At 73.1% G+C, this 57,671-nt stretch carries 51 protein-coding genes and 3 pseudogenes (1 of these 54 running past the window's edge); 40 read left to right on the top strand and 14 right to left on the bottom strand.

Translation table 11 applies throughout. From position 1 onward, the window contains the following. Positions 1 to 121 (top strand): annotated as a pseudogene (gene arc / locus AB0637_RS11920) (proteasome ATPase); its annotated part reaches 1,523 nt to the left of the window's first position; the annotation flags it as partial. On the opposite strand, the gene AB0637_RS11915 reads toward arc, so the two are convergent. Then, positions 118 to 1,185 (bottom strand): acyltransferase family protein, encoded by a 1,068-nt coding sequence (locus AB0637_RS11915; RefSeq protein WP_366172383.1) that lies wholly within the window; start codon positions 1,183 to 1,185, stop codon positions 118 to 120. The pseudogene arc and the gene AB0637_RS11915 overlap by 4 nt on opposite strands. Positions 1,186 to 1,223: 38 nt before the next feature. Continuing rightward, the gene (locus tag AB0637_RS11910; RefSeq protein WP_366172382.1) at positions 1,224 to 1,760 is read right to left on the bottom strand and encodes an NUDIX domain-containing protein; all 537 of its coding nucleotides are present in this window, start codon (positions 1,758 to 1,760) and stop codon (positions 1,224 to 1,226) included. A gap of 126 nt (positions 1,761 to 1,886) precedes the next feature. Here AB0637_RS11910 and AB0637_RS11905 point away from each other — a divergent pair, with 126 nt between their 5' ends. The 11 genes from AB0637_RS11905 to AB0637_RS11855 all read left to right on the top strand — a co-directional run bounded on the left by AB0637_RS11905 (position 1,887) and on the right by AB0637_RS11855 (position 13,511). Continuing rightward, complete coding sequence (locus AB0637_RS11905) at positions 1,887 to 3,320, top strand: efflux RND transporter periplasmic adaptor subunit (protein ID WP_366172381.1); 1,434 nt, start codon at positions 1,887 to 1,889, stop codon at positions 3,318 to 3,320. A gap of 71 nt (positions 3,321 to 3,391) precedes the next feature. Next, positions 3,392 to 4,084 carry an ABC transporter ATP-binding protein gene (locus AB0637_RS11900; protein WP_366172478.1) on the top strand — a complete coding sequence of 231 codons (693 nt, stop codon included), beginning with the start codon at positions 3,392 to 3,394 and terminating at the stop codon, positions 4,082 to 4,084. Next, entirely contained in the window at positions 4,081 to 5,277 is a 1,197-nt protein-coding gene (locus AB0637_RS11895; protein ID WP_366172380.1) for an ABC transporter permease, read from the top strand. Before AB0637_RS11900 ends, AB0637_RS11895 begins: the two co-directional genes overlap by 4 nt. Positions 5,278 to 5,311: 34 nt before the next feature. Next, on the top strand, positions 5,312 to 6,886 hold the full coding sequence (dop, locus tag AB0637_RS11890; protein ID WP_366172379.1) for a depupylase/deamidase Dop: 1,575 nt from the start codon (positions 5,312 to 5,314) through the stop codon (positions 6,884 to 6,886). Positions 6,887 to 7,005: 119 nt separating this feature from the next. Further along, entirely contained in the window at positions 7,006 to 7,215 is a 210-nt protein-coding gene (locus AB0637_RS11885) for a ubiquitin-like protein Pup (protein WP_366172378.1), read from the top strand. A 57-nt stretch (positions 7,216 to 7,272) separates the two neighbouring features. After that, positions 7,273 to 8,145 (top strand): proteasome subunit beta, encoded by an 873-nt coding sequence (gene prcB, locus AB0637_RS11880; RefSeq protein ID WP_366172377.1) that lies wholly within the window; start codon positions 7,273 to 7,275, stop codon positions 8,143 to 8,145. A gap of 3 nt (positions 8,146 to 8,148) precedes the next feature. Further along, complete coding sequence (prcA, locus tag AB0637_RS11875; protein ID WP_366172376.1) at positions 8,149 to 8,862, top strand: proteasome subunit alpha; 714 nt, start codon at positions 8,149 to 8,151, stop codon at positions 8,860 to 8,862. Between the two features lie 60 nt (positions 8,863 to 8,922). Then, complete coding sequence (pafA, locus tag AB0637_RS11870; protein ID WP_366172375.1) at positions 8,923 to 10,284, top strand: Pup--protein ligase; 1,362 nt, start codon at positions 8,923 to 8,925, stop codon at positions 10,282 to 10,284. 73 nt (positions 10,285 to 10,357) lie between these two features. Further along, on the top strand, positions 10,358 to 11,344 hold the full coding sequence (locus AB0637_RS11865) for an FKBP-type peptidyl-prolyl cis-trans isomerase (RefSeq protein WP_366172374.1): 987 nt from the start codon (positions 10,358 to 10,360) through the stop codon (positions 11,342 to 11,344). Positions 11,345 to 12,297: 953 nt separating this feature from the next. Next, positions 12,298 to 12,744, top strand: a complete 447-nt coding sequence (locus AB0637_RS11860; RefSeq protein ID WP_366172373.1) for a hypothetical protein — start codon at positions 12,298 to 12,300, stop codon at positions 12,742 to 12,744. Positions 12,745 to 13,133: 389 nt separating this feature from the next. Continuing rightward, positions 13,134 to 13,511 (top strand): FKBP-type peptidyl-prolyl cis-trans isomerase, encoded by a 378-nt coding sequence (locus tag AB0637_RS11855; RefSeq protein ID WP_366172372.1) that lies wholly within the window; start codon positions 13,134 to 13,136, stop codon positions 13,509 to 13,511. 48 nt (positions 13,512 to 13,559) lie between these two features. Here AB0637_RS11855 and AB0637_RS11850 read toward each other — a convergent pair whose 3' ends face one another. Next, positions 13,560 to 14,654, bottom strand: coding sequence for a DUF3866 family protein (locus tag AB0637_RS11850; protein ID WP_366172371.1), 1,095 nt, complete (start codon positions 14,652 to 14,654; stop codon positions 13,560 to 13,562). A 56-nt stretch (positions 14,655 to 14,710) separates the two neighbouring features. On the opposite strand from AB0637_RS11850, the gene AB0637_RS11845 reads away from it, so the two are divergent. The 8 genes from AB0637_RS11845 (at position 14,711) to AB0637_RS11810 (ending at position 23,897) form a co-directional block, all read left to right on the top strand. Beyond that, a complete protein-coding gene (locus tag AB0637_RS11845; RefSeq protein WP_366172370.1) occupies positions 14,711 to 15,721 on the top strand; it encodes a WYL domain-containing protein in 1,011 nt (336 codons plus the stop codon). Continuing rightward, on the top strand, positions 15,718 to 16,704 hold the full coding sequence (locus tag AB0637_RS11840) for a WYL domain-containing protein (RefSeq protein ID WP_366172369.1): 987 nt from the start codon (positions 15,718 to 15,720) through the stop codon (positions 16,702 to 16,704). Before AB0637_RS11845 ends, AB0637_RS11840 begins: the two co-directional genes overlap by 4 nt. Before the next feature lie 165 nt (positions 16,705 to 16,869). Further along, complete coding sequence (locus AB0637_RS11835) at positions 16,870 to 17,208, top strand: hypothetical protein (RefSeq protein ID WP_366172368.1); 339 nt, start codon at positions 16,870 to 16,872, stop codon at positions 17,206 to 17,208. 230 nt (positions 17,209 to 17,438) lie between these two features. Further along, entirely contained in the window at positions 17,439 to 17,741 is a 303-nt protein-coding gene (gene tatA, locus AB0637_RS11830) for a Sec-independent protein translocase subunit TatA (protein WP_366172366.1), read from the top strand. A 28-nt stretch (positions 17,742 to 17,769) separates the two neighbouring features. After that, on the top strand, positions 17,770 to 18,627 hold the full coding sequence (tatC, locus tag AB0637_RS11825) for a twin-arginine translocase subunit TatC (RefSeq protein ID WP_366172365.1): 858 nt from the start codon (positions 17,770 to 17,772) through the stop codon (positions 18,625 to 18,627). Between the two features lie 5 nt (positions 18,628 to 18,632). After that, the gene (locus AB0637_RS11820; RefSeq protein ID WP_366172364.1) at positions 18,633 to 19,550 is read left to right on the top strand and encodes a diacylglycerol kinase family protein; all 918 of its coding nucleotides are present in this window, start codon (positions 18,633 to 18,635) and stop codon (positions 19,548 to 19,550) included. A 696-nt stretch (positions 19,551 to 20,246) separates the two neighbouring features. Beyond that, positions 20,247 to 20,732 carry a hypothetical protein gene (locus AB0637_RS11815; protein WP_366172363.1) on the top strand — a complete coding sequence of 162 codons (486 nt, stop codon included), beginning with the start codon at positions 20,247 to 20,249 and terminating at the stop codon, positions 20,730 to 20,732. Positions 20,733 to 21,089: 357 nt separating this feature from the next. Continuing rightward, positions 21,090 to 23,897, top strand: coding sequence for a DEAD/DEAH box helicase (locus AB0637_RS11810; RefSeq protein ID WP_366172362.1), 2,808 nt, complete (start codon positions 21,090 to 21,092; stop codon positions 23,895 to 23,897). 25 nt (positions 23,898 to 23,922) lie between these two features. On the opposite strand, the gene AB0637_RS11805 is transcribed toward AB0637_RS11810, so the two are convergent. Beyond that, complete coding sequence (locus AB0637_RS11805; protein ID WP_366172361.1) at positions 23,923 to 24,861, bottom strand: 5'-3' exonuclease; 939 nt, start codon at positions 24,859 to 24,861, stop codon at positions 23,923 to 23,925. 176 nt (positions 24,862 to 25,037) lie between these two features. Here AB0637_RS11805 and AB0637_RS11800 point away from each other — a divergent pair, with 176 nt between their 5' ends. The 4 genes from AB0637_RS11800 (at position 25,038) to AB0637_RS11785 (ending at position 30,239) form a co-directional block, all read left to right on the top strand. Further along, entirely contained in the window at positions 25,038 to 25,937 is a 900-nt protein-coding gene (locus AB0637_RS11800) for a DUF6612 family protein (RefSeq protein ID WP_366172360.1), read from the top strand. Positions 25,938 to 26,068: 131 nt separating this feature from the next. Continuing rightward, positions 26,069 to 27,619, top strand: a complete 1,551-nt coding sequence (locus AB0637_RS11795; RefSeq protein ID WP_366172476.1) for an amidohydrolase family protein — start codon at positions 26,069 to 26,071, stop codon at positions 27,617 to 27,619. A gap of 413 nt (positions 27,620 to 28,032) precedes the next feature. Then, the gene (lnt, locus tag AB0637_RS11790) at positions 28,033 to 29,688 is read left to right on the top strand and encodes an apolipoprotein N-acyltransferase (protein ID WP_366172358.1); all 1,656 of its coding nucleotides are present in this window, start codon (positions 28,033 to 28,035) and stop codon (positions 29,686 to 29,688) included. Continuing rightward, positions 29,685 to 30,239, top strand: coding sequence for an FxsA family protein (locus tag AB0637_RS11785; RefSeq protein ID WP_366172357.1), 555 nt, complete (start codon positions 29,685 to 29,687; stop codon positions 30,237 to 30,239). The genes lnt and AB0637_RS11785 overlap by 4 nt, the downstream gene beginning before the upstream one ends. A gap of 73 nt (positions 30,240 to 30,312) precedes the next feature. Here the strand turns inward: AB0637_RS11785 and AB0637_RS11780 are convergent, their stop codons facing one another. The 4 genes from AB0637_RS11780 to AB0637_RS11765 form a co-directional block, all read right to left on the bottom strand. Next, a complete protein-coding gene (locus tag AB0637_RS11780) occupies positions 30,313 to 30,660 on the bottom strand; it encodes an RNA polymerase-binding protein RbpA (protein WP_366172356.1) in 348 nt (115 codons plus the stop codon). A gap of 167 nt (positions 30,661 to 30,827) precedes the next feature. Further along, positions 30,828 to 32,195 carry an MFS transporter gene (locus AB0637_RS11775; protein ID WP_366172355.1) on the bottom strand — a complete coding sequence of 456 codons (1,368 nt, stop codon included), beginning with the start codon at positions 32,193 to 32,195 and terminating at the stop codon, positions 30,828 to 30,830. A 7-nt stretch (positions 32,196 to 32,202) separates the two neighbouring features. Further along, positions 32,203 to 33,000, bottom strand: a complete 798-nt coding sequence (locus AB0637_RS11770) for a glycerophosphodiester phosphodiesterase family protein (RefSeq protein ID WP_366172354.1) — start codon at positions 32,998 to 33,000, stop codon at positions 32,203 to 32,205. Next, positions 33,000 to 34,301, bottom strand: a complete 1,302-nt coding sequence (locus AB0637_RS11765; RefSeq protein WP_366172352.1) for a M15 family metallopeptidase — start codon at positions 34,299 to 34,301, stop codon at positions 33,000 to 33,002. Before AB0637_RS11765 ends, AB0637_RS11770 begins: the two co-directional genes overlap by 1 nt. Positions 34,302 to 34,563: 262 nt before the next feature. On the opposite strand from AB0637_RS11765, the gene AB0637_RS11760 reads away from it, so the two are divergent. The 6 genes and pseudogenes from AB0637_RS11760 to AB0637_RS11735 all read left to right on the top strand — a co-directional run. Continuing rightward, positions 34,564 to 35,742, top strand: a complete 1,179-nt coding sequence (locus AB0637_RS11760) for a helix-turn-helix domain-containing protein (protein ID WP_366172351.1) — start codon at positions 34,564 to 34,566, stop codon at positions 35,740 to 35,742. A 150-nt stretch (positions 35,743 to 35,892) separates the two neighbouring features. Further along, entirely contained in the window at positions 35,893 to 36,924 is a 1,032-nt protein-coding gene (locus AB0637_RS11755; RefSeq protein ID WP_366172349.1) for a TerC family protein, read from the top strand. Between the two features lie 91 nt (positions 36,925 to 37,015). Then, complete coding sequence (locus AB0637_RS11750) at positions 37,016 to 37,351, top strand: hypothetical protein (RefSeq protein ID WP_366172348.1); 336 nt, start codon at positions 37,016 to 37,018, stop codon at positions 37,349 to 37,351. After that, positions 37,351 to 38,166: a nitroreductase family protein gene (locus AB0637_RS11745; protein WP_366172347.1), complete on the top strand. Its 816-nt coding sequence runs from the start codon at positions 37,351 to 37,353 to the stop codon at positions 38,164 to 38,166. Before AB0637_RS11750 ends, AB0637_RS11745 begins: the two co-directional genes overlap by 1 nt. A 9-nt stretch (positions 38,167 to 38,175) precedes the next feature. Beyond that, entirely contained in the window at positions 38,176 to 39,126 is a 951-nt protein-coding gene (locus AB0637_RS11740; protein ID WP_366172345.1) for a nucleoside hydrolase, read from the top strand. 66 nt (positions 39,127 to 39,192) lie between these two features. After that, a pseudogene (locus tag AB0637_RS11735) lies at positions 39,193 to 39,828 on the top strand (CDP-alcohol phosphatidyltransferase family protein); the annotation flags it as partial. Positions 39,829 to 39,876: 48 nt separating this feature from the next. Here the strand turns inward: AB0637_RS11735 and AB0637_RS11730 are convergent. Continuing rightward, positions 39,877 to 40,419, bottom strand: a complete 543-nt coding sequence (locus AB0637_RS11730; protein ID WP_366172343.1) for an SRPBCC domain-containing protein — start codon at positions 40,417 to 40,419, stop codon at positions 39,877 to 39,879. After that, entirely contained in the window at positions 40,416 to 40,811 is a 396-nt protein-coding gene (locus tag AB0637_RS11725; RefSeq protein ID WP_366172342.1) for a metalloregulator ArsR/SmtB family transcription factor, read from the bottom strand. Before AB0637_RS11725 ends, AB0637_RS11730 begins: the two co-directional genes overlap by 4 nt. Positions 40,812 to 40,951: 140 nt before the next feature. Here AB0637_RS11725 and AB0637_RS11720 point away from each other — a divergent pair, with 140 nt between their 5' ends. Next, a complete protein-coding gene (locus AB0637_RS11720) occupies positions 40,952 to 42,355 on the top strand; it encodes an aldehyde dehydrogenase family protein (protein WP_366172341.1) in 1,404 nt (467 codons plus the stop codon). A 36-nt stretch (positions 42,356 to 42,391) separates the two neighbouring features. On the opposite strand, the gene AB0637_RS11715 is transcribed toward AB0637_RS11720, so the two are convergent. Next, positions 42,392 to 43,642 (bottom strand): EAL domain-containing protein, encoded by a 1,251-nt coding sequence (locus AB0637_RS11715; protein ID WP_366172340.1) that lies wholly within the window; start codon positions 43,640 to 43,642, stop codon positions 42,392 to 42,394. 371 nt (positions 43,643 to 44,013) lie between these two features. Here AB0637_RS11715 and AB0637_RS11710 point away from each other — a divergent pair, with 371 nt between their 5' ends. Further along, positions 44,014 to 44,730: a hypothetical protein gene (locus AB0637_RS11710; RefSeq protein ID WP_366172339.1), complete on the top strand. Its 717-nt coding sequence runs from the start codon at positions 44,014 to 44,016 to the stop codon at positions 44,728 to 44,730. Then, positions 44,688 to 46,694 (top strand): AbfB domain-containing protein, encoded by a 2,007-nt coding sequence (locus tag AB0637_RS11705; RefSeq protein WP_366172338.1) that lies wholly within the window; start codon positions 44,688 to 44,690, stop codon positions 46,692 to 46,694. The genes AB0637_RS11710 and AB0637_RS11705 overlap by 43 nt, the downstream gene beginning before the upstream one ends. Before the next feature lie 91 nt (positions 46,695 to 46,785). Here the strand turns inward: AB0637_RS11705 and AB0637_RS11700 are convergent, their stop codons facing one another. Continuing rightward, positions 46,786 to 47,385 carry a TetR/AcrR family transcriptional regulator gene (locus AB0637_RS11700; RefSeq protein WP_366172337.1) on the bottom strand — a complete coding sequence of 200 codons (600 nt, stop codon included), beginning with the start codon at positions 47,383 to 47,385 and terminating at the stop codon, positions 46,786 to 46,788. 136 nt (positions 47,386 to 47,521) lie between these two features. Here AB0637_RS11700 and AB0637_RS11695 point away from each other — a divergent pair, with 136 nt between their 5' ends. The 5 genes from AB0637_RS11695 (at position 47,522) to AB0637_RS11675 (ending at position 53,253) form a co-directional block, all read left to right on the top strand. Beyond that, positions 47,522 to 48,790, top strand: coding sequence for an MFS transporter (locus tag AB0637_RS11695; protein WP_366172336.1), 1,269 nt, complete (start codon positions 47,522 to 47,524; stop codon positions 48,788 to 48,790). A 143-nt stretch (positions 48,791 to 48,933) separates the two neighbouring features. Then, entirely contained in the window at positions 48,934 to 50,202 is a 1,269-nt protein-coding gene (locus AB0637_RS11690) for a family 1 glycosylhydrolase (RefSeq protein ID WP_366172335.1), read from the top strand. Continuing rightward, positions 50,180 to 50,749, top strand: a complete 570-nt coding sequence (locus AB0637_RS11685) for a quercetin 2,3-dioxygenase (RefSeq protein ID WP_366172334.1) — start codon at positions 50,180 to 50,182, stop codon at positions 50,747 to 50,749. Before AB0637_RS11690 ends, AB0637_RS11685 begins: the two co-directional genes overlap by 23 nt. Next, entirely contained in the window at positions 50,746 to 51,642 is an 897-nt protein-coding gene (locus AB0637_RS11680) for an alpha/beta hydrolase (RefSeq protein WP_366172333.1), read from the top strand. The genes AB0637_RS11685 and AB0637_RS11680 overlap by 4 nt, the downstream gene beginning before the upstream one ends. 84 nt (positions 51,643 to 51,726) lie before the next feature. Continuing rightward, complete coding sequence (locus AB0637_RS11675; protein WP_366172332.1) at positions 51,727 to 53,253, top strand: glucose-6-phosphate dehydrogenase; 1,527 nt, start codon at positions 51,727 to 51,729, stop codon at positions 53,251 to 53,253. A 10-nt stretch (positions 53,254 to 53,263) separates the two neighbouring features. On the opposite strand, the gene AB0637_RS11670 is transcribed toward AB0637_RS11675, so the two are convergent. Further along, positions 53,264 to 54,310, bottom strand: a complete 1,047-nt coding sequence (locus tag AB0637_RS11670; protein WP_366172331.1) for an ATP-binding protein — start codon at positions 54,308 to 54,310, stop codon at positions 53,264 to 53,266. 170 nt (positions 54,311 to 54,480) lie between these two features. On the opposite strand from AB0637_RS11670, the gene AB0637_RS11665 reads away from it, so the two are divergent. Continuing rightward, positions 54,481 to 56,229, top strand: a complete 1,749-nt coding sequence (locus tag AB0637_RS11665) for a CocE/NonD family hydrolase (RefSeq protein WP_366172330.1) — start codon at positions 54,481 to 54,483, stop codon at positions 56,227 to 56,229. Here the strand turns inward: AB0637_RS11665 and AB0637_RS11660 are convergent. Next, the gene (locus AB0637_RS11660; protein ID WP_366172329.1) at positions 56,199 to 57,098 is read right to left on the bottom strand and encodes a sugar phosphate isomerase/epimerase; all 900 of its coding nucleotides are present in this window, start codon (positions 57,096 to 57,098) and stop codon (positions 56,199 to 56,201) included. The genes AB0637_RS11665 and AB0637_RS11660 overlap by 31 nt on opposite strands. Before the next feature lie 222 nt (positions 57,099 to 57,320). Between AB0637_RS11660 and AB0637_RS11655 the strand changes: the two are divergent. After that, positions 57,321 to 57,671 (top strand): annotated as a pseudogene (locus AB0637_RS11655) (sugar phosphate isomerase/epimerase); the annotation flags it as partial.

The raw sequence follows: 57,671 nt of genomic DNA, 5'->3' as shown, positions 1-57,671 counted from the left end.
GCGCATCTCGGGCAAGAAGGGGGAGCGGATCGTCTTCATCCGCACCCTCATGCAGGGCAAGAAGGGCACCGAGGCGGGGCGGTCGATCGACACCGTCGCCAACACGGGGCAGTACCTCTAGACCCCCTGCACGACCGGTTCCGCCGTGGGCCGCACCTCGCGCTGGCGGGGTGCGGCCCACGGTGCGTGCAGGAGCCACGGCACGCGGGCCAGCGGGGTGCGCAGCGGCAGGCAGACGGCGAGCGCCGCGGCCACGAGCAGGGCGGGGGCGACGAGCGACAGCGGTCCGGCGAGCGCGGTGCCGGCGGCGGGGGCGAGGGCCAGGACGAGCACGGCGAGGACGATCTCGTGCGTGACGTAGACGGGCAGGGTGCGCCGGCCGACGTCGGCCAGGGCGCGGCCGCCGAGGGTGGGGGCGAGGCGGACGGCCACGGCGCAGCCGGTCGCGACGGCGGTGGTGCCGACGAGGAGGCGGACGCCGGGGACCTGCGTGAGGCCCAGACCGGTGACGGTGAGCGCGAGAGCGCCGGTGGCGGTGGCTGCGGTGGCGACGGCGAACGGTCCGGGGACGCGGTCGGTGAGGCCGAGGGCGAGGTCGCGCAGGCGGAGCCCGGCGGCGAAGAAGACGAACAGCGTGAGGACGTCGCTCCAGACGAAGCTGTACCGGACGAGCTGGCCCGGGCCGAACGCGGCGGCCACGACGGCGGCGGCGGGCAGCAGGACGCGGGTCGGCACGCTCCGGGTGAGGCGGCCGGCGACGAGGTACAGGGCGAGGGCGAGCAGGTACCAGGCGCCGTTGCCGGGGAGCAGGAGGGTGTCCAGCAGCCAGCCGGAGACGCCGGTGGGGAGGTCGTCGCGGGCGTAGGGGAGCAGGGTGAAGGCGGCGAAGGCGGCGCTGGCCCACAGGAGGTAGACCCACAGGTCGCTGGTGACGCGGCGGCGCAGGAGGTCGGCCCAGGGGCGCTGGACGGCGCGCACGGCGAGCATCCCCGAGAGGAAGAAGAACAGCGGCATCCGCAGGAGGCGGAGGGTCTCGTTGAGCGCGGTCCACCCGGGGTGGCCCAGGCCTTCGGCGGTGGTGAAGAGGACGGCGTGGTGGGTGATGACGAGGACGATGGCGGCGCCGCGGGCCGTGTCGACCCACGGCAGGCGCGAGGTCGTGTCTCGACGGGGGCTGGGGGTCACGGGTCTCCGTCACGGTGGCTCGCGCCCCCACAGCGGGGTCACGGTGCGGTCACAGGGCGGGCCGGATCTTGCCACCAGCGCGGCCAGTGGACCAGGAGTTCCCGGGTGTCGGGCACGAAGCGCCACGTGGTGTCGTCCAGGCGTCGACGCAGCGTGTCCGGTTCCTCCCACCAGGCGGTGTCGACCTCGCTGGGCTGCAGCGTGAGCGGGGTGCCGTCCCACCGGGCCTCGAAGACGAAGGCCAGGTAGTGCACGGTCGCGTCGCGGTACCAGCGGGTCAGGACGGGGGTGAGGTCGAGGTCCAGCCCGAGCTCTTCGCGCAGTTCGCGGTGGGCGGCGTACCGCGGTGTCTCGCCCGCGTCGACGACCCCGCCGGCGAAGCAGTCGTGGGCGCCGGGGTTGACGTCCTTGGTGTCGGTGCGGCGGTGCACGAGGACCCGGCCGTCGGGGTGGCGCAGCAGGACGCCGGTGGCGGCGTGGGGGAGGTTGCGGGCCCGGACCTCGGCGCGGGACGCGGTGCCGGTGACGCGGCCGACGGGGTCCGACGGGTCGTACAGCGCGACGGTCTCACTCACCGTCGCGAGGGTACGACAGTGCGTCGGAGGTCGCGGGGGGTGTGCAACGGAGGGTGGACGTGAGGTGTCTCGCACCTGGGCCCTGAGGGGGACTCCCGGGGCCGGACCAGCGCTTAGTGTGACCGCGTGCGAGCCCTCACCCGTCCCGGATCCGTTCCCGGTCCTCGGCGTCCCGCTGCCCGGGTCCTGTCCGTCGCCGCCGTCGGGACCGCCGCCGCGCTGGTCGTGGCCGGGTGCAGCTCGGGGGACGACACGGCCAAGATCGGCACCGGCAGGGTCGCGCGCGGTGACGTGCAGCAGGTCGTCGACGCCGCCGGGCAGGTCCAGCCGCGCGCGTCCTCGGTCCTGACCGCGCCCGCGGCGGGGACGGTCGCGACGCTGGCCGTCACCGACGGCCAGGAGGTCCAGGCCGGTCAGGTGCTCATGACGATCGACTCCCCCTCGGCCGTCCAGGCGCTGCAGCAGGCCGAGTCCGCCGACGCGGACGCGGCGAAGGGCGGATCGGGGTCGGGGTCCTCCTCCGCGATGACCCCGTCGCAGCTGGCCGCGCAGCAGCGCGCCGCCGAGCGCGACGCGCAGACCCGCTTCGCCGCCGCCGAGGCGCAGGCGCGCACGATCTCCGACCCGACCGCGCAGGCCGCGGCGCTGGCGGCCGTGCAGTCCTCCCGGACGCAGTACCAGCTGCTCGCGTCCCAGACCCAGGCCCTCGTGGACCAGGTCAACGCCGGTCTGGGCAACCTCGACACCGCGGTCGCCTCCCTCGGCTCGGCCCAGCGCATCCAGACACGGGCCGCCGTCGCGGCCGCCCAGGCCACGGTCGACGCGTTGACGGTGAAGGCGCCCATCTCCGGTCGCGTCTCGCTGGGGGCCTCCGGCGGGGGTGGCGGTTCCTCGCTGCCGGCCGGTGCCGAGCAGCTGCTCGCCGGCAGCGGCCTGTCCCTGCCCTCGGGCGCCGGCGGTGGTGGGGGCGACACCTCCGGTGCGGCCGGTGCGCCCGTCCTGACCCAGGGGGCGGCGGTCTCGCAGGGCTCGACCCTGGTGACGCTCATCGACGCCTCCACGCTCAGCCTGACCGCCGACGTGGACGAGACGGACGTGCTGACGGTGACGCCCGGCGTCAAGGCGAACGTCGCCGTGGACGCCGTCGACGGTGCGCAGTACCGCGGGACGGTCACGAGCGTCGACCCGACGGCCCAGACCGGCAGCGGCGGATCGGTCACGTACACGGTGCGCCTGAGCTACGACGGCGGGACGGGCCCCGACGGCGCTCCCGCCGCGACCCCCCTGCCCGGGATGAGCGCCACCGTCTCGCTCGTGGTGAAGAGCGTGACCGGGGTGGTCGAGGTGCCCGCCTCGGCGATCCTGCGCGCCGGGTCCCAGCACGGGTCGAAGGACTCCGACAGCGTGTGGGTCGTCACCGGCGGCAAGGCCGAGCGGCGCGACGTGACGATCGGCGTGCGCGGGGACGCCGACGTGGAGATCACGAAGGGGCTGCGGGAGGGCGAGACGGTCGTCACCGACGGCACCGCCGACGTGACCCCGGGGCAGCAGGTCTCGTGACCCACGAGACCACCCGCCCCGTCCAGCCCACCCCGCACGACGCCGCCGGCCACCGGGCACCCGCTGCGGCCATCGAGGCCGTGGACGTCACCCGGTCCTACCGCTTCGGCGACACGACGGTCGACGCCCTGCGCGGGGTCAGCTTCACCGTCGCCGAGGGCGAGTACGCCGCCATCATCGGCCCCAGCGGGTCGGGCAAGTCCACGCTCATGCACCTCCTCGGCTGCCTGGACCGTCCGACGTCGGGCCTCCTGCGCGTCGGCGGCCGCGCGGTCGCCGAGCTGTCCGACCCCGAGCTGGCCGACCTGCGCAACCGGGAGATCGGCTTCGTGTTCCAGGCCTTCCAGCTGCTGCCGCGCTCCAGCGCGCTCGACAACGTGGGTCTGCCCCTGCTGTACCGCGGGGTGAAGGCCCCCGAGCGCAAGGAGCGGGCGGCCGTGGCGTTGGAGTCCGTCAACCTCGGGCACCGCCTCACCCACCGCCCCACCCAGATGTCAGGCGGCGAGCAGCAGCGCGTCGCCATCGCCCGCGCCCTCGTGGGCGAACCGCGGATCCTGCTGGCCGACGAGCCGACCGGGAACCTGGACTCCCGCAACGGGGCCGAGGTCATGCGGATCCTGGAGGAGCTGAACTCCGAACGGGGTGTCGCGGTGGTCCTCGTCACCCACGACGACGAGGTCGCCGGCCGCGCCCGCCGTCAGGTGCGGGTGCGCGACGGCCTCGTCGAGCACGACTCGGCGCTCGGTGCGGTGGGGGAGGCGTGAAGGGCTGGGAGGCGTTCCGCGTCGCGCTCGACGCCTTGCGCGGCAACCGGGTGCGCAGCCTGCTGACGATGCTCGGCATCATCATCGGGATCGCCGCCGTCATCGTGGTCGTCTCCATCGGCTCCGGGGCGCGGCAGCAGATCGAGTCGCAGGTCGAGGGGCTGGGCTCCAACCTCATCCTCGTCGTGCCCGGGAAGTTCGACACGAACAACCTGGGCAACAACGCCGCCGCGACGTCCACGATGCAGATCAAGGACGGGCAGGTGCTCGCCGACGTCGTCGGCGACCCGCGCGCCGTGACCGCGCGCGTGACGACGGGGGCGCAGGTGCGGGCCGGCACCCGCGAGCAGTTCACCACCGTCCAGGGCGCCGACCAGAACCTCCCGGAGGTCCTGACCCGGCCCGTCGCGGACGGGCAGTACTTCACGTCCGTCGACGTCGACTCCCGCCGTCGCGTCGCGGTCCTCGGCGCGCAGGCCGCGAAGAACCTGTTCCCCGGCCTCGACCCCGTCGGCCGGCAGGTGACCGTCAACGGGACGCGCTTCGAGGTCATCGGCGTGCTCGCCGAGCAGGGGGAGAGCTTCGGCGTCTCCCTGGACAACGAGATCCACATCCCCATCACCACGGCCCAGCGGTTGTTCTCCCTCGACCGCGTCGACGCGTTCGCCGTCAAGGCGCCCTCGTCCTCGCAGGTCCCGCGGCTGTCGGAGGAGCTGTGGCGGGCGATGAAGGCGCAGTACCCCGACCAGACGTTCTCAGCGGTGACGCAGACCCAGATCCTCGGTGTCATCGGCCAGATCCTCAGCCTGCTGACGGCGGTCCTCGCCTCGATCGCGGGCATCTCGCTGCTCGTGGGCGGCGTCGGGGTCTCGAACATCATGCTCGTCTCGGTCCGCGAACGGACCCGGGAGATCGGGCTGCGCAAGGCCCTCGGCGCCCGCCAGCGCGACGTCCTCGTGCAGTTCCTCGTCGAGGCCGTGCTGCTGACGAGCGTGGGCGGAGTCATCGGCATCCTCATCGGCGTCGCCGTCTCGGTCGGCGTCAACGAGCTGTCCCCGCTGCCGGCCGTCATCGAGTGGTGGAGTCCCGTCGTGGCGTTCGTCGTCTCGGCGGCCGTCGGCATCTTCTTCGGGGTGTTCCCCGCCCGGCGGGCCGGCCGGCTGGACCCCGTGGTGGCGCTGCGCACCGAGTGAGGCCGGGCCCGGGGTGCCCACGTAGGGTCGGTGCATGACGGTGCGCCGCGTGGTCGGGATCGAGACGGAGTACGGGATCTCAGTCCCCGGCGATCCCGGGGCCAACCCGATGCTGCTGTCGGCGCAGGTGGTCAACGCCTACGCCACCGCCACGGGCGGCGGCCGGTCGCGCCCGCGGTGGGACTACGAGGACGAGGCCCCGTTGCGCGACGCGCGCGGGTTCGAGGTGGACCGGGCCCGGGCGCACCCCTCCCAGCTCACCGACACCCCCCGGCGGGCCGCGCCGAACGCCTCCGACGTCGTGAGCGCGGAGACCGAGGACCCGACGATGGCCAACGTCATCCTCACCAACGGCGCCCGCTTCTACGTCGACCACGCCCACCCGGAGTTCTCCTCCCCGGAGGTCCTCACTCCCCGGGACGCGGTGCGCTGGGACCGTGCGGGGGAGCTGATCCTGCTGGAGGCGCTGCGCCGCGTCGCGAGCACCCCCGGCCTGACGCCGGTGACGATCTACAAGAACAACACCGACGGCAAGGGCGCCTCCTACGGCACCCACGAGAACTACCTCATGAACCGCGCCACGCCGTTCGGCGACGTCGTGCGCCACCTCACCCCGTTCTTCGTGTCCCGGCAGGTCTTCACCGGCGCCGGCCGCGTCGGGCTGGGCCAGGACTCGCGCGAGGCGGGTTTCCAGATCAGCCAGCGCGCCGACTTCTTCGAGGTCGAGGTGGGTCTGGAGACGACGATGAAGCGGCCCATCATCAACACCCGCGACGAACCGCACGCCACCGTCGAGAAGTACCGGCGGCTGCACGTCATCGTCGGCGACGCGACGATGTGCGAGGTCGCCACGCTGCTGAAGGTCGGCACCACCTCCCTCGTGCTGGCCATGCTCGAGGACGGCTGGCTCGAGCACAGCCCCGCCGGCGACCTGCCGCTGTCCGAACCCGTCCGGGCCCTGCACGAGGTGTCCCACGACCCGGGTCTGACGCACCTGCTGCGGTTGCGCGACGGCCGCCGGCTCACCGCCCTGCAGTTGCAGCGCGCCTACCTCGAGGCCGCGCAGGCCTACGTCGCCGACCGCTACGGCGACGACGTGGACGCCGACACCGCCGAGGTCCTCACCCGCTGGGAGCAGGTGCTGGGCCGGCTGGAGACCGACGTGTTCTCCGCCGCCCGCGAGGTGGACTGGGTCGCCAAGCTGCGGCTGCTGGAGGGCTACCGCTCCCGCGACGGGCTGGACTGGGACAACGCGCGGCTGCAGGCCGTCGACCTGCAGTGGTCCGACGTGCGTCCGGAGAAGGGCCTGCACCGCAAGCTGGTCGAGCGGGGACAGGTCGAGACGCTGCTGAGCGAGGAGGAGGTCCGGCACGCCGTCGACCACCCCCCGACCGACACCCGCGCCTACTTCCGCGGGGAGTGCCTGGCCCGGTACGGCAACCGCGTCGCCGCGGCCAGCTGGGACTCGGTGATCTTCGACGTCGCCGGTCGTGGCGCGCTGCAGCGCGTGCCGACCCTGGAGCCCCTGCGCGGCACCCGGGAGCACGTCGGGGCGCTGCTGGACCGGTGCGAGACCGCCGAGGACCTCGTCGCCGCGCTCACGGGCTGACGCGCACCCGTGTGGTCTGTGCCCCAGAGCGGGCCGCGGCCGGGTCCGCGGGGTTAGTGTCGGAGCAGGATCCGGACCGGCTGGTCCGGTGCGGCACGAGACGTCAGGGGGAGCCAGCCATGCCTGGACAGGAGCAGCAGCGGCCGAGTCGTCGCGAGGACGAGTCCGAGGACGTCCCCGCCGTCCCCGCCCAGGGGTCCGGGCAGACCTCCGCCAAGAGCTCTGACACCGACGCCGAGGTCGACGCCCTCCTCGACGAGATCGACGAGGTCCTGGAGTCCAACTCCGAGGAGTTCGTCCGCGGTTTCGTGCAGAAGGGCGGCCAGTAGCAGCCGTCCCCGCGTCCTCCCGGCGTGGGCCGGGACGGCGCGGGTAGGGTCGCCAGGGTGAACCACTCCAGCGACCAGTCGGGACGGTTGCCCGCCGCGTTCCTGCGGCCCGGGTCCTCGTCCTTCACCGAGTTCGTGCGCGAGTACTCGCCGGACGTCCTGCCCGCCTCCCGCACGCTGCCCACCGGGGCCCTGCCCGGTGGCGGACCCGGCGCCGGGGAGGCCCCGCACGCCACGACCATCGTGGCGCTCGTCTTCGCCGACGGGGTCGTCATGGCCGGCGACCGCCGCGCCACGGCCGGGCCGATGATCGCCCAGCGCGACATCACCAAGGTCTTCCAGACCGACGAGCACTCCTGCGCCGGCATCGCCGGTGTCGCGGGCCTGGCGGTGGAGATGATCCGCCTCTTCCAGGTCGAGCTGGAGCACTTCGAGAAGCTCGAGGGCGCCCTGATGTCCTTCGAGGGCAAGGCGAACCGCCTCTCGACCATGATCCGCGGGAACCTCGGCCTGGCCATGCAGGGCTTGGCCGTCGTCCCCCTCTTCGCCGGCTACGACCTCGACGCCGGCCGCGGCCGCATCGTCGGCTACGACGTCACCGGGGGCCGGTCGGAGGAACGCGACCACCACACCGTCGGGTCGGGGTCGATCTTCGCCCGCGGCGCGCTGAAGAAGCTGTACCGGCCGGGGATGACCGAGGCCGAGACCGTGCGGGTCGCCGTGGAGGCCCTCTGGGACGCCGCCGACGACGACTCGGCCACCGGTGGCCCGGACCTGTTGCGCAAGATCTGGCCCGTCGTCGGCGTCGTGACCGCCGCCGGCTTCCGGAAGGTCCCGGACGCCGAACTCGAACCCGTCGTCGAGGCCGTCGTGGCCGGACGGCGCGGCAACCCCGGGGGCAACCCCGGCCTGACCGGTGCGGAGGCCTGAGCGATGAGCGTCCCCTTCTACGTCTCGCCCGAGCAGTTGATGAAGGACAAGGCGGACTACGCCCGCAAGGGCATCGCCCGCGGCCGCGCCGTCGTCGTCGTCGCCTGCGCGGACGGAATCGTCTTCGCCTCCGAGAACGCCTCCCGGGCGCTGCACAAGATCTCCGAGATCTACGACCGCGTCGCCTTCGCCGCCGTCGGGAAGTACAACGAGTTCGAGAACCTGCGGGTGGCCGGCGTCCGGTACGCCGACGTCCGCGGGTACTCCTACGACCGCACCGACGTCACCGCGCGCGGGCTGGCCAACGCCTACGCCCAGACCCTCGGCGCCATCTTCACGACCGAGTCCAAGCCGTACGAGGTCGAGATCGTCGTGGCCGAGGTCGGCCGCACCCCCGAGACCGACCAGGTCTACCGGCTCACCTACGACGGCTCCGTGGCCGACGAGCACGGCTACGTCGCCATGGGCGGGTCGGCCGACCAGATCGCCGCCAAGCTGGGGGAGCGCTGGGAACCGGGCCTGTCCCTGGCCCAGGCGCTGCAGCTGGCGGTGGAGGCCCTGGGGTCCGACGCGGCCGCCGAGGCCGCCGGTCAGGGGCCCCGGCCCATCGCCGCCGACCACCTCGAGGTGGCGGTCCTGGACCGCAGCCGCGAGCGCCGCACGTTCCGCCGGCTCACCGGCCCGACCCTGGCGGGCCTGCTGACCCCCGTCGGCTGAGCGGGTCCAGTTCGCACGTCTCGCTGCGCCGCACGGCGCCCGTGTGCCTAAGGTGGGGAAATGGATCGCCGGATCTTCGGGCTGGAGACGGAGTTCGGCGTCACCTGCGCCTTCGAGGGACAACGCAAGCTGTCCCCGGACGAGGTGGCGCGGTACCTGTTCCGCAAGGTCGTGTCGTGGGGCCGTTCGAGCAACGTGTTCCTCAAGAACGGGGCACGTCTCTACCTCGACGTGGGCTCGCACCCCGAGTACGCCTCGCCCGAGTGCGACGACGTGCGCCAGCTCGTCGTCCACGACCGGGCCGGTGAGCGCACCCTCGAGGGGCTGCTGACCGACGCCGAGCGCCGGTTGGAGGAGGAGGGGATCGCCGGGGAGGTGTTCCTCTTCAAGAACAACACCGACTCGGCGGGCAACTCCTACGGCTGCCACGAGAACTACCTGGTGTCCCGGCACGGGGAGTTCGGCCGGCTCTCCGACGTCCTCATCCCGTTCCTGGTGTCACGCCAGCTCATCGTGGGTGCGGGCAAGGTCGTGCAGACGCCGCGGGGCGCGGTGTACTCGCTCTCGCAGCGGGCCGACCACATCTGGGAGGGCGTCTCCAGCGCCACGACCCGCAGCCGCCCGATCATCAACACGCGCGACGAACCGCACGCCGACGCCGAGCGGTACCGCCGGCTGCACGTCATCGTGGGCGACTCGAACATGTCCGAGACGACGACGATGCTCAAGCTCGGTGCCACCGACCTCGTCCTGCGGATGGTCGAGGAGGGCGTCCCGCTGCGCGAGATGACGATGGAGAACCCGATCCGGGCGATCCGGGAGATCTCCCACGACCTCACGGGCCGCAAGCCCGTCCGGCTGGCCAACGGCCGCGAGGCGAGCGCGCTGGAGATCCAGGGCGAGTACCTCGAGCGGGCCAAGGAGTTCGTCGAGGACCGCGGGCTGCAGACGCCCACGGTCAAGCGGGTCCTGGACCTGTGGGAGCGGGCGCTGCGCGCCGTCGAGACGCAGGACTTCTCCCTCGTCGACCGCGAGGTCGACTGGGTGATCAAGAAGAAGCTGCTCGACCGGTACATGGCCAAGCACGACCTGCCCCTGACGTCGGCGCGCATCGCGCGGCTCGACCTCGCCTACCACGACATCCACCGGGGTCGCGGGCTGCACTACATGCTCGCCAACCGGGGCATGGCCGAGCGGGTGTGCTCCGACATCGAGGTCTTCGAGGCGCTCAGCGTGCCGCCGCAGACGACGCGGGCCAAGCTGCGCGGTGACTTCGTGCGCGCGGCGCAGGAGAAACGTCGCGACTTCACGGTCGACTGGGTGCACCTCAAGCTCAACGACCAGGCCCAGCGGACCGTCCTGTGCAAGGACCCGTTCAAGGCGGTCGACGACAGAGTGGAACGGCTCATCGACAGCATGTGAGGGACGGTCCGCGGGCGCACAGGCTCCGCGGTTAGGCTGACCCGGTTCGACCCGTCGATGAGTGAGGACCTTCGTGCGCCGCCGTACCGCCCTGATGTCCGCGTCCGCCGCCCTGGCGATGTCCCTGCTGGGCGCGTGCGCGTCCGAGGGCGACAGTCCGAGCCCGAGCGAGCAGACCGCGTCGGCGTCCGCGTCGGCCAACACGATTGAACCCGCCGCGACCGACGACAACCTCGCGGTGCAGGTCACCGGGGAGGTGAACCCCGACGTCAAGCCGACCGTCCAGATCACCACGCCGCTGTCGGTGACTGAGACGTCGCGCAAGATCGTCGCCAAGGGCACCGGCCCGGAGGTGAAGAGCACGGACAAGATCGCCTTCGCCTACAGCCTGTACGCCGGGTCCACGGGGGAGGAGCTGGACTCCAGCTACGGCAAGACCCCCGCCCGGTTCGAGCTGCCGAAGATCACGATGGGCCTGGCCCGCGGGTTCGTCGGGACGCACGTCGGGGACCGCGTGGTCATCGCCATCGCGCCCAGCGACGGCTTCGGCGACGCCGTGAAGAACTTCGGCAAGGAGAACGTCGACGCCAGCACGACGATCGTCGTCGTCGCCGACGTCGTGAAGATCGTCCCGACCATGGCCGAGGGCACCGCGGTGACCCCGCCGGCCGGGCTGCCGACGGTCGTGACGAACGACAAGGGCGTGCCGACCGGCTTCACCATCACCGACGAGACGCCCCCGGCGAACCTCGTCGTGCAGCCGCTCATCGAGGGCACGGGAGAGCCTTTGACTGCCGGAATGAACGTGAGCATGCAGTACGTCGGTGCGACACTGTCCGATGGCAAGGTCTTCCAGTCCTCGTGGGAAAGCAGCCCGTTCCAGTCGATCGTCGGAACTGGACAGCTCATTCCGGGGTGGGACAAGGGACTCATTGGGCAGCGTGTGGGTAGTCGCGTGCTGTTGGTGATTCCCGCATCGGAGGCATACGGGGATGAGCCCCCTTCGGGTGCTCCCGCGGGGGCGCTGGTCTTCGTGGTGGATATTCTCGATTCGTTCTGATCTGTGAGCGTTGCCGGTCGTGGATCGGACCGGCTCCTCGACGGGGCTCTCCGCCGCAAGCGCAGGCAAGTTGGTCACGGTTCCTAGCGGTACGCCGCTACGAGTCGCGACGCCAAGGCCACGGGATATCTGGCTCTTCGGATCTGCGGGTGGGTAGCTCACCCCGACCCACGCGTCGTCGTCGCCAGGGTCGGGTTCCGTCGGCGGCCAGCAGGATGCGGGTGCGGTAGTTGCCGAAGATGCGGAACCCGTGGGCCAGGTGTCGGGTCTTCTCGATGATCAAGTTGATGGCCTCGGTGCCCGGCCCGCGGCCGGAGTCGGGGCGCGGAGCATCGACCGCAGGTTCTGGTAGGCGTGCCAAGCCACGGTGACCTCCAGCTCAGGGTCACCTAGCCTGCAGGGGCAAGGTCGCGGCGTAGCCGACGCTGGCGCAGAACACCGCGGCCACGCTCACTACCAGCGGCGGGTGCGCCGCGCAGGCCAGGAACGGTGCGGCCAGCGGCACCCGCAGCCCCCAGTGCCCACCGCGCCCGCGAGGCGGTGAGGACGCGACCCACGGCGAGATCCCCATCGAGCATCCCGCGGGCGCAGGCGGCCAGCAGCAGCCCGGCGTGGGTTGTGTCGTAAGACAAGAACAGCGCCTCACACCCCACGATCAGCCGGTGAGGCACCCGCAGGAGGCAGGTCCGTAGAGCCGGATATCTGGCACCCCGTCTCCTATGTCGGAGGGGGTTTCAGTCCCTCCTCGATCAGGATAGTTTCCCTGAGGAGCGCGGCGAGTCTCGATCCCCGACAGTTTGCCCGTTCATCGATTCATGCGACTACTTGGAGGAGCTGTGCGGATTTTCAGTCGGCCCAGTAAGATGTGCGTTGGATTGATCGGGATGATCGCTGCTTCGATCCTGAGTGCGAGTCCCGCCAGTGCGACGGACTCCAGCGCTCCTCCGCAGCGCGTGAAGCTCGTTCAGGACTCCGCCTACTTTGTTACCGTCGAGACGACCCAGCGTGGTGTCAACACGAAGGCGGCCGTCGACCACTGGTGGGCGACGCCGCAAAGGAACAGCGGGGCATTCGATGCTCCAGAGGGCCACCTCGAAATGAAAGTCACTTATAGTGATCCCTATGATGTCAACTGGCGATTCAATGTCACGCCGTCGTTGTGTGCAGGTGGCGGCAATGCGGTGGCGAGCGTCGACTTCTACAACAAGGGTTCGGTGATGAAGAGCTATCACTACTACAAAACGGGCGTCCCGTCTTGCTACGGCTTCCACTCTCACTGGGCTAGCAAATCGTTCAGCACCAAGGGCGACTACACCCTGGCTGGAACGGTGGAGTTCGATGTCGGGAAGATTCACCGGAAGGTGACTTTCAGTAAGCCTTTCTACATTGCCCTCGTCTGATCGTTTATTGGCTTTGTCTGCGCTTTGGGCAGACCTTGGGCCGTGGGGAGATGAGGATCGGGCTTGCTGGATAGGCGACCAGGGTCGTTACAGGGTTGACGCTGATGGAGTCACCACCAGTGGGGCCATCGAGTTCACCGGGAATCTTGGCGACGAGGTCCGTTTGATTGCGGAAGATCTGCAGGGCATAGTCATGGAGCTGAGAGAAGCCATGGTGCCCGCCTGTCCTCTACACCCTCGACAACACCCACTCGTCGTGAAGTCCGCTGCTGACTGGGCGTTCTGGATGTGCCCCGTGAGTCGCCGCCCCATCGCGGATGTGGGCAAGCTCCCCGCAGCCCAGGCCTGATCCAACTGTCGCCCCCACTCGCGTTGGATAGGGTCGTGGCATGAGCGAACGCACCAAGCCCGAAGTGGACTTCCCCGAGGGCGAACCGCCCACAGACCTCGTCATCACCGACGTGGTCGTCGGTGACGGGGCCGAGGCCACCGCGGGCAAGACCGTCAGCGCGCACTACGTCGGCGTCGCGTTCAGCACCGGCGAGGAGTTCGACTCCTCCTGGAACCGCGGCCAGCCGCTCGACTTCCCCGTCGGGGCCGGCATGGTCATCCAGGGCTGGGACCAGGGGCTGCTCGGCATGAAGGTCGGCGGCCGGCGCAAGCTCGTCATCCCGCCGCACCTGGGCTACGGCGACCGCGGCGCCGGCGGCGCCATCAAGGGCGGCGAGACCCTGATCTTCGTCGTGGACCTCGTCGACGTGAAGTGAGCTGAACCACCCCGGGACCCCCGGCGTCGCACGGCGCCGGGGGTCTCGTCACGTCCGGGCCAGCAGCGCCGCCGCGTGCCGGCCGGCGGCTGCGGCGACGAGGAAGCTGGCCCGGTCCTGCTCCAGCCCGCGGCCCATCGTCGACAGCCGCACCGGGCTGGTGGCCAGCGCCTCCTCCAACCCCGCGGCGGGGACCTCGACGTAGCGGTGCCGCCCGCACAGCGACCGCGCCTGCTCCCGCACGCCGTCGTGGAACGCACCGGCGACGTCGGGGACGGGCACGTCGACGGGAGCCAGCGCGACGCGCCCGACCGCGGTCAGGGAGTGGTGCGACACCCCGCGGTGGCGCGGGCGGGCGTCGGCCTCGGACACGCGCAGCGCCGCGACGGGCCGCCCGCCCAGCACGGCGGCCGCGTTGAGCGCCTCCCCGGCCGCCACCCCGGAGAACCCCCAGCGCGAGCCGGTGCCGAGGTTGCCCGGCCCCTGGGCCACGACGACGACGTCGGCGCCGGCGACGAGCCGTGCGGTGAGCAGCCCGGTGTGGACGGTGGCGGTCTCCAGGTCCCCGCCGAACGCTTGGCCCGTGGTGACGCAGGCCGCGATCCAGCCCGCGTCCCGCAGCCCCGCCACGGCCCGCGAGAAAGCGGCGGGCAGGGCCCCGCCGTCGGTCATGACGTAGGCGACGCGCGCGTCGGGCGCGTCGGCGCGGACCCCGGCCACGACGGCGGGCAGGGCCGAGTGCAGGTCGGCGACGACGACGGGGGTGCCGGCGAGGTCGTCGGCGTCGGCGAGCAGAGAATGGTGCTCGGACTCCTGGTCGTCGGCGCCGAGGACCATCGTCTGCAACGGGGTGTACCGGGCCTTGACGAGGTGCCCGGGTCCGGGCGGGGGGTCGGCGGGCAGCGCGTCGGGGAGCGCGACGACGAGGGCGTAACCGCCGGTGCCGAGCCCGCGGGCCAGCGCGGAGACGTTGAGCAGCACCCGGTCGCCGGGGGTGGGGGAGCCGACGAGGTCGGGGTGGGCCAGGGCCTTGACCTGCGTTCCGGCCTCGGGGCCGTCGGCCAACGTGGCGTGGAGCTCCACCGAGCCGGACCACGCCGACCCCAGCCGGTCTACCGTTGCAGAACGCCACCTGATCGTCACGCTCCGAGCGTACGCAGGCTGCGTCCGGGCGTGCTTCCGGTAGCGTCCACCGCACCATGACGCAGACCTCGAGCGGGACCCCCGGTGGAGCGGCCGCGGCCGCCCGCGGCGCCCGCCGGACCGAGCGGATGCTCAACCTCGTCATCGCCCTGTCGGCCACCCGGCGCTGGCTGACGAAGGAGCAGATCCGCACCGCCGTCCCGCAGTACGCCGACTGCGCCACCACCGTCGCCTTCGAGCGCATGTTCGAGCGGGACAAGGAGGACCTGCGCGAGCTGGGCGTCCCGCTGGAGACCGGCGGGGAGGACGCGTTCTTCGAGGACGAGGCCGGCTACCGGATCGACCGGGAGGCCTACGCGCTGCCCGAGATCCGCTTCACCCCCGGCGAGCTGGCCGTGCTGTCCCTGGCCAGCCGCGTCTGGCAGCAGGCGAGCCTGGCCGGCCCGGCGACCCGCGCGCTCGTCAAGCTGCGCAGCCTGGGGGTGGAACCGGACGAGAGCTCCCTCATCGGCGTCGAACCGCGCGTGCGGACGGCCGAACCGGCCTTCGACCCGCTCTACGCGGCGACGCGGGACCGCACCCCCGTGCAGTTCACCTACCGTCGCGCGGGCGGGGAACCGGCCGTCCGGCACGTGGAACCGTGGGCCATCGTGTCCTGGCACGGCCGCTGGTACCTCGTCGGGCACGACCGCGACCGGCAGGCCACCCGCGTCTTCCGCCTCTCCCGCGTGGCCTCGGCCGTCAAGCGCATCGGCCGCCCCGGGTCCTACGAGGTGCCCGAGGGCGTCGACGCGCGCGAGGTCGTCGGCCGCAGCGTGGGTCCGGTGCAGACCCGGCAGGCGCACCTCCTCGTCCGCTCCGGCGCCGGGCTCGCGGTCCGGCGCCGCGCGCGGTCGGTCGAACCCCGCTCGGACGCGGAGGACCTCGTGGTCCTCGACGTCAGCGACGTCGAGGTGGCCGCCGACGAACTGGCCCCCTTCGGCGCCGACGTCGTGGTCCTCGACCCCGACGACCTGCGGGAGGCCGTCCTGCGCCGGCTGCGCGGAGCGGCGGGGGTGCGCGCGTGACCGGCAACGCCTCCACCGAGCGGCTCTCGCGTCTGCTCGCGATGGTCCCGTACCTGCTGACCCACCAGGGCATCCCCGTGGACGAGGCCGCCGAGCACTTCGGCATCACCGAGGACGACCTCGTCCACGACCTCGAACTGCTCTTCGTCTGCGGCACGCCCGGGCACCTGCCCGACGACCTCATCGACGCGCGCTGGGAGTCCGGCCACGTCTACCTGTCGAACGCCGACCCCATCGCCCGGCCGGCCCGGCTGGCGGTCGACGAGGCCGTCGCCCTGCTCGTGGGGCTGCGCACGCTGGCCGAGGTGCCCGGTCTGCACGACCGCGAGGCGCTCGAGGGCGCCATGGCCAAGCTGTCGGAGGCGACGGGGGAGGCCGGGGGAGCCGCCCGCACCGTCGCGCGCGCGGTGGCCGTCGACGTCAGCGACTCCTCCAGCGCCGTCGTCCTGGAGACGGCGCGGCTGGCGCTGCGCGAGCACCGCCGCCTGCACCTGAGCTACCTCGTGCCCAGCCGGGACGAGCGCACCGAACGCGACGTCGACCCCATGCGACTGGTGAGCGTGGAGGGCCGCTGGTACCTGGAGGCGTGGTGCCACCGCGCCGAGGGCGTCCGGCTCTTCCGCGTCGACCGCATCGAGGTCGCGCAGGTCCTCGACGTCGACGGCACCCCGCCGGTCCAGGCCGAGTCGCGGGACGTCGCGACCGACCTGTTCCGCCCCAGCCCGGACGACCTCGTCGTGACCGTCGACCTGGCCCCGCAGGCCGCGTGGGTCGTCGACTACTACCCCGTCGAGTCGGTGCAGGACGCGCCCGAGGACGCCTGGGAGGAGGCCTCGCTGCGCGTGCGGATGCGGACCGCGGACACCTCCTGGGTGCACCGGCTCCTGCTGCGTCTGGGGGCGGGCGCCCGGGTGGTGGACCCCCCGGAGCTGGCCGTGGAGGTCCGTGACGCAGCGTTGGCGGCCCTGGCGCGTTACGCCTGAAACGTTGCTCTCACCGGGTTGGCCCAATGCGCAACACACCGGTGGGCGAGCTGTCAAGGTTGGGTCGAAGTCCCTGTTCAAGGGATCGCTGGAGCGTGCCGAAGCAGTGGTTGTCGGACGGCGGGGTCGCCGCCGGACCTACACCACGAACGAGAGGTGCACGACATGACCACGATCAAGGCTTCCTGCCCCTGCTGCGGCGACGTCGAGCTCACGCCCAAGCAGGTCCGCCTCGTGGTGTGCTCGGCCAAGGAGCGCTCCTTCTACGCGTTCGGCTGCCCCAAGTGCAAGGACGAGGTCCGCAAGCCCGCCGGCGAGGACGTCGTCGCGCTGCTCGTCTCCGGCGGTGTCGCCGTCGAGCGCTGGACCATCCCCGCCGAGGCCATGGAGACGCACACCGGTTCGACCATCGCCTGGGACGACGTCCTCGACTTCGCCCTCGTGCTCGACTCCTGCGACGACCTCGCCTCCCTCGCCGGGCGCGGCCTGCGCACGGTGCGCTGAGCGCCCGCCCTCCCACACCTCTCGAAGAGCCGCTCAGCGGACGTGCACAGCGTCCGCGGAGCGGCTCTCGTGCGTCGGGGGCCTCGCCGACCGTTCCTGGGAGTTGCCCGCGAATGCGCCCAGGACGTCACGGAACGGTGCCGATCGGAGGACTCGGCGCGCATGCTTGTCCCACGGCCGCCCCCGGGCGACGTACGATGGCCGCGCTACGACCGACACTGGAGGATCCGATGAACCTGGCACGCCTGTTCGACCACCCGCTAATCCTGGTCGTCCTGCTCGTACTTGTCATCGCGCTTTTCGGCAGCAAGCGTCTGCCCGACGCCGCCCGTGGCCTGGGTCGCTCCATGCGCATCTTCAAGTCCGAGGTCAAGGAGATGAAGAACGACGGCAAGGAGGAGGCCAAGCCGGCCCCCACCACCACCGCCGCGCCGACCTTCACCAAGGACGACGAGCCGACCGCGCTCGAGGCCAAGCTCGCTGCCGAGGACGCGGCGCAGAAAAACGCCGAGCACCAGACGCGCGCCTCCTGACCCGCCGCACCAGGAGCTCACGACTGCCATGGCCGTGCCCACCGTCCGACGCCGCCGTCCCAAGGACCCCGAGGGGCGCATGCCCCTCATGGAGCACCTGAGGGAACTGCGCAACCGGGTCGCCAAGGCAGCCGTCTTCCTGCTCATCGGCAGCATCTTCGGCTGGTTCCTGTGGGGTGGGTGGAAGTACAGCTGGGGCACCTTCGAAGGCGTCTTCCAGTACCTCCAGCAGCCCCTGCTCGACTTCGCCGCGGACAAGGGCTACCGCAACGTCGCGCTGAACTTCACCCAGGTCGGCCAGGCCTTCGACCTTCGGGTCAAGGGCGCCATCTGGTGCGGGGTCATCGCCTCGAGCCCGTTCTGGCTGTGGCAGTTCTGGGCTTTCATCACGCCCGGTCTGACCAAGAAGGAGAAGCGCTACGCGGTCGGCTTCATCTCGGCCGCCGTGCCCCTCTTCCTCGCCGGTGCGGCCATCGCCTACAGCGTGCTGCCCAACGCGATGCGCTTCCTCATCGACTTCACGCCGGTGAACGCGGCGAACTACATCGGCGCCGATGTCTACCTGTCGTTCGTCATGCGCATCATCCTGGCGTTCGGCCTCGGGTTCCTCATGCCAGTTGTGCTCGTGGGTCTCAACTTCGCGCACCTGCTCTCCGGCAAGGCGATCCTGAAGCAGTGGCGCATCAGCGTCTTCCTCAGCTTCCTCTTCTCCGCGCTCGTGACGCCGACGTCCGACGTCACGACGATGCTGCTGTTGGCGCTGCCGCTCCTCGTCCTCTTCGCCTTGGCGACCGTCATCTGCCTCGGCAACGACCGCCGGCGCGAGAAGAACTCCCCCGAGCCGGACTACGGCGCCCTGTCGGACGACGAAGCCAGCCCAATCTGACGCAGGTGGTCTCCCTGGGGCGTGTCGGCCTCCTCGTGAACCCGACGGCGGGTCGCGGGGACGGCCGTGCCGCGGGCACGAGAGTCCTGCAGACGCTGCGGTCCCTCGGCCACGACGTCACCGACCTCTCCGGACCCGACCTGCCGGAGGTCTCCCGCACCGCCCGCGAGCGCACGGGCGAGTTCGAGGCCCTCGTCGTGGTCGGCGGTGACGGGATCGTGCACGCGGGCGTCGAGGCCGTCGCGGGCACGGGGACGGCGCTGGGCATCGTGCCCGCCGGGACCGGCAACGACATCGCCCGCGGACTGGACCTGCCCCTCGGCGACCCCGTCGCCGCCGCCGAGTCGGTGGCTCGCGCGCTGCACGCCGGTCGGCACCGCACCGTTGACGCCGTGCGCGTCGAGCACGCCGGCGGCACCGGCTGGTTCGCCAGCATCCTGGCCTCCGGCGTCGACGCGCTCATCAACGAACGCGCCAACGCCTGGCGCTGGCCCCGGGGTCCGGCCCGCTACACCCTGGCCGCCCTGCGCGAGCTGGCCGTCGTGCGCGGATTGCCGGTACGGGTGACCCTGGACGGCGTCGCGCACGAGCTCGACGCCCTCCTCGTCGCGGTGGCTAACACCCGCTGCTACGGCGGCGGGATCCGCATGGCCCCGGACGCCGACCCCACCGACGGGCTGCTCGAAGTCGTCGTCGTCGACCGCCTCAGCCCCGTCGCGGCGCTGCAGCTCTTCCCCCGCGCCCGCAAGGGCACGCACGTCGGGCTGCCAGAGGTGACCGTGCATCGGGGACGCCGGGTGCTGCTCGAGTTCCTCGGCAGCGGCTTCGGTTGGCCTCCCTACGCGGATGGGGAACCCATTGCAAGCCACTTACCCGTCCTGTGTGAAGCAGCACCCGGCGCACTAGTCATACTTGGTCCCTAATATATTTGCCCTAGGCGATGGCCTTGTAGTGTCCCCCTAACGATCGCTAGATTCGTCATGTTCTCCTGACTCCGGAAAGCTCGACTCGAGGTGGAATCATGAAGGCTCAAATGCGTCGCGTTGGCGGCATCAAGTTCCGAACCCTAGCCGTTGCTTGCGCGGCTTCGCTTTCGTTAAGTGCCTTCGCCATGACGCCTGCTGTCAGCGCGTCTGCTGCACCGTTCCCCAGATGTAACGGGGTGGTTGTCACGCATGGAGGCACCATTGTTAGAGTTACTTTCCCTTCCACGGAAATCAAGAAGTACATTCCGCGGTCGACAGGGACCGGGTTGATGTACTCACTGAATGCGACAACTGGGAAGACTAAGCAGAGCGGTGCGGGCTACTACAACGGGGCTGATACAATCTTTTACGGCGATTCGGGTGACCTTATTAGCGTTACCTTGACCTCGCCCGCGGCTCGAGTTACTTACTGTGGTGGTGGAACCCCGTACCGGGTTCCGTGATGAGCCGTCCCGAGATGCGCAAGGGTATTCAGGGCGTCCTATCAGCTGGCCTCCACTGACCCCTGGCACCCCTGCGGGGTGTGTGGCGCAAGAGAAGTCTTGAGGCGGTGACTCGGCGGCTCGATAGAAGTAGCTCGATTCAACCTGACTTTGATTACATGGGGCAGTTCCTGCGTTTGAGAAGGCGAGAATGGTAACAAAGAACTTGAATCAGGGCTGCTGGCTGACCGAGCTCCGCGACCTGGCGATTCGATTCTCGGTTGAGGGGTTCGACCCACTGGTGGCGCATTTTTGGGCGAATGATGCATTGGCGGCCGGTTGGTGTTCTGCTGGTTTACGTACTCTTGCCTCTGCAGATGTTCGCAACGGTCGCGAAATGAGGTCGCACTTCGAGGCAATTCTAAGGGAGTCGGCCATTGCGACTCCGACGGGTCAGAACATTCCCTTGGCCTATATGCGCTATCTTGCGCGGGCGGCGCTGGCTGAGGAGATTGATCATCAAAGCGCAGTCAGGCGATTCGTGGCCGTTGCGGACCAAAACGAGTGGAACAATGAACATGTGGCGGCGATGCGACAACATTTGAATGCGTCGATGCGGCCCGCGGGGGTTGGCCTGGATCGATGGCGCGCACTGATGGTCGATGTGCTGAGTGGTGATCTGGGGCAGGGAGGTTGACTCCGTTCCTCCCCCGCTTCGCCTAAACGCTAGGTGGCGGACCGTGGCAAACCTGTCGAGCAAGGCGACCAACGGGTAACCTGAATGAGTGCGACCGGCGATGGACGGCGGGATGTCGGCATGCTCCAGGTGGCAGGGAGCCGACTGCGGCAGTGCCATTGAGTCGTCCAGCGCAGGGAGGGCTGGAGCGCTTCTCCGCCTACTGCTCTTCGCTTTTGGGCTCAGGCGCCAACAAAATGCTCATCTGGAGTGCCTCTGCTAAAATATGGTGTCGCAAAATGCGCGACTTCGTCGTTCTGATTCAGCGATCGACGCTTTGTAAATCCTCTAACTCAGGGGATGATGTAAGCTCACCTCATGGCAAGCCCCGCGGAACGCTACGCGGCAGCGCGCCGTCGCACCGAGGACTCCCGGACTGAACTCGCGCAGTTCGCCGGCACCCTCGGGTTCGAGCTCGACGGTTTCCAGCTGCAGGCGTGCCAGGCCCTCGAGTCCGGTCGTGGCGTCCTCGTCGCCGCCCCCACCGGTGCCGGCAAGACGGTCGTGGGGGAGTTCGCCGCCCACCTCGCGCTGCGCACGGGCCGCAAGGCCTTCTACACGACCCCCATCAAGGCCCTGTCGAACCAGAAGTACGCCGAGCTCGTCGCCCGGCACGGCTCGGCCGCGGTCGGCCTGCTCACGGGGGACAACTCCGTCAACGGGGAGGCGCCCGTCGTCGTCATGACGACGGAGGTCCTGCGGAACATGCTCTACGCGGACTCCTCGCTGCTGGACGGGCTCGGCTACGTCGTCATGGACGAGGTGCACTACCTCGCCGACCGCTCCCGCGGGGCCGTGTGGGAGGAGGTGATCATCCACCTGCCGTCGGAGGTGCTCGTCGTGTCGCTGTCGGCGACCGTGAGCAACGCCGAGGAGTTCGGCGCGTGGCTGGACACCGTCCGCGGCGACACCGAGGTGGTCGTCTCCGAGCACCGGCCCGTCCCGCTGTGGCAGCACCTGCTCGTGGGCAACCGCCTGTACGACCTGTTCACCGATCCCGACGGCGATCCGCTGGAGGGTGACGAGGGGTCGCTGGTGCCGGGCGCGATCGTCAACCCCGAGCTCGTCGCGATGTCCCGTCAGCAGATCCGGACCGACCGCCTCGCGTCCAGCCCCGGCCGCGGTCGCCGCCGCGGTCAGGCCCGCCCCGCGCCCCGCGGCGGCGGCCGTCCCGGTGGCGGGCAGCGACCCGTCTCGCGGGCGCAGGTGCTCGACACCCTCGACCAGGCCGGGCTGCTGCCGGCCATCACCTTCATCTTCAGCCGGGCCGGGTGCGACGCCGCCGTCGAGCAGTGCGTGGCCTGGGGGTTGCGGCTCACGAGCCCCGAGGAGGGCAAGGAGATCCGCGCCGTCGCCGAGGAGCGCTGCGCCGAGATCCCCAGTTCCGACCTCGCCGTCCTCGGCTACTGGGGCTGGCTCGAGGGTCTGGAGAGGGGCCTGGCCGCGCACCACGCGGGGATGCTGCCGGTCTTCAAGGAGACCGTGGAGCACCTGTTCGCCCGCGGTCTGGTCAAGGCCGTCTTCGCCACCGAGACACTTGCCCTCGGCGTCAACATGCCGGCGCGCTCGGTCGTGCTCGAGAAGCTCGTGAAGTGGAACGGGCAGACCCACGTCGACGTGACACCGGGGGAGTACACCCAGCTCACCGGCCGCGCGGGCCGCCGCGGCATCGACGTCGAGGGCCACGCCGTCGTCGTCTGGTCCGGCAGCACCGACCCCGAGGCCGTCGCGGGTCTGGCGTCGCGGCGCACGTTCCCGCTGCGCTCCAGCTTCCGGCCGACGTACAACATGGCCGTCAACCTCGTCGAGCAGGTCGGCCGCGACCGGGCGCGCGACATCCTCGAGACGTCGTTCGCGCAGTTCCAGGCCGACCGGGCCGTCGTGGGGCAGGCCCAGCAGATCAGGAACCAGAACGAGGCTCTCGCCGGCTACGCCGAGGCGATGACGTGCCACCTCGGGGACTTCCGCGAGTACTTCGCGCTGCGCCAGTCCATCTCCGACCGGGAGAAGGAGCTGTCCCGCGTGGGGGCGGCCGCGCGCCGGGCCGAGGCCCGCGCGAGCGTGGAGACCCTGTCCCGCGGTGACGTCGTCCGCCTGCCCAGCGGCCGCCGGTCCTCCTTCGGCGTCGTGCTGGACCTGGTGGCCGGCAAGGGGTTCGACGGCCCGTCCCCGCGGATCCTGTCCCAGGACCGCCAGGTGCGGACCATCGACGCCCAGGACTTCACCGGTTCCGTCGACCCGGTCGCCCGGGTCCGGATCCCCAAGAACTTCAACTGGCGTTCACCCCAGGAACGGCGCGACCTGGCCTCCTCCCTGCGCAACGCGCTCGCCGAGACCGGTGGGGGTGACCCGCCGCCGCGGCGCCGCCAGGGCGCGGGACCGCAGGAGGACGCCGAACTGCTGCGGCTGCGCGAGGCCGTCCGCGCCCACCCCTGCCACGGGTGCGCCGAACGGGAGGAGCACGCGCGCTGGGCCGTGCGGGAGGAGAAGCTGCGCCGCGACACCCAGGGGTTGCAACGCAAGATCGAGGGCCGCACGGGGACGATCGCCCGCACCTTCGACCGCGTGTGCGACCTGCTCGCCGAGCTGGGCTACCTCGCCCCCGACGGCCGCTCCGTCACCGACGCCGGCCGCACGCTGCGGCGGATCAACGCCGAGACCGACCTGCTCGTCGCGCAGTGCCTGCGCGAGGGGGCGTGGGCCGGGCTGCCGCCCGCCGACCTCGCCGCGGCGGTCTCGGCGCTCGTGCACGAGTCCCGGCGCGACGAGGGGGGCCGTCCCGAGCGGATCCCGCGGCGCACCGAGCAGGCCATCGCCACGACGCACCGGCTCTGGAGCGACCTCACCGACCGCGAGGACCACCACAAGGTGCCCATGACGCGGGAACCGGACCCGGGGCTGGCGTGGGCCGTGCACCGGTGGGCCAGCGGGCACCGCCTCGACGCCGTGCTGCGGGAGGCCGACCTCGCCGCGGGGGACTTCGTCCGTCGCTGCAAGCAGCTCGTCGACCTGCTCGACCAGGTCGCGGCCGCGTCCGTCGACCCCGCCGTCCGGTCGGCCGCGCGGGAGGCCGTCGACGTCGTCCGCCGCGGCGTCGTCGCGCACACCTCCCTCACCGAGGCCTGAGACCCGAGGTCCGACCCCCGGCGGGTCAGCCGCGGGCGTGCACGAGGGCCGTGAGGACGCGCTCGACGCTGGACTGCAGACCCCACCGGTGCACGAGCTCCCCGAGCCGGTCGAGGTCGGCGGGGGCCGTCGGCAGCGCGTCCTCGACGTCGTCGAGGGGCACGTCCCGGGCCGTCTGCACGACGACCGGGGCGGCGGCGAGGTAGTCCCGGGCGGCCAGCAGCTTGGTGCGCTGACCGGCCGACAGGCCCGAGGCGGTGTCGTCGGCCGCGGCGAGCAGCCCCGCGAGGTCGCCGTAGCGGTTCACGAGGGCGGCGGCCGTCTTCTCCCCGATCCCCGCGACACCGGGCAGACCGTCGGAGGGGTCGCCGCGCAGGACGGCCATGTCGGCGTACCCCTGACCGGTCCCGACGCCGTACTTGCCCTCCAGCCAGGTCTGGGTGACGGCGTCGGCCTTGCGCACGCCCTTGCCGCAGTAGAGGACCCGCACGCCGGCCGCGTCGTCGACGAGCTGGAACAGGTCCCGGTCCCCGGTGACGACGTCGACGGGGTCACCGCTCGTGGCGGTGCAGCGGGTGGCGAGGGTGGCCATGACGTCGTCGGCCTCGTAGCCGGGGGCCCCGACCCGGGCGATCCCCAGCGCGGCGAGCACGTCGACGATGACGTCGACCTGCGGCAGCAGCAGGTCGGGGGCCTCCTCCCCGCCGTCGGGGGCGACGCGGTGCGCCTTGTAGCTGGGCAGGGCCTCGACGCGGAACGCCGGGCGCCAGTCGTCGTCCCAGCAGGCGACGAGCCGCGTCGGTCCCCACGTGGTCACCAGGAAGGCGATCGAGTCGAGGAAGCCGCGCACGGCGTTGACGGGGGTGCCGTCGGGCGCGGTCACCGAGTCGGGCACCCCGTGGAAGGCGCGGAAGTACAGCGACGCGGAGTCCAGCAGCATCAGCCGACCGGCGGGGTGGGACATGCGGGGAGTCTCGCAGAGGGGGCTGCTGCGAGGGGGTGAGGGCGGAGTCGTGGAGGTCATCCGGACGGACCGGGGGGACGCACCGTACGGGTGACCCGGACAGGCGTGCGGCGGCGCACACTGTGACAGTAGTCAGCGACACCACCAGCAGCAGCACGACTCAGGGGGGAACCACCATGAGCACGCACTCGACCACTCGCCCGACCTCGCGGCGCCGGCGCCGCATCGGGACGCTGGCGGCCGGCGGTGCGGTCGTCCTCGCGCTCGGCCTCGGGGCCTGCGGGGGCGGCGACGACTCTGCCTCCGGAACCCCGTCTAAGGGGACCTCGACCTCCTCGCCCGCCACGCAGCTCACGGCCTTCGAGGCCGTCAAGGCCTCGGCGAAGAACTCCAAGGAGGCCGGCAGCGGGAAGTTCTCGCTGACGATGACCGGCACGGGCCAGGCCGCCGCCGTCGGCGACGTCTCGGCCGACGGGTCCTTCGACTCGACCAAGGGCGCCTTCGAGATGACCATGAACCTCCCGGCCGAGGCCGGCGGGTCCAAGCTCACGATGCGCTTCGTCGACGGTGCGGCCTACCTGTCCGGTGCGCCGCTGACGGCCGAGGGCCAGTGGATGAAGATGCCGCTGGACCAGCTGGGCGCGACCGGTCTGGACACCTCGCAGATGGACCCGACCAAGCAGCTCGAGCAGCTGCAGGGCGTGGCGCAGGACGTCAAGGAGCTGCCCGCCCAGGACATCCGCGGCGTGCAGGCCAAGGGGTACTCCGGCACGATCGACGCCGCCAAGGCGCTCGAGCAGCTCCCGGCCGACCAGCAGACGGACGAGGCGAAGAAGGCCGCCGCCGAGCTCGGCTCGGTCCCCTTCACCCTCTACGTCGACGGTGAGGACCGCCCGGTCCGCATGACCGAGGAGGTGAAGGTCGAGGGCTCCACGCTGAACGTCCAGATGGACTTCTTCGACTGGGGCTCCAAGGTCGACGTCGCCGCTCCGGACCCCTCCACCGTCAAGGAGATGCCGAACATGGCGGGCATGACCGGTGACGCCTCGGGGCAGACGGCTCCCGCCGCCGCCTGAGGCACCTGACCGACGGTCCACGTCGGGCGGCTCCTACGCTGACCGACGTGGACCGTTCTGCTGCCCGCCCGGCTCGTCGGCTCTACCGGGGCGGGGCGGTGTACTCCCCGGCCGACCCGTTCGCGACGGCGATGCTCGTCGAGGGCTCGACCGTCGCCTGGGTCGGACCCGACGAGGCCGCCGGCGCCTGGACCCGCGAGGACGACGAGGTCGTCGAGCTCGAGGGCCGGCTCATCACCCCTGCCTTCGTCGACGCGCACGTCCACCTCACCGAGACGGGGTTGCGGCACACCGGCCTGGACCTGCACGACGCCCCCGGGCCGCGCGCGGTGCTCGACGCCGTCGCCGCGCGGGCCGTGCCGGGGGAGCTGCTGGCCGGGTTCGGCTGGGACGAGTCCCGCTGGGACGGGGCGGCGGTCCCGACGCGGGCCGAGCTCGACCGCGCGGCGCCCGGGACCCCCGTCGTCCTCTCGCGCGTGGACGGGCACAGCGCCCTGGTGAGCACGGCGCTGGCCGAGGCGGCCGGGCTGCGCGACCTGCCGGGCTGGGACGAGGACGGCTGGGTGCGCGGCGCGGCCCACCACGCGGCGCTCGACGCCCGCTGGGCGGCCCTGACCCCCGATGCCGCAGACCGCGCCCGGCGCAGCGCCCTGACGGCGGCCGCCGCGGCCGGCATCGGCACCGTCCACGAGATGTCCGGTCGCTGGCTCGCCCCGCCCGGGGACCTGCAGGCCCTGCAGCACCTGGCCGCCACCGAACCGCTGCCGCGGGTCCTCGGTTACCTCGCCGAACGTGTCACGAGCGCCGAGCAGGCCCGCCGGGTGCTGGCGGACGCACTGGCCGCGGGCGCCGACGTCGCCGGGCTCGGCGGCGACCTCACCGTCGACGGCGCCCTGGGCTCGCGCACCGCGGCCCTGCGCTCGGACTACGACGACGCCCCCGGGACCCGCGGCGTGCTGCACCTGGACGCCACGGCCGTCGCCGACCACGTCCACGCGTGCACCCTCGCGGGGGTGCAGGCCGCCTTCCACGCCATCGGCGACGCGGCCCTGGACACCGTGGTCACCGCCCTGGAGACGGTCGCCGCCGACCTCGGCGTCCCGGCCCTGGCCTCGGCCGGGCACCGGGTCGAGCACGCCGTCGTCGCGGACGCCGCCGTCGTGCAGGCCTTCGCGCGGCTGGGGACCTCCGTCAGCGCCCAGCCCGCGTTCGGGGCGACGTGGGGCGGCCCGGACGGGCTCTACGCGCACCGGCTGGGGGAGCGGGAGGGGCACGTCCAGGACCTCGCCGCGTTCGCGGCGGCGGGGGTGCCCCTGGCCTTCGGGTCCGACACCCCCGTGACGCCGTTCGGGCCCTGGGCCGCCGTGCGGGCGGCCGGGTTCCCCGCGCGTGAGGAGCACGCCCTCTCCGTGCGCGCCGCGTTCCTCGCCCACACCCGCGGTGGACACCGGCTCGCCGGTCGCGGCCACCCCGGGGTGCTGCGTCCGGGCGCCCCCGCGACCTACGCGGTGTGGGACGTGGAGGACCTCCTCGTGCAGGCCCCCGACCGGCGGCTGTCGGGGTGGAGCACGGACGCCCGGTCGGGGACGCCGGGACTGCCGGACCTGTCGGCCGGGGCCCCGGAACCGGTGTGCCGGCGGACGGTCGTCGACGGCGTCGTGGTCCACGACGCGCCCTGGTGACGGTCCTGCCGACACGCCGGACGACACGCCGGGCAACCTCGACGTGATCACTCGCCGTGACCCTGCCGTGACCTGCCGCGATGGACGTTTCCGCAGGTCACGGCCTGGTTGACACGAGGCAACGACACGGTAGCTTCGGGGTTGCAGTCCACGCCAGACAAGACCGGCCAGACCCTCGCGCCGCCGCTGTCGCAGCCGCACCACCTGCGACGACGACCGGAGCGTCCGTCCAGCCGGTGTGGACGGGGTCGAGTCCGCGTGCCCCTAGACAACGTGGCGCACCTCGTGGCCGACGGGGGGCGCGACGGCCCGACGGGTGCGCGGACTCGACCGTTCCCACCGTCCGCCGCTGGGCCCCCGAGGAACGTTCCACGGGGGAACCAGCGGCCGACGGTGGCGGTTACCCTCACGTGGTGTCTCCCCGCCCGGTCGAACCCGCCCCGCCGCGGTTGCCGCTGACGTTGCTCCTGGCCGTCCTGGGCGGGATCGCCGCCTGGGCCGCGTTCCCCGGCACCGTCTCCCGCGCCGGCTGGTGGCCCACCGCCGTCCTCGCCGTCGCGCTACTGACCCTTGCGACGCACCGCGTCCGCGCGCGCCGCGGGTTCGCCGCGGGGCTCCTGTTCGGCCTGGCGTTCATGTTCCCCCACCTGGCGTGGAGCGGGACGTACGTCGGACTCCTGCCGTGGTCGGCCCTGGCGGTCGTGTGCGCGCTCTTCTACGCCGTCCTGGGGGCGTTCCTGCCGCGGTTGCAGCGGGCGCGCTGGCGGCTGGCGCCGCTGGCCGTGGCGGCGGGCTGGGTGGCGCTCGAGGCCGCCCGGGCGCGGTTCCCGTTCGGCGGGTTCCCGTGGGGACGGCTCGCGTTCTCCCAGGCCGACGCACCCACCCTGGGTCTCGCGGCCCTGGGGGGCTCCCCGCTCGTGACGTTCGGCGTCGCGCTGTCGGGGGCGTTCCTGGCCTCGGCCGTGCTGGTCCTGCTGCGGTTGCCGGCGCCGGCGGGAGCGCCCCGCGGGGTGCCCCGGCTGCGCCCGGCCGCCCTCTTCGCCGTGGCCGCCGTCGCCGTCGCCGCCTCGGGCGCCCTCGTGCCCCGGCCCACCGCGGCCCAGGACGGCACGAAGTTCGTCGCGGCGGTGCAGGGCAACGTCCCCGAGCCCGGGCTGGAGTTCAACGCCCGGCGGGCCGCCGTCCTGGACAACCACGCCCGCGCGACGGAGGCGCTGGCCCGCGCCGTGGCCGCCGGCACCGTCCGGCAGCCCGACATGGTGCTGTGGCCCGAGAACTCCAGCGACATCGACCCCTACGAGAACCCCGACGCGGCCGCGACGATCGACCAGGCCGCCCGTGACGTCCGCGCACCGGTCCTCGTGGGTGCCGTCCTGGACGGTCCCGGCCGGTTCGTCTCCAACACCGGGCTCGTGGTGACCCCCGACCAGGGCCTGGCCGGTGCCCGCGAGGACGACAGCCGGCACTACGTCAAGCAGCGGCCGGCACCCTTCGGCGAGTACATGCCGTACCGGTCGTTCTTCCGGATGTTCAGCGACAAGGTCGACCTCGTGAGCCGGGACTTCGTCCACGGCGACCACGTCGGCCTGCTGCGGATGGACGGCGTCCCCGTGGGCGACGTCATCTGCTTCGAGGTGGCCTTCGACGACACCGTGCGCGACTCGGTCCGTGCGGGCGCGCAGTTCCTCGTGGTGCAGACGAACAACGCGACGTTCGGCTACTCCGACGAGGCCGTCCAGCAGCTCGCCATGTCGCGCCTGCGGGCCGTGGAGTCCGGCCGGGCGGTCGTGCAGATCTCCACCGTGGGCGTCAGCGCGATCATCAGCCCCGACGGGGTCGCCCACGACGAGTCGTCGCTGTTCACCCAGGACGTCCTGACGGGTGACGTGGCGCTGCGCACGACGCAGACCGTGGCCACCCGGGTCGGGGACGTCCCCGAGCTCGTCCTCACCGGTGCCGCGCTGCTCCTGCTGCTCACGGCCCGGCGTGGGGAGCGCCGCGGCCGCCGTGGCGGCCGTGGGGGCCGGCCGGCGGCGACGCGGTCGGCCGACCCGGTGCCGACGGCGTGAGCCACCAGCCTCCCGCCTCCCGGGGTCGGCGCCGCCGTTGGACGGCGTGGATCCCGCTCGCCCTCGTCCTGCTCCTCGTCCTCGAGGTCTGGTTGCTGGTCCAGCTGGGTCACGTGATCGGCGGGGGCTGGGTGCTCGTCCTGCTCCTGGCCGAGACGTTCGGCGGGGCGCTCGTGCTGCGGCGCGCGGGCCGCCGCGCCCTGGAGGCGTTCCGGCAGACGGCGTCGGTGCCGTTCGGGGCGCCCGTGCCCGGGCAGGAGCCCGGTGTCGTCGGCAACGCCGTCCTGGCGGGTCTGGGCGGGGCGCTGCTCGTGGTCCCGGGGCTGCTGAGCGACGTCCTGGGCCTGCTGTGCATCCTGCCGCCCACCCGGCGGCTGTTGCGTCGGCTCTTCGTGCGTGTCGTGCGGCAGCGGGTCGAGCGTGCGGTCCGCGAGGCCGGGGGCACGGTTCCCGGCCGGGTGGTCCCCGGGGACGTGGTCGACGGGGACGTGGTGGACGGGGACGTGGTGGACGGCGAGGTCGTCGAGGACCCCCGCGAACTCGGACGCTGAGTCGACCGCCCCGGTCCGGACACCAGGAAGGCCGGCCCACCCGACGGGTGGACCGGCCTCCTGGGTGCGCGGCTCAGGCGCTGCGCTTGATCAGCTGGCGGCTGCGGAGCAGCTCGAGCCTCTCGTCGAGCAGCACTTCGAGCTCGGCGATGGTGCGCCGCTCCAGGAGCATGTCCCAGTGCGTGCGCGCCGGTTTGCCGGCCTTCTTCTCCGGCGCGTCGGTGTCGGCCCGCAGCGCCTCAGCCCCGCACCGGCACTCCCACAACGGAGGCACGTCCGCTTCGAGCGACATGGGCACCGTGACGGTGTGGCCGTTCGGGCAGTTGTACGTGATCTGCTGGCGCTCGGCCGGCTCGACGCCGGACTCGCTCTCGAGGCTGGCGCCTCCGAGGCGGGACCCTCGTAGGTTGCGCTCGCTCATGTGACCTCCCCACCGTCCCCTCCGCACGGCGACCCCCGGGGATCCGGGGGCGTGGAGGAGACTCGTTGGTTGAACGCGGTGCCCACCCCGGCTGTTCCCGCGACCACCACGACCAGGTTGTGGAGGTCGTGTGCGCGCCGGGGCTGTGTCCGTGGGGCGGACGTCGCTCAACGTACTGGATCGGTACCGCGCTGTGCCTGCTGAACTCCCGCGGCGACGTCCACGCGGGTGAGCAGGACCGCCCCGACGACGAAGAACGCCAGCAGCGCCACGAGGGCCGGCCGGTAGGACCCCGTCAGCTGCGCGACGAGCCCGAAGACGAGGGTGCCCAGCCAGCTCGTCCCGCGTTCGCCCGCCTGGTACAGGCTGAAGTACTCGGCCTCGGCGCCGCGCGGCACCAGACGGCTGAAGAGGGAGCGGGACAGGGCCTGGGTCCCGCCCAGCACGAGCCCGATGAGCACCGCGAGGGCGAGCCACGTCGAGAACGCCCCCCGCGGCACCGCGAAGGCGCAGAGCACGACGACGATCCACAGCGCCAGACCGCCCAGGACGGTGCGCTGGGCGCCGAACCGGCCGGCCAGGCGGCCGAAGACGAGGGCCCCCACGAAGGCGACGGCCTGCACGAGCAGGACGGTCGTCAGCAGTTGCGCGGACGTGAAGCCCAGCTCCTCCTGGCCGTAGACGCTGGAGGCGGCGATGACGGTCTGGATGCCGTCGTTGAAGATCAGGTAGGCCAGCAGGAAGCGGAGCACCTGCGGGTGGTGCCGCAGCCCGCGCAGCGTGCTGACGAGCTGGCGGAACGGCGCCGCGAGCGAGCGGGACGCCCCGGGGGCGAGGTCGAGGACGGGACGCGGGGGCAGCCGCCGCAGTCCGAGCACGGGGACGATCGTGAACAGCCCCCACCAGATCCCGGCCGAGGCGAGCGAGACGCGGACCGCCCACTCGTCGGTCAGCCCGAACGTCCCCGGGTTGGAGACGACGAGCAGGTTCACCGCGAGCAGCGTGAACCCGCCGAGGTACCCGGCGGCCCACCCGCGCGAGGAGACGGTGTCGCGCTCCTCGGGGTCGGAGACGTCGCACAGCAGCGCGTCGTTGACGACGAGGGAGCACGTCAGGCTGACGACGGCGACGAGCGCGAGCAGGACCCCCAGCCACCAGCGGTCCCCGCCCATCGCCACCATCGCGGTGGCGGCGGCCGCCCCCACCCAGGCGAACCCGCCGAGGAGCCGGTGCCGGTGCTGCGTGCGGTCGGCCAGCGCGCCCACGAACGGCAGCAGGACGGCGGACAGCAGCGTGGCGACGGTGATCGTGTAGAGCGCCAGGGACCCGGGGGCGATGGGCAGTCCGAGGACGGTCAGGTCCCGCGTGCAGCCCGTGGGCTCGTCGGGGCAGGCCGCCCGCCGGGCCAGCACCGTGAGGTAGGGGGAGAACAGGACGGTCTGGGTGGTCGTGACGAAGGCGGAGTTCGCCCAGTCGTAGACGTACCAGGAGCGGCGCGCCCGCAGCACCGTCGGGTCGGTCGCTGGCCTCGTCACGGTCAGATCATGCCCGCCACTGGCCGCGGGCGACGAGCACGTCCTTCAGCACGTCGGCGCGGTCGGTGATGACGCCGTCGACCCCGAGGTCCAGGAGGGCCCCGACCTGGGCGGGTTCGTCCACCGTCCAGACGTGCACCTGGGCCCCGGCGCGGTGCACGGCGTCGACGAAGCGGGCCGAGACGACCTCGACCCCGCCCTGCCGGACGGGGACCTGGACGGCGTCGACCCGGGCGAGGGCGCGGCGGGTGAGGAACGGCAGGTGCAGGACGCTGCCCGCGAGCGCCAGGCCGGTGCCGGACGAGCTCGCGGAGGTGGCCTCGCGCCCGCCCGCGGCGGCGAGGGCGGCGCGCCGGCGCTTCTCGGCGAAGGCCGTGACGAGGACGCGGCCGTGAGCGCTCGTGCGGCGCAGGACGTCACCGAGGCCGGCCACGGCCGCCTCGGTCTTGACGTCGAGGTTGAAGCGCGCGTGCGGGAAGGTGCCCAGGACGTCCTCGAGGCGGGGGACGGGCTCGCAGCCGGCGACGCGCAGACGGCTCACGGCGTCCCACGTCAGCTGGGACAGGTCGCCGTGCCCGTCGGTCACGCGGTCGAGGTGCTCGTCGTGGAAGGCGACGAGCACGCCGTCGGCGGTGGCCCGGACGTCGGTCTCGAGGAACGTGAAGCCGAGGTCGACCGCGGCCGCGAAGGCCGGGAGGGTGTTCTCCAGGCCGTGCGTGGGCCCGGCCGCGAACCCGCGGTGCGCCATCGCGATCGGCCCGTCCCACGCGCAGAACGCGTGCCGGGCCGGCGGCCGGGGAACCATCAGCCCGTGAACTCCCAGTGCCACGGCTCGAACTGCCCGCCGCGGTTCTGGGCCCAGCCCGGGTTGATCCAGCCGTAGAGGGCCGCGTTGCGGTCCATCCACAGGTGCTGGGTCGACGTCGCGTTCTGGATGCCGCCGCCGAGGTCGACGGCGATGCCGAGGCCGTGCCGGCTCGTGCCCGGCGTCGCGGCCAGCCCAGGCTTGCGGGCCTTGACGTCGATCTGCTCGGCCAGCGTGCGGTAGGAGTCGGTGATCGCGATGTTCGACCCGAACTCGGCGGCGTACGCCTGGTTGAGGGCGGCGAACGCGTTGGCGGCGTCCGAGCGCAGCACGTGGTTCGGCGAGCTGGCCAGCGGGCACAGGGCGCTGCGGGGGATGAGGCCGTTGGCGAAGCCGGACAGGTTGATGCCGGTCTCGCAGTCGCCCACGGCGGTGAACCCGCCGGCGGTGGCGGCGGCCGCGGCGGCCGCGGCCTGGGCCTTGGCGGCGGCGAGGTTGGACGCCAGGGTGGCGGCGCGGGCGGAGTCGCCGCTGGCCGCGCCGGAGGCGGCGGCCTGCAGGACGGCGAGGGCGTCGACCTGGCTGCGCTGCTGGGCGACGAGGGTGTCGGCCTGCTGCTTGGCGGCCACGGCGATCTCGGCCTGGCGGACGGCTTCGGCGGCGGCGTCGGCCGCGCGGGTGGTGGCGTCGGCCTGGACGCGCTGGGCCTGCTCGAAGGCCTCGACGGCGTTGGTGCGGCCGTCCCCGATGCGCTTGGCGGAGGCGATCGCGCTGGCGGTGTCGTCCGTGGCTCCGCCCTTGAGGACGGTGACGAAGCCGGAGTACTCCTGCAGCGTGCCGCCACCGCCGCGGTAGGTCTGCGAGGCCCACTGCCCGAGGTCCTTGCGGCCCTGCTCGAGGGCCGCTTCGGCCTCGGCGAGGCGCTGACGCTGCAGCGTCTCCTCGTTCTCGGCGGCCCACTTGGCCTCCATGGCCTGCTGGTACCGCTCCAGCGCGGCACCGGCTTCCTTGGCCAGCGCGTCGAGGCGGCCCTGCGCGGCGGCGAGGTCGGCCTGCGCCTGCGCGAGCTTGGCCGCCGACTCGGCCGCCTGGCGGCGGGCCTCGTCGACCTGGGCCTGGGTCGGCGGCTGGTCGGCCGACACCGCGGCGGGTGCCGCGACCGGGGTGACGACGGGGGCCGCACTGGCCGTGGGGACGAGGACGCCGACGGTCAGGGCCCCGGTGCTCGCGGCGGCTGCCAGGAGCAGCGACGCACGCAGGCGGGCGGGTCGAGCGGTGGTGCGGGCCGTGGGGGAGAGCACGTCGTGCACATCCAGAGCGGTCGGGGGCGCGAGCCCGGATCGGCTGTCGGTGACGCGTGGGGCACGCGGAGGTGGTGGTGCGGTCGGGTCTGGTGGAGGTCCTGTGGTGAGGTCCTCGCCGGACCCTACCCCTCGGTACCTCGGCACCGGGAGCCGCAACACGGAGGTGTGGACGCGCAATGTGACGAGCATCACGTATCGGACGGTCCACCGCCCGTCACGGTCCGTCGTGCGTCCTGGGGACGGATGGCATCATCCGGCGGTGCCCGAACCCCGCCCCGCGCAGCCCGACGCCACCCGCCTGCAGGCCGTCGCCCAGGACGCCGCGCGGGACGCCGGAGGCATCGACCCGGCCCTGCTGGGCGACTTCCTCGACGCCGTCTGGCGGGCCGTCGTCTCCGGCCGGCGCCTGTCGACGGCCCGGACCGCGCGCTACCGGGCGGTCGGGGAGGAGGCCGCGGCCTCGGGGGTCGCGCTGCGGGCTCTGCTCGACCTCTACCTCTCCGCGGCCTGGCGGTTGTGGCGGTCGCTACCCCCCGTGCAGGACGCGGCCGTCGACCCCGAGGGGGTCGTCACCGCCGGGGAGGTCGTCCTGCGCGCCAGCGACGACGCCGTCGCCGCCCTCACCGAGGGCTACCAGATCGCCCGCCGCCAGCTCGTGCGCCGGGAGGAGTCGCACCGGCGCGAGTTCGTCGACGACCTGCTCGCCGGGACCTCCGACCTGCCCGGCCTGCTGCGCCGCGCCCCCCGGCACGGTCTGGACCTCACCGGGCCGCACGCGGTCTGCGTGGTCCGCGCCGACGCGCCCTTCACCGACGGCACCGCCCAGGTCGCGGCCATCGAACGGCGCCTGCAGGGGGCCCAGGCCGACGCCGACGCGCTCGTCGCCACGAAGGACGGCGCGCTCGTCCTCGTCTTCGCGGCCCCCGACCGCGAGGCCGTCGCCGAGGTGCTCGACCGGCTGCGCGACGTGCTGGGCAGCCCGCAGCGCACCGGCTGGCGGGCCGGGGTGGGCCGGCCCGGTCCGGGGGCCGGTGGCGTCGTCGGGTCCTACGAGCAGGCCCGTCGCGCGCTCGACCTCGGCGACCGGCTCGGCGCCGGCGACCCGGTCGCGGACGCCGCCGACCTCCTCGTCTACGAGGTGCTCCTGCGCGACCGCGACGTCGCGGCCGACCTCGTGGAGACCACGCTCGGCGGGCTGCGCGGTGTCCGGGGCGGGGTCGACGCCTACCTGGAGACCCTGGAGGTCTACCTCGCCGCGGGCGGCAACGCGACGGAGGCCGCGCGCCGGCTGCACCTGTCCGTCCGGGCCGTGACCTACCGCCTGGCGCGGGTGCGCGACCTCACCGGCACCGACCCCACGCGCCCCGAGCAGCGCTTCGGTGTGCAGGCCGCCGTGCTCGCCGCGCGGGCCCTGGGGTGGCCCGGGGCCACCATCTGAGGCCGTCCGGGGCCTTGCCTTGCCGGGACCCGGCAAAGAGGACCGCGCAAGTCGTCGCGTTCTCGACACGACACTTCCCGGTCCCGGCAGCCACCATGGAGGAGGGCGACAAGCCGTCGCCCACCGATCCTCGACCTCCGGGAGCACGCAGTGGGTCTGGACCTCAACGTCCCCTTGTGGGCCTGGGTGGCGCTCGGCGTCGTCATCGTCGTCATGCTGGCGATCGACCTGCTGGGTCACCGCGGTGCCCACGTCATCCAGTTCAAGGAAGCCGCCATCTGGAGCGGTGTCTGGGTCGCGATGGCCCTCGTCTTCGGCGGCATCATCTTCTGGGCCTACGGCGCCGAAGCCGGCACGGCCTACACGACGGCGTGGTTGCTCGAGAAGAGCCTGTCCGTCGACAACCTCTTCGTCTTCGCCCTGATCTTCGGGTACTTCAAGGTCCCCCGTGAGTACCAGCACCGCGTGCTGTTCCTCGGTGTCCTCGGCGCCCTGCTGTTCCGCGGCATCTTCCTCGGCGTCGGCGTGGCCGTCGTCGAGCGCTTCACCGCCATCCTCTTCGTCTTCGGCGCGATCCTGCTGTGGTCGGCCTGGAAGATGCTCAAGGACGACGACACGGACATGGACCCCAGCCAGAACATCGGGGTCCGGATGCTCAAGAAGGTCATCCCGCTGAAGGACGAGTACCACGGCACGAAGTTCTTCATCAAGGAGGCCGGCAAGCGCTACGGCACCCCGCTCCTCGCGGTGGTCGCGGCCATCGAGGCCGCCGACCTGATCTTCGCCGTCGACAGCGTCCCGGCCGTGCTCGCGGTCTCGGACGAGGCGTTCATCGTCTACTCGTCCAACGCCTTCGCGATCCTCGGTCTGCGCGCCCTGTACTTCATGCTCTCGGGTCTGCTCGAGCGCTTCCACCTGCTGAGCAAGGCGCTGGCCTTCATCCTCGCCTTCATCGGCGTGAAGCTCTTCTTCCAGGCCGGGCACGAGGTCATCAGCCCCTCGATCCCGCACATCCCGACCTACGTCAGCCTCGGGGTGATCGTCGTCTCGCTGACCCTGGCGGTCGTCCTCAGCCTCAAGCTGCCGGCGCCGGCGTCGAAGGACGACGCGTCGGACGACACTGCGGACGACACGGCCGACGACACGAGGGGCGCGGTGGAGGACACCCCCACCAAGCACTGACCCGCTGCACCTCCCGGACCCGGCGCCCGTCCCCGCACCCGCGGGGGCGGGCGCCGTCGTCGTGCCGGGGTCCGCGTGGTCCACTGGCCCCGTGCCCCCGACGCGCCCCCCGTTGCTGGTGGCCGCGACGGCGGCCTACGTCACCAACTGCGCCCTCGGCGCCGCGGTGGCCGCCCACGTCCTCGACACCTCCGGAGCCCGCTGGGTGCACCACGCGGTCTTCACCGTGACGGCCACGCTGACGGCGGCCGCCGGCGTCGACCTCGCCCGCCGCCGCTCCCACGCCTTCTGGCGGCTGCTGCCCGTGGCCGCGCCCCTGCTGGCCGTCCCGTCGGTCTCCGCCCGCTCGCGCTGGCACCCCGCGATCGCCCTGACCGCCGCCCCGGCCTACGTCGCGGCGAACCTCTCGGCCCGGCGGGGGGCGTGATGGAACTGCGTGAGGCCATCGCCGCCCGCCGCACCACGAACGGGGCGTTCCTGCCCGATCCGGTCAGTGCCGAGCACCAGCGGATCCTCGTCGAGGTCGCCGGCCGGGCGCCGTCCCAGCTGAACAGCCAGCCCTGGCGGTTCGTCCTCGTGGAGTCGCGGGAGACGATCGAGGAGGTCGCGCGGATCAGCGGCGCGTCCATGACGACCGCGATGGGCAACGGGACGTTCTTCGAGCGGTACAAGCGGTACTTCCGGTTCAGCGCGCAGGAGATGAGCGAGCGGCGCACCGGGATGCTGTTCGAGCGGATGCCGGCCCCGCTGCGCCCGTTCACCCGCAGCGTGTTCACCCGGCGCGGGCAGTGGGCGATGAACCTCCTGCGGGTGCCGCGTCGGCTGGGGCGGCAGAACCGCGACCTCGTGGCGGGTTCACCGTTGCTGCTGGGCGTCATGCTCGACCGGGCGGAGTACCGGCCGGGGGAGTTGTCCGCGTTCTACTCCCTGTTCTCCATGGGGGCGGCGATGGAGAACGTGTGGCTGACGACGACCGAACTCGGGCTCGGGCTGCAGTTCATCAGCTTCCCCATGGAGGTGCCCGGGGCCTGGGACCGGATCGGGGACCTGCTGCAGGTCCCCGACGACCTCGAGCTCATGGCCGTCTACCGGGTCGGCTACGTCCCGCAGCAGACGCGCCGTCCCGTCATCGACTGGACGAGTTCGGAGCGGCTGCCGGTGTCCCGGTACGTGTTCCGCGAGACGTGCGCACGACCGCAGACGGGCTGGGACGGCCCGGACGTCCCGGGGGCCGGGTCCTAGACTGCGGCGGTGAGCACCCCCTTCTTCCTCGACTGCGACACCGGCATCGACGACGCCATGGCCATCGGCTGGCTCGTGGCCTCGCCGGACGTGGACCTCGTCGGGGTCTCCACCGTGAGCGGCAACCTCGACGCGGCCGGGGGCGCCCGGAACACCCTGGACCTGCTCGCGCTGCTGGGACGGCCGGGCGTCCCCGTGAGCGTGGGAGCGCACGACTTCCTCGACCACGCCTACTCCGGTGGCGCACCGGAAGTCCACGGCGCCAACGGGATCGGTGGGGTCCAGCTCCCCCGCGCGGCGGCGGAGCCGACCGGGCTCAGCGGCGCCGAGGCGATCGTCGAGGCCGCACGGGCCCACGCCGGGGAACTGCACCTGCTGGCCATCGGACCCTTCACGAACCTCGCCCTGGCCCTGGACCTCGAACCCCGCCTGCCCGACCTCGTCGGCCGGGTGACGGTCATGGGTGGGGCGGCCATGGCGCCCGGCAACGTCTCGGCGCTGGCCGAGGCGAACGTCGCCAACGACCCGCTCGCCGCGCACCGGGTCTTCACCGCGGGTTTCGACCTGACGATGGTCGGACTCGACGTGACCATGCGGCACGTGTTCGAGGAGTCGCACCGCACGGCCCTGCTCGCGGTCGGGACGCCCGGTGCGGTGGCCGTCGCGCAGATGCTCGAGTTCTACTTCGCGTTCTACGCGCAGCGGTTCGGCCGGCCCTGCGCGGTCCTGCACGACCCGCTCGCGGCGGCCGTGGCCACGGGTGACGTGACCCCGGCGCTGGCCCCGCGGGTCCCCGTCGTCGTCGACCACACCGACGGCCCCGGCCGCGGTCAGACGATCGCGGACCTGCGCGACCAGTACCAGGGGTTCCCGCACGAGTACCCGGGCGGCACCCGCGTGCTGCTCGACGTGCCCGGCGACTTCGCCGGCGCCCTGCTGGCCCGGTTGCAGACGCTCTGAGCGGACCCGTGGGCCGGTCGCAGCCCGGTCGCTGAACCCCGGGGCCCGCCATACCGTGTGCCCACCATGGGAACGGGAGTGCGGGACGCCGGAGCCACCGTGCTGCTGTCGGCCCTGCTGTGCACGGCCCTCGTGGGCACGGCCCTCACCGGGTCGGCGGGGGTTCTCGTGCAGCACGGCGCAGCGGCGGTCGCGGGGGTCGCGCTCGTCGCCTGCGCGGCCCTGGCCGTGGCCGTGCGGCGGGACCGCTGGTGCGGGCCGGCCGACCGCGTCACCCTCGCCCGGACCGTCCTCGTGGGCGGGTGCGCGACCGTCGCCGTGCTGGCGTTGACCGGGGTCACCGGTCCGCAGCCGTGGCTGCTCGTGGGCCTGGCCGTCCCGGCCCTCGTGCTGGACGGCGTCGACGGGTGGGTCGCCCGTCGCACGCGGACGGCGAGCGCCGCCGGGGCCCGCCTCGACATGGAGGTCGACGCGGCCCTGCTGCTCGTCCTGTCCGCGGTCGTCGCGATCGTCCAGGGTCCGTGGGTGCTGGCCATCGGGGCCATGCGGTACGCCTACGTCGCGGCGAGCTGGTGCTGGCCCGCGTTGCGGCGCACTCCGGCGCCGCGGTTCTCGCGCAAGGTCGTGGCCGTCGTCCAGGCCCTCGCCCTCCTCGTGGCGCTGCTCCCGCCGGTCCCGCCGCCCTTCGCGGCCGTCGTGCTCGCGCTCGCCCTGGGGGCGCTGGTGCTGTCCTTCGGCCGCGACGTGCGCTCACTCGGGCTGTCGGCCCAACCGATCGGTGAGCTGGTCGGCGAGGTGGCCGGCCAGGCGGTCGACGGTCGTCGTCCAGCCCTCGCGGACGCCCAGGCCGAACCAGTGGGCGACCTGCGCGTCGTCGAGGTCGTCCCCCATCGCCAGGGTCGCCGTCATCCGCGTGCCCCCGGCGGGCCCCTCGTCCAGGGGTGAGAACTCGAGGTGGACGGTGGGCACCTGGCCGGGGTCGGCCGGGTCGAGGTCGGGCCAGCCGCCCGGCGCCCCCCAGTGGAACGACAGGCGGTGCGGGGCCTGGACGAGGGTGTAGAGGCCGCCCGTGCGGTAGGTGCGACCGCCCGGCCCCTCCTGCAGCAGCACGGACCAGAAGCCGCCGGGGCGCAGGTCGACGCGCGGGTCCGACTGCGCCGCAGGCAGTCCGGCGAACCACTCGAGCTGCTCGGGGTCGGTCCAGGCGGCGAAGACGCGGTCGGGGGGGACGGGGTAGTCGCGCACGAGGACGACGCTGCGGTCGGTGCGTGTGGTTGCGGGTGTTCCGGTCACGAGGGTGTCTCCTTCGACGGGTCGTGGGGCTGAGCGGGATCGGACGGCGGTGCGTCGGACGGCCGTGCGTGGGAGGGCGGGGCGTCGGACAGGTGGTCCGCCAGCCGGTCGAACCGGTCGGCGAAGAACCGGCGGTAGTCCGCCATCCACGCGTCGACCTCCCGCAGGGGGTCGGCGACGAGCCGGCAGGGCCGCCACTGCGCTCGGCGCGTCTTGACCACGAGGCCTGCGGCCTCGAGGACCGTCAGGTGCCGGGAGATGGCGGGCAGGGTGAGGTCGTGCGGGGCGGCGAGCTCGTTGACCGTCGCCTCGCCGCGGGCGAGCTGGGCAAGCAGCGCACGCCGGGTCGGGTCGGCGAGGGCGGCGAACGTGGTGTCGAGACCGACGGGCACTTGAGCACCTCCGCAATCAACGAGTCACTCAAGTACAACGCCGCGGCCGCCCGCCGTCAAGGGGCCCGTCGCAGCCCCGGGCGCCGCGCTACCGTCCAGCCAGACGGGACGCCCCGCGGGGCGAGGAGAGAGGACAGCGCGTGAGCCAGCAGACCGCAGCACCGGGGGAGTACCGGATCACCAACCCCGCGACGGGGGAGGTCGTCGCGACCTACCCGAGCACCACCGACGCCGAACTGGAGCAGGCCCTGGCCGCCGCCACCGCCGCCCACCGCGGCTGGTCGCGCAGCGCCACGGCCACCCAGCGCGGGGCGCTGGTGCGCCGCGTCGCCGAACTGCACCGGGAACGGCGCGAGGAGTTCGCCGACGCGATCGTCACCGAGATGGGCAAGCCGCGGGCCGCGGCGCTGGGGGAGGTCGACTTCGCGGCCGACATCTACGAGTACTACGCCGACCGCGCCGAGGAACTCACCCGCGACCAGCCGATCGACCTGCTCGGCGGCGAGGGGACGGCCGTGGTCCGCCGCGCCTCCCTCGGACCGCTGCTGGGGATCATGCCGTGGAACTTCCCCTACTACCAGGTCGCGCGCTTCGCCGGTCCGAACGTGGTGGTGGGCAACACGATCCTGCTCAAGCACGCCCCGCAGTGCCCGCGGTCGGCCGAGCTGGTCCACCGGGCGTTCGCCGACGCCGCCGGAGAACTCGGCGCACCCGAGGGCGTCTACACCGACGTCCGCATCAGCACCGACCAGGCCGCGGCCGTCATCGCCGACCCCCGCGTCCAGGGCGTGTCCCTCACCGGGTCCGAACGCGCCGGTGCCGCCGTCGCCGAGGTCGCCGGGCGGAACCTCAAGAAGGTCGCCCTCGAACTCGGCGGTTCCGACCCGTTCGTGCTGCTGTCGACCGACGACCTCGACGCCGTCGTCGAGGCCGCCGCCGCGGCCCGCCTGGACAACACCGGCCAGTCCTGCAACGCCGCCAAGCGGTTCATCGTCGTCGAGGACCTGCACGACGCGTTCGTCGAGAAGCTCGCCGCGGTGTTCGAGGCCCAGACGACCGGCGACCCGACCGCGGAGGACACCGACCTCGGCCCCCTGTCCTCGCTGGCCGCGGCCGAACGCCTCGCCGCGCAGGTCGACCGTGCCGTCGCGCAGGGCGCCACCGTCGTCACCGGCGGCACCCGCGACGGGGCCTTCTACGCCCCCACCGTCCTGACGGGCGTCACCGCCGGGAACGACGCGTACCACGAGGAGTTGTTCGGCCCCGTCGCCGTCGTGCACTCGGTCCGCGACGAGGACGCCGCGGTGGAGCTCGCCAACGACACCCCGTACGGCCTGGGGTCCTACGTCTGGACGACCGACGCCGACCAGGCGCAGCGCGTCGCCGACCGGATCGAGGCGGGCATGGTGTTCGTGAACTGCGTCCTGGCCGACTCCCCGGAACTGCCGTTCGGGGGGATCAAGCGGTCCGGGACGGGCCGCGAGATGGGCACCCTCGCCGTGGAGGAGTTCGTCAACAAGAAGCTCGTCCGCACCGCGGGCTGAACCCCCGGGACGGCTCCCCGCGTCCGCGGTCCCGGCTCAGGCCGGGACCGCGGACAGCGACTTGACCCGGCTGCGCGCCGCGAGCGTGGCGTGCAGGTACACCTCCGCGGACAGGTCGACCCCCGGGGCCGCGACGGGCTCACCGGTCGCCGTCCCCTCCTGCGCCACGACCGCCTCGACGGCCGCACCGAGACGCCCGCGACCGTGCACCAGCGCCTCCTGCACCTCCTCGGAGAGGGAGCACCCGCGGGTCAGGTCGGCCGGGGTGGCCCCGAGGACCGCGGCGGCCGCCGACAGGAGCCCGACCGTGAACCCGGCGTCGGGGTCCTCGGGCGCCAGCGCCCGGCACGCCTCGGCCCGCGTGAAGATCCACCCGAGCGTGTCGGGGCGGGCCGCGGCCGTCGAGGTCCCGCCGACGAGGACGAGGGTGACCCACGACGCGAGTTCACGCCGGCCCAGCAGGACGACGGCTTGGTGCAGCGAGGTGATGCCCTGCCGCGGGGCGTGGGCCGCCGACCCGACCGTCTTGAGGATCCGCAGGCTCAGCCCGGGGTCGTGCGTCAGCAGGCGCAGGACGTCTTCGGTGCTCGTGCGCAGGTCGTGCAGCGCGGCGATGAGCTGGACGCACGTGAGGTGGGAGGCGTCGAGCGTCTGCCGCTGCACGATGTCGGGACGGTGCAGCAGGTAGCCCTGGAACATCTCGACCCCGAGCGCGACGCAGCGCTCGAACTGCTCGACCGTCTCGATGCGCTCGACGACGAGCCGGGCGCGGGGGTTCGCGCGGCGGACGAGGTCGACGAGGCCCGGCAGGCGGTCCCCGCTCGCCTCGAGGTCGAGCTTGACGTAGTCGGCGAACCGCAGGGCGGGGACGCGGTGCAGCTCCCCGTCGAAGTCGTCCACGGCGATGGCGAAGCCGCGGGCGCGCAGCCGCCGGATGCCCTGCATGACGACGTGGTCGACGTCGACGGTCTCCAGGAGCTCCAGGACGACGCCGTCCGGGCTGAACGGGAGCGGCAGCTCCCCGGTGAAGAAGCTGCGGGTGGTGTTGAGGAAGAGGGGTTTGCCGTCGCCGAGCTCGGCCGCGCCGAACTCCCCGAACGTCGCCGTGATCACCTGGGCCGTCGCGTGGTCGTGCTCGGAGCGGCCCGTCAGGGAGGCGTCGTGGCGTCCGGGGGCCCGGAACAGGAGCTCGTGGGCGACGACGGAACGGTCCGCCGCGTGGATGGCCTGCAGCCCCACGCGCATCCGCGCCTCGGGGGCGGCGGGGCCCTTGCTCGGATCGGACACGGTTCCGGAACCTCACGGGGAGTCGACTGCGCTGACGGTGCCCCTGAGGGATCGGCACGTGCGGGGCGGGCTTGAGGCACGAGGCACGGGTGAGTCTGCCGGACGTCCCTGACCTCCGTTGCGGGACAATACATACGGGACCGGGGCCGGATTGCGGTGGGGCCGTTCCGGTGACCGAGCGTGGGGTCGGCACCCACCCGGCGCAACCTCGCCCTGGCGGTCGGGCGATCAGCGTTGACCCGCTGTTCCCGCTCTCCCTACGGTGACGGCATCCGCTCTGCGGAACCTCCCGCCGCACCCTCCGCTCCTCCCGCTCCGCTCGCCCCTGCCTGCTCACCCCTGCCCTTCCGCCCCTGCCAGAGGAGCCCTGCGTGACCGCTCTGAACCCTTCCTCCCCGACGTCCCGGCGCACGGTCCTGCGCGTCGGCGCGGCGTCCGTCCTCGTCGGTCTGGCCGCGACGGCCGCCGTCCGGGAGGCGGGGTCGGCCCGGGCCGCCACCGCGGGCACCTACACGGTGGGCTCCACCCCGATCGCCCTCAACACCCCGTCGGACCCGACGATGGGCCGGGCGACGCCCTCGACCGACGCCGCGACGCGAGGCATGTTCGGCGCCCAGGTCGCCTGGCCGCTCATCCCGATCCACGCGGCCGTCGGCCGCAACGGGCACCTCACGACGTGGGGCACGCCCGTCGACACCGCCGCGCAGGGCGGCACGGCCTACGACGACTGGGACGTGGCGGGCGGGTTCGCCCGCGGCGCGCACACGCAGACGCCGTCGATGAACGACTACAACAGCTTCTGCAACGGGCCGGCCATCCTGCCCGACGGGCGGTTCCTCATGGTCGGCGGCAACTCCACGACCATGACGATGCTCTACGACCCGGTGACCCACCAGCAGACGATGGGCCAGAACGTCAGCCACCAGCGCTGGTACGCCACGTCGCTGCGCCTGACCGACGGTCGCGTCCTCGTCCTGGGCGGTGGGGACTACTACAACACCGGCGCCTACCGGAACCCGCAGGACACAGCAGCGGGGTCGCGACGGTGCCCGAGATCGGTTCGGGGACCGGGGCCTGGACGTCCCTGACGGGCGCGACCAGCACGATGGCCTTCGGCGCCGAGGACAACCGCTGGTGGTACCCCCGCGCCTTCAACGGCCCCCGCGGGACCGTCGTCGGGACCTCCGGCGACCAGGTCTGGGACCTGTCGGTGAGCGGGAGCGGCTCGATCCGCAAGGTCGGCACCCTGCCCTTCAACCCCCGCGTCTCGGGGTCGCAGGTCATGTACGCCCCCGGCAGGATCCTCGTCGTCGGCGGCGGGCAGCCGTTCAACGAGGACGGCACGACCGCGACCGCGGCCGCCGCGGTCGTCGACGTCAACGGCAGCACCCCGGCGATCAGCTCCACGAACGCCATGGCCAACAACCGCAACTGGCTGAACCTCACGGTGCTGCCGACCGGTGAGGTCCTCGCCTCCGGCGGGACCCGGGTCGGCACGCAGGGCGGCGACGGGAACTCCGTCAAGCAGGCCGAGCTGTGGAACCCCTCCGCCGGAACCTGGCGGCCCGCCGCGACCGCCGCCCGGACCCGCACCTACCATTCCACGGCGCTGCTCCTGCCGAGCGGTGCGGTCTTCACCGGCGGCGGCGGCGTCCCCGGCCCGGAGGACAACCTCAACGCCGAACTGTTCTACCCGCCCTACCTGTTCACGCAGGCCGCCGACGGGTCCGTGACGTGGGCCTCCCGGCCGGTCCTGACCTCGATCGCCGGTTCGGCGACCCACGGGGGCACGATCACCCTCGGCCTGGCCGACGACCGCACGGTGACGGCGGCCTCGCTCATCAGCGCCGGCTGCGTCACCCACTCGGAGAACACCGACCAGCGCCGCGTGCCGTTGTCGGTCCGGCAGAACGGAACGACGGTCTCCGCCTCCCTGCCCTCGTCCGTCGACGTCCTGCCCCCGGGCGACTACCTGCTGACCGTCGTCGACGCCAAGGGGGTCCCCTCGGCGGCCCAGATGCTGACGATCCGCCGCGGTGCAGCCGGTCTCGTCACGGTCGGCACCGCCACCCAGGTGGGTGGCACCGGTGACCCGGGGGCCGACCCGTCCGGGACGGCGCCGCTCACGGTCGACACCGCCGTGGGTTTCGAGGCCGTGAACTTCCCGGGCTACCGGATCCAGCACGAGAACTTCGCCGTGCACCTGCGGCAGGCGAACGCGGGCAGCGCCTACGGCGTCCAGACCGACACCTCGTGGGCCGTGCGCCCGGGGCTCGCGGACGCCGGGGGGATGTCGTTCGAGGCCGTCACGTGGCCGGGGTACTACCTCGCGGCACCGGTCGGCGGGGGAGCGCTCGGGCTCGTCAGGAACGACGGGTCGAAGGGTTTCGCCGCCCGGGCCTCGTTCGCGCCCGTGACCGGCGCGACCGGCCAGGGGACCTCCCTGCAGGTCTGGGGGGACCGCACGCTGCAGCTGCGGCACCAGAACTACCAGCTGTTCGCGCAGAAGGCGGACACCTCCGACCTCGGGCGGGCCGACAGCACCTTCACCGTCCGCGGCGCCTTCGTCCCGGCACCCCCGCTGCCGCTGACCCCGGGCCGCTCGCTCGGGTTCGAGGCCGTGAACTTCCCCGGCTACCGGATCCAGCACGAGAACTTCGGGGTGTACCTGCGTCAGGCGGGCACCGGCAGCGCCGGTGGCGTGAAGACCGACACCTCGTGGGTCGTGCGCCCGGGACTGGCCGACGGGGCGGGCGTGTCCTTCGAGGCGACGACCTGGCCCGGGTGGTTCCTCACCGCGCCGGCCGGCGGCGGGGTGCTCGGCCTCGTCCGCAACGACGGGAGCAGCGGGTTCGCGGGCCGGGCGACGTTCGCCGCCGTGGCGGGCGCGGCCGGGCAGGGGACGACGTTCCAGGTGTGGGCCGACCGGACCCTGCAGCTGCGCCACGCAGGGTTCGTGGTCTACGCCCAGAAGGCCGACGGGTCCGACCTCGGCCGGGCCGACAGCTCGTTCGTCCTGCGCTCCGGGCTGTTCCCGGCGCCGACGGCCTGAGCGGGCGGGCCCGGACCCCTCGGGGTCCGGGCCCGACGCCGGGGTGGGTCGACGCGGCGTGCCGAGCCCGCCCGCTCCCCGGCGGTCGAGGTCATCCCCGGGGCAGGGGCTCCACCAACTGGGCGTCCAGGAAGTCGGCGATGTCGCCGCCCATGTCCACCTCGAACCCCTGCAGCCACAGCACCTCCAACCCCTCTGTCATGGCGAGGGTGCGCAGGGCGGCGGTCCGCGGGTCGACGCCGGGGCGCAGTCCGCCGGCCGCGGCCACCTCGCGGTAGGCCTGCGTGACGGCGTCGGCGATGCGGCGGAACCGCGTCGAGAAGTACTCGTGCCCCGGGTGGGCCGGGTCGGTCGCTTCCGCGGCCAGCAGCCGGTAGAGCTGCACGAGCCCGCGCTGGTCGGCCTGGGCCCTGGAGATGGCGACGAGGCCGGAGAGGAACTCCCGGCCCCGCCGTCCGCCGAGGCGGTCCTCGGCGCGCGCGTCGCGCTGTTCCAGGACGGCCTGCAGCAGCGCCGGCTTGCCGCCCGCGAAGTGGTGGAGCACCCCGGTCTGGCTGATCCCCACGACCCGGGCGATCTCGCTGACCGAGCTCGCCGAGTACCCCGTGCGTGCGAAGACGCTCGTGGCCGCCTGCAGGATCTGGGCCCGGCGTTCGGCGCTCTTGCGGTACTCGCCGCGCGGTCCAGCCATGCGCGCACGGTAGCGAACGCGAAAACATGGACACCTTCATGTTTTGGGAGTACGGTCGGGCCACCCCGATGACGGGGTGGACGTTCGACGACGAACACGGCCGCTCCGGCGGCCCCCGACACCCGGCGAGGAAGCCATGACCCTTCCCTCCCAGCTCTCCATCCCCGTCTCCGCCCCGCGCCCGGCCGCACCCCGCGGGTTCTCCCTCCTGCTGCTCCTGGCCTGCGTGGGCGCGGGGGCCGCCACGATGTCGGCGGCCCTCCTGACGTTGGCGCTCAAGGCCGACCAGCTCGGTGCGAGCACCGCGACGACGACGGTCTCCCTGTCCAGCGGCATCGCCGGCGTCTTCACACTCGTGGCCCTGCCGCTCGTCGGCACCCTCAGCGACCGGTCCCGGTCCCGCGCGGGCCGTCGCCGGCCGTTCCTGGTCGGTTCCGCGGTCTCGTACGTCGCGGGCGGGGCGCTCCTCGTCGTGGCTGCCGACGTCCCCACCTACGTGGTCGCCCAGCTCCTCATCACCCTGGGCTTCGTCGGGGCGACCGTCACGTGCACGGCCCTGCTCACCGACCAGCTGCCCGCCGACCGGCGGGGCCCGGCCACCGCACTGGTCAGCCTGGGCACTCCGCTGGGCGCACTCGCCGGTCTCGGGATCACGTCGCCGTTCGGCTCCGAGCTCGTGCCGCTCGTCGCGCTCCCCACCGGGCTGGCCGTCATCTGCCTCGTGCTCCTCGCGGTGGCAGTGCCCGACCGGTGCCATCCCGACCCCCGGCCCCGGGTGGGCCTGCGCCAGGTCCTCGGCATGTTCTGGGTGAACCCCCTGCGCCACCGCGACTTCGCCTGGGTGTTCACCAGCCGGATGCTCGTCTTCTCCGGCGTCGCCGCCCTCAACCTCTACCAGCCGCTGTTCCTCATGGCCCGGATGCACATCGCCCCCGACCGTCTGAACCCCTCCATCCTGCTGACCGTCGTCGTCAACGCCGGGGTCACGCTGCTCGTGGCACCGGCCGTCGGCCGCCTCAGCGACCGCGTCGGGAGGCGCAAACCCTTCATCGTGCTCGCGGCCCTCGTCTTCGCCGCCGGCCTCGTGCTCGCGGCCGTCGTCACGACGTTCCCCGGTTACCTGCTCGCCTGCGCCGTCGTGGGCCTCGGCCAGGGCGTGTACTTCGCCGTGGAACTCGCGCTCGCCACCCAGGTGCTGCCCGACCCGGAGAACCCGGCCAAGGACCTCGGCCTCGTCAAGGTGGCCGACAACCTGCCCACGACCGTCGTGGCCGCGGTCGCGCCGGCCCTCATCGCCATCGGCGTCCACGGAGCGGACCGGAACTGGTCCGCGCTCTTCCTCGCCGGGGCGGGGGCCGCCCTGCTGGGTGGCCTCGCGGTGACCTTCGTCCGCGGTGCCCGCTGACCCGAACCCGACGCCGGAACGCGAAACCCCTACCCTGCCACTCCGAAACCCCGACACCCCGAAACCCCTGAACTCCGAAACCCCTGAACCCCGAAACCCCTGAACCCCGAAACCCCTGAACCCGAAACCGAGAGGTGCCTCCCGTGCAACCCTTCCCCCGCGACTTCCTCTGGGGCGTCGCGACGGCCGGCCACCAGACCGAGGGCGACAACGTCCACAGCGACACGTGGTTCCTCGAGCACACCGAGCCGACGCTGTTCGTGGAACCGTCCGGGCCCGCCTGCGGCAGCTACGAACGCGTCGAGAGCGACCTCGACCTCGTCGCCGGCCTCGGTCTCGACGCCTTCCGGTTCTCCGTCGAGTGGGCCCGCGTGGAACCCGCCCGGGGCGAGGTCTCCGTGGCGGCGCTCGACCACTACGACCACCTCGTCGACGCGGCCCTCGCCCGTGGCCTGCGCCCCCTCGTGACGTACAACCACTTCACGTCGCCGCACTGGTTCGCCGCCGCGGGTTCCTGGCTCGCCCCCGACGCCGCCGACCGGTTCGCCGACCAGGTCCACCGGGTGACGAGCCGCCTCGGGGACCGGCTCGAAGCGGCGGTCACGCTCAACGAACCCAACCTCGAGCAGTTGCTGCAGGCGAGCGGGAAACTCCCGCCCGAGGCCGAGACGCTCAAGCGGGACATGCTCGCCAGCGCGGCCCGCGCGGCCGGGACGTCGAGCTACTACTCCTCCAACGTGGTGCCCGCCGACGCGCAGGACGCGTTCTGCCACGCCCTGACCCGGGCGCACCGGGCCGCGCGCTCCGCGGCGAAGGCCGTGCGGTCCGACCTCCCCGTCGGGGTGTCGATCGCCCTGGCCGACGAACGTGCCGTCCCCGGGGGTGAGGCCCGCCGGGACGCGCGCCGCGCCGCCGTCTACGACCACTGGTTGCACGTGGCACGGGAGGACGACTTCGTGGGCGTGCAGAACTACGAGGTGCTCTGGCACGGTCCGGACGGGGACGTGGTCCCGGACGGTCCGCTGAACGGCATGGGGTCCTCGGTCGACCCGTCGTCCCTGGCCGGTGCCGTCCGGTACGCGCACGAGGTGTCCCGCGTCCCCGTGCTCGTCACCGAGCACGGGATGCAGACCGAGGACGACACCGAACGGGCGGCGTTCCTGCCGGCCTCGCTGGAACTCCTGGCCGACGAGATCGCCGCGGGGACGCCCGTCCTGGGGTACTGCCACTGGACGCTGCTCGACAACTTCGAGTGGATCTTCGGCTACGGCCCCAAGCTCGGGTTGTTCGCCGTCGACCGGGCGACGCTCGAGCGCACCGCGAAACCGTCCGCCGCCGTCTACCGCGACCTCGTCGCGACGGCCCGCAGCACCAGCCGGGGGAGTGCCCGTGTCGTTCCAGCACCTGCGTGACGCCGACGGTCGCCCCGCCTGGTCCGGCGTGCTGCCGGGCCGGCCGGAACCGTACGTCCTGCGCCGGGGGGAGGGGGAGCACGCGAACCTCTTCGGGGACCTGTTCACCCTCCTCGTGAGCGGCGACGAGACCGAGGGGCAGTTCGGCGTCTTCACGAGCACCTGCCCGTCCGGGGAACTCATCCCGACCCACTCCCACGCAGGGACGCACGAGGTCTTCCACGTGCTCGACGGAGCGGTCCGCCTGTTCCTGGCCGACCGCGACGGACGGCACCGCACGCACCTCCTGCGGGCCGGGGGCTTCGGGTTCGTCCCGGCCGGTCTGCCGCACGCCTACCGGGTGGAGGAGGCCGCACAGCTCCTCGGGGTCGTGACCGGGGGGTTCGAGCGGTTCCCGCAAGCCATGGGGACGCCCACCGACGACCTCGGCGAACAACCACCGTTCGTCCCCGAGGTGCCGCGGCTGCTCGCCGCGGCCCGCGCGCTGGACGTCGAGCTCATGCCCCAGTTCCGCTGGGACGTGACCGGGGACGAGGAGGGCCGGTGACCCGACGGCCGGACCTGCCCCGGCCGCCCGACGTCCTCGACTGGTCGCTGCCGGCCCCCGTCCCGGACGGACGGGGTGGGCGGTTCCTCGGGGCGGTGGCCTACGCCGCGCCCCCGGGGTGCCGACCGCTGGAACTCGACCTGCACCTGCCCGCCCCCGGCGCGGACCCGCCGCCCGTCGTGGTGTTCGTCCACGGCGGCGGCTGGGCCACCGGTGACCGCCGCTGGCTGGGTCCCACCCCGTTCGCCGACCTCGTCGGCGACCTGACGCGGGCGGGCCTGGCGGTCGCCGCCGTCGACCACCGGTTGTCGTCGGAGGCGACGTGGCCCGCCCCGCGCGACGACGTGCGCGCGGCGGTGCGGTTCCTGCGCGCCCGGGCGGCCGCGCTGGGTGTCGACGCCGCGCGCCTGGGGCTGTGGGGGGAGTCCGCCGGCGGCCACCTCGCGCTGGCCGTGGCCGTGAGCGAGGACCCGCTCGACGCCGGCCCCCGGCCCGCGGCCGTCGTCTCCTGGTACGCGCCCGTCGACCTGGCCGAGGTGGCCTCCGACGGCGGCGGCGACCCGGACGGACCGGACGCCGCGACGTCGCGCGAGGCGCGGCTGCTCGGTCGTCCCGTCGGCGCCGATCCGGTGCTCACCGCGGACGCCAGCCCGGCCCGGCACGTCGACCCGGCCGCCGCCGGTGCGACGAGCTTCCTGCTGCTGCACGGCGAGGGCGACCGCTTCGTCCCCGTGCGGCAGGTCGCCCGCATGGAACGCGCCCTGACGACGGCCGGGGTCCCGGTGCGGGTCCGGACCTGGCCGGGCGCGGACCACCTCTGGGCGGGTTCGCCCGCGGTGGCGGCCGAGGCGCTGGCCGAGACGGTGGGGTTCCTGAGCGACCACCTCGGCTGACCCCGCACCCGGAGTTCCCTGGGACTTCGCGGGGTCCCGGGGTGCCGTCTCGCGGACGGGACGCACCGCGGGCAGGGTGATCCCGTGAGCGGGCCAGGGAACGAGCAGACGCACGGTCGGTCGGCGGGGCAGAACCCGGCCACGGGTGGGACGGAGGCCGGGGGACACGGCGCCGCCGGCGCCCGGCAGGACGGGCACCACGGGGGTGACCCCGTCGCGACCCTGCTCGTGCTGGGGGCCAGCGGCGACCTCGCGTCGCGGCTGCTGCTGCCGGGCCTGGCGCGGTTGCTCGTGTCCGACCGGCGCGAGGACCCCGACCACGGTCACGGGTCGTCGCTGGAACTGGTGGGGGCCGGTGCGGAGGACTGGGACGACGCGCGCTGGCGCGAGGTGGTGACGAAGGCGTTCGCCGGTCTCGACGAGCACGGGGACACCGCGGCCGCCGACGCCGTCCGCGACCGCAGCCGGTACGCCCGCGTCGACGTCACCGACCCCGACGCCCTGCTGGACCTGCTGACCTCGTGCACCGCGCCCGTGGCCGTCTACTTCGCGCTGCCGCCGGCCATCACCGCGCAGGCCTGCCGCGGCCTCGTCGGGCGGGACCTGCCCGCGAGCACCCGGCTGGTCATGGAGAAGCCCTTCGGCTCGGACGAGGCGTCCGCGCACGAGCTGAACCAGGTCGTCGCCCAGCTCGTGCCGGAGGAGCACGTGCACCGGGTGGACCACTTCCTGGGCACCTCGACGGTGCTCGGGACCCTCGGGGTGCGGTTCGCGAACCGCCTCTTCGAACCGACGTGGAACGCCGGTCACGTCGAACGGGTCGACGTGTTCTACGACGAGGACCTCGCCCTGGAGGGTCGCGCCCGCTACTACGACAAGGCCGGTGCGCTCGTGGACATGGTCCAGAGCCACCTGCTGCAGGTGCTCGCGGTCCTCGCCATGGACGCGCCGGCCGCCCTGGACGAACGCGAGTTCCGCGACCGCAAGGCCCAGGTCCTGCGCGCGACGCGGCTCGCGGGGACCCCTGCCGAGGCGAGCCGTCGCGCCCGGTACACCGCGGGCCGGATCGGGGACCGGGACCTGCCCGACTACGCCGCCGAGGACGGGGTGGACCCCTCGCGCCAGACCGAGACGCTCGCCGAGGTCGTCCTGCACGTCGACACGTGGCGGTGGGCGGGGGTGCCGTTCCGGCTCCGGTCGGGCAAGGCCCTGGGCCGAGCCCGCAAGGAGGCCGTCATCACCTACAAACCCGTCCCGCACCTCGTGACGGGTTTGCAGGGGGAACCCGCGCCGACCCGGCTCCGCCTGGGCTTCAAACCCGACACGGTCAGCCTGGACCTCACCGTCAACGCAGAGGGCAACCCGTTCGACCTGGAGGGGGCGACGCTGACGGCGCAGTTGGCCGACTCCCAGCTCCCCGCGTACGGCGAGGTGCTCGCGGGCGTCCTCGACGGTGATCCGCTGCTGTCCGTGCGCGGGGACACCGCGGAGGACTGCTGGCGGATCCTCGCCCCGGTCATCGAGGCGTGGCGCGCGGACGAGGTGCCGCTGGAGACCTACGCCGCGGGCAGCGACGGGCCGGACCCCACGGACACGTTCCCCGCCGTGTAGGGAGGGCGCGTCAGAGGAGGGCGTCGAGGTCCAGGCTCCAGTCCTGGGCCGCCGACTCCTCGGCGTCCGCGCCCCGCGGCTCGAACCAGACGGTCTTGCCCGGCCCACCGGTGACCGGCTCCTCCACCCCCCAGTCCACGGAGAGGTCCGCGACCAGCTGCAGGCCGCGCCCGGTGGTGGCGGTGAGTGCGGACGGGCGTGGCTGGAGCGGCAGGGGCGAGGTGTCGCCGACCTCGATCCGGATCCGGCCACCGCCCACCTCGCGCACCGCGACGGTGAAGGCGCTCCTGGCGTGCAGCACGGCGTTGGTGACCAGCTCCGACACGCCGAGCTCCGCGGACTCCTCGAGGTCCGCGGCCCCCACCTCCCGCAGGACCTCCCGCACGTAGCGGCGCGCGGCGGAGACGCTGCTGGCCACCGACTCCATCGCCAGGGGCCGGCGCACCACCCCTCGCTGCGCCTCGTCCACCGCCTCGTCCACCGCCTCGTCCAGCGCCTCGCCCGCGGGATCGCCCGTCCGGGCCGTCGGCGGCGGCACTGCGCGCACCCGTCCCTCGACCGTCTCGGCCGGGGTCGGGGAGGACAGGACGCGCCACGGCCGCGGCGGCTCGCCGGCGAGCTGGCGGCCGCACTCCGCCACGATCCACTGCCGGTAGGCCACCACCTCCTGGGAGGCGGGCAGGAGCAGCATCTCCGCCCGCCCGCGGCAGAAGTCGTCCGCCTCCTCCAGCACCTCCCCGAGCCGCCGCAGGAAGCCTCCCGCGCTCGGGGGCACGACGTAGGTGACGTCGCAGTGGTCCTTCCCGGCGAGCAGGGCCTCGTGCACCACGGCGTCGGGCGCCACGCGGAAGGCGGCGTAGGGGCCGTTCAGCTCAGCGGCGATCCCCAGCAGTCGCGGAGGCAGGGCCGGTCCCGTTCGTCGCTCGGCCCCGATCTGGACGAGCGAGAGCTCCCGGGTCAGGTCCTGCAGGTGCTGGCTGAAGCGCAGCCGCGCCTGCACCGGCAACCCCAGCAGCTGCACGTGCACCAGTCCGCTGTCGTGCCCGCCGGCCTCCACCTCCTGACCATCTCACACAGCACCGGCCAGCTACGGAGAGTCACCTGATGTCGGAGTCGGTGGCCCGCCCCGACCGAGCACCGTCGTCCGTACGGTGGTGGAGCGGACCGGGCGATGCCGGCCCGCCGGCGCGCCGGTGAGCAACCCCGGCTCGAGCAGAGGAGCTCCCCGTGAGCCAGGACCTGAAGACCTACACCGCCTCGACCCCGCTGCCGCCCTTCCGTCGCGGAGTCCTCACCCCCTTCGACCCCGGTACGCGGACGCTGCCCGCCGGCCACCGGGTCGCGCCGACGTTCAAGGCCCTGCCGGTCGACGTCGTCCTCGACAAGGACGTCCCGGTCCGGCTGCGCGACGGCGTCACCGTCCACGTGGACGTCTTCCGCCCGGCCGGGACCCTGACCGGCGAACGGGTTCCGGTCATCGTGGCGTGGAGCCCGTACGGGAAGGGGCAGGGCACCTCGGCGAGCGTCACAGGCGTCTTCGCACTCGTCGGCCTGTCGAACTCCTCCGTGTCGGGGTTGGAGAAGTTCGAGGCGCCCGACCCCGCGTACTGGTGCGCGCACGGGTACGCGGTGGCCAACCCCGACGTCCGCGGTGTCGTGGACTCCGAGGGCGACAGCGTGCTCTGGGACCGCCAGGAGGGTCGGGACTGCCACGACCTCGTCGAGTTCCTGGCCGACCAGGACTGGTGCGACGGCAAGGTCGCCATGTCCGGCACGTCCTACCTCGCGGTGGCGCAGTGGTTCACGGCGGCGGAGCAACCCCCGCACCTGGTCGCGATCAACCCCTGGGAGGGGGTCAGCGACGTCTACCGCGACCTGGCCCTGCGCGGCGGGATGCCGGACGTCGGTTTCGTCCGGCAACTGCAGGAGGGCAGCTTCTTCGGGAGGAACCGCAAGGAGGACGTCCTGGCCGAGGTCGAGATCCACCCGCTGTTCGACGACCTGTGGGCGCAGAAGGCCCCCGACTTCGAGCGGATCACCGTGCCCGCGTACGTGGTGGCCAGCTACTCCAACACCCTGCACACCGCGGGGACGTTCCGCGCCTGGCGGCGGATGGCCTCGGAGCAGAAGTGGCTGCGGATCCACAACACCCAGGAGTGGCCGGACTACTACGACGAGGCCAACGTCGAGGACCTGCGCCGGTTCTTCGACCACTTCCTCAAGGGCGTGGAGAACGGGTGGGAGCAGACGCCCCGGGTGCGGTACTCCGTCCTGGACCTGGCCGGCGGGGACCGCACGGACGTTCCGGCGCCGTGCTTCCCACCGCCCGAGGCCGTGTCGACGAGGTTCTACCTCGACGGAGCCCGCCGGACCCTCGGCCGGGAGGCGCCCGCCGCGGCGGTGGAGGCGGCGTACGTGGTCGGGGTCGACCCCGACCGGGTGTCCTTCACCACGCGGTTCGAGACCGAGACCGTCCTGGTCGGACACCCCAAGGCCCACCTCTGGGTCGAGGCCCGCGGTGCCGACGACATGGACCTGTTCGTGCTGGTGCAGAAGCTGGACGCGCACGGCACCCCGCTGGCCGCGTTCACGACCCCGAACACGGGCGCCCGGGTGCACGACCTCACCGACCACGGCGCCACGATCCTGAGGTACAAGGGAAGCGACGGGCGGCTGCGCGTCTCCGCGCGCCACCTGGACCCGACCCTGTCGACCCCGGACGTCCCGGCCCACACCTTCGACCGGGTGGAGCCGCTGCAGGACGGGCAGGTCGTCGACGTCGAGATCGACCTGCTGCCCCTCGGGGTGGTGTTCCGGCCCGGGGAGCAGCTCCGCTTCGTCGTCAGCTCCGCGAACCTGCTCGGCACCCTCATGCCCGGCATCGAGGAGTACGTCGGGGCCAACGCCGGCACCCACGTCGTCCACACGGGCGGGCAGCACGCCTCCTACCTGCAGCTGCCGGTGCTCGGCGGCTGAGGTCCGGCGGCGAGGAGGACCGCGAGGGCCGTGTCCCGCGCCCGACGCAGTCCCTCCTCCAGGCCCGCGCGTCGGTGCTCCTCGGACAGGACCTCCACGCCCCACGGAACGTCGACCCCGAGGTCGCGCAGGACCCGCACGAACCCGACGACGTCCAGGTCGCCCTCGCCGCAGTAGCGGCGCCGGTCGCGGGTGTCCTCGAACAGGTCACCCACGGGGTCGGCGTCGGCGTCGTCGAGTTCGACCTGGAAGACGCGGTCGGCGTCGAGGCACGCGGTCAGTTCCGTCAGCGTCGTCCCGGCGCGGGCCACGTGCCAGAGGTCGACGGTCAGACCGGCCGCCGGGTGGTCGACCCGGCGCACGAGGTCGGCCGCGGCGGGGACCGACCCGACGACGGCGAAGGGCAGGGGTTCCAGCGCCACCCGGGTGCCGCGGTCGGCGGCCTCGACCGCCAGCCGCCGCAGGGGGTCCACGAGGACCGACAGGTCGGACCAGGGGACGCCGAAAGCGCTCCCGGCCTTCACGACGGGGGAGCCGAACGCCTCGGCGGCGTCCAGCAGGAGGGACCAGCGCTCGCGCCACCGCGCCGGGTCGAGCCACCAGTCGCCGACGAGTTCGACCTCGACGTGGTCCAGCCCGCGCGCACGTGCGTGCTCGGCGACCGGGGCGAAACCCGTCGTGCGCCGCATGAGGTCGAGGTCGTCGTGGGCGAACCCCAGGCCGGACCAGCCACCGTCCGCGACCGCGTCGATCCGTTCGAACGGCGAGTGCGACGCGAGTTCCGGTTCGTCCAACGGGCGGGCGGTCCCCGCGGTCGTCCAGCAGGTGGCCACGAGTCGGGGCCCGGGGGAGGGGCGAGGGACGGTCATCGGGCGATGCTCCCACCCGGTCGCGGGGCGTGGACCGATCGGCGATCCGAGATTCTGTAGAAAGTTTCCGTATCGCAACGAGGTCGGTGCGGCGTGGGGGCTGGTGCTGAGGAGATTCCTCGCCTATCTTCCACTGAACCGGTTCGGCTCACCGCGCCGGACCAGGGGCGTCGACGACGACGCTCTGCACGCCGCTCATCGATGAGAGGACGCGCTCCGCCCATGACCTCCCCCACCACCCCCGGACCCGTGCTGGACGTGTCGCAGATCTCGGTGCAGCTGTACACCGTGCGCGAGGCGTTGGCCGCCGACCCCGACGCCACGCTGGCCCGGCTGGCCGGCATCGGGTTCACGAAGGTCGAACCGTTCGGGCTGACCGGTGCGGCCGCCTCGCTGGCCCCGTTGCTGGCCGCGCACGGCCTGACCGCGCCCTCGGCGCACACCTCCGTCCTCGGTGCGGACCTGGACGCGGTCCTGACCGCGGCCGCGGCGACCGGGACCACGCTGGTCATCGACCCGCACGTGGACCGCGCCCGCTGGACCACCTCCGAGGACGTCGCCGCGATCGCGGCG

The organism is Kineococcus sp. NPDC059986, assembly GCF_040702905.1.
GTDB lineage: Bacteria > Actinomycetota > Actinomycetes > Actinomycetales > Kineococcaceae > Kineococcus.
This window is presented reverse-complemented; position numbering and strand designations above follow the sequence as displayed.

What these genes read in the sequence shown, in the direction of transcription:
- prcA (WP_366172376.1), top strand. Translation starts at nt 8,149, where the DNA reads ATGAGCGTCCCCTTCTACGTCTCGCCCGAGCAGTTGATGAAGGACAAG.
- AB0637_RS11810 (WP_366172362.1), top strand. Translation starts at nt 21,090, where the DNA reads ATGGCAAGCCCCGCGGAACGCTACGCGGCAGCGCGCCGTCGCACCGAG.
- tatC (WP_366172365.1), top strand. Translation starts at nt 17,770, where the DNA reads ATGGCCGTGCCCACCGTCCGACGCCGCCGTCCCAAGGACCCCGAGGGG.
- AB0637_RS11805 (WP_366172361.1), bottom strand. Translation starts at nt 24,861, where the DNA reads ATGTCCCACCCCGCCGGTCGGCTGATGCTGCTGGACTCCGCGTCGCTG.
- AB0637_RS11855 (WP_366172372.1), top strand. Translation starts at nt 13,134, where the DNA reads ATGAGCGAACGCACCAAGCCCGAAGTGGACTTCCCCGAGGGCGAACCG.
- AB0637_RS11815 (WP_366172363.1), top strand. Translation starts at nt 20,247, where the DNA reads ATGGTAACAAAGAACTTGAATCAGGGCTGCTGGCTGACCGAGCTCCGC.
- AB0637_RS11745 (WP_366172347.1), top strand. Translation starts at nt 37,351, where the DNA reads ATGGAACTGCGTGAGGCCATCGCCGCCCGCCGCACCACGAACGGGGCG.
- AB0637_RS11770 (WP_366172354.1), bottom strand. Translation starts at nt 33,000, where the DNA reads ATGGTTCCCCGGCCGCCGGCCCGGCACGCGTTCTGCGCGTGGGACGGG.
- AB0637_RS11700 (WP_366172337.1), bottom strand. Translation starts at nt 47,385, where the DNA reads ATGGCTGGACCGCGCGGCGAGTACCGCAAGAGCGCCGAACGCCGGGCC.
- AB0637_RS11885 (WP_366172378.1), top strand. Translation starts at nt 7,006, where the DNA reads ATGCCTGGACAGGAGCAGCAGCGGCCGAGTCGTCGCGAGGACGAGTCC.
- tatA (WP_366172366.1), top strand. Translation starts at nt 17,439, where the DNA reads ATGAACCTGGCACGCCTGTTCGACCACCCGCTAATCCTGGTCGTCCTG.
- AB0637_RS11835 (WP_366172368.1), top strand. Translation starts at nt 16,870, where the DNA reads ATGACCACGATCAAGGCTTCCTGCCCCTGCTGCGGCGACGTCGAGCTC.
- AB0637_RS11800 (WP_366172360.1), top strand. Translation starts at nt 25,038, where the DNA reads ATGAGCACGCACTCGACCACTCGCCCGACCTCGCGGCGCCGGCGCCGC.
- dop (WP_366172379.1), top strand. Translation starts at nt 5,312, where the DNA reads ATGACGGTGCGCCGCGTGGTCGGGATCGAGACGGAGTACGGGATCTCA.
- AB0637_RS11845 (WP_366172370.1), top strand. Translation starts at nt 14,711, where the DNA reads ATGACGCAGACCTCGAGCGGGACCCCCGGTGGAGCGGCCGCGGCCGCC.
- AB0637_RS11780 (WP_366172356.1), bottom strand. Translation starts at nt 30,660, where the DNA reads ATGAGCGAGCGCAACCTACGAGGGTCCCGCCTCGGAGGCGCCAGCCTC.
- AB0637_RS11660 (WP_366172329.1), bottom strand. Translation starts at nt 57,098, where the DNA reads ATGACCGTCCCTCGCCCCTCCCCCGGGCCCCGACTCGTGGCCACCTGC.
- AB0637_RS11795 (WP_366172476.1), top strand. Translation starts at nt 26,069, where the DNA reads ATGCTCGTCGAGGGCTCGACCGTCGCCTGGGTCGGACCCGACGAGGCC.
- pafA (WP_366172375.1), top strand. Translation starts at nt 8,923, where the DNA reads ATGGATCGCCGGATCTTCGGGCTGGAGACGGAGTTCGGCGTCACCTGC.
- AB0637_RS11695 (WP_366172336.1), top strand. Translation starts at nt 47,522, where the DNA reads ATGACCCTTCCCTCCCAGCTCTCCATCCCCGTCTCCGCCCCGCGCCCG.